Below are 56,812 nucleotides of genomic sequence, written 5' to 3' on the forward strand. Positions count from 1 at the left end.
GCGGAGCCCCAGCAACCGACCCGCACACACCCCACCAGCCCGAGCCCCATCCAGCCCCGCCGGCGCTTGAGGCGCGGGGCCTGGGGCGGAGCCCCGGCAGCGGGCCCGCACACACCCCACCAGCCCGAGCCACATCCAGCCCCGCCGGCGCTTGAGGCACGGGGCCTGGGGCGGAGCCCCAGCAACCGACCCGCGGCCACCCCACCAGCCCAAGCCACATCCAGCCCCGCCGGCGCTTGAGGCGCGGGGTCCGGGGCGGAGCCCTGGCAAACGACCCGCGGCCACGCCACCGGCGGGACCCCATCCAGCCCCGCCGGCGCTTGAGGCGCGGGGCCCGGGGCGGAGCCCCAGCAGCGGGCCCGCACACACCCCACCGACCCGACCCCATCCAGCCCCGCCGGCGCTCGAGGCACGGGGCCTGGGGCGGAACCCGAGCCCCATCCAGCCCCGCCGGCGTTTGAGGCGCGGGGCCTGGGGCGGAGCCCCAGCAGCGGGCCCCGCGGTCGCGCTACCGCGGAAGCCAGACGGCCCGGTCCGCGCCCCAGCGGGACGGGCCCGCCGCCCAGTCCCCGAACGGGCTGACCGCGTACCGGAGCCGCCCGTACCCCGAGTCCGTCTCACGGAGCCACGGCCCGGCCGCATAACCGGGTACACCCGGCCCGGCCGCCGGGACCTCCCGGACCAGCCACGACCCCGTCCCCGCGAGGGAGAACCGCAGGGCCCGCCCACCCCCCTCCGCCAGCGCCCGCAGCACCCCGGCCGCGACCAGATATCCGGTGCCGTGGTCGAGGGCCTGCGCCGGCAGCACCCCCGGCACCCCGTCGGCACCGGCACACCGCGCGGCGATCCCGTAGCCGGCCTGCACCAGCGAGTCGAAGCCGCGCCGCCCGGCCCACGGCCCGTCCCAGCCCCAGGCGCACAGCTGGGCCACCACCAGCCCCGGCCGCCGCTCCAGCAGCTCCGCCGCCCCGAGCCCGTACCGCTCCAGCGCGCCCGGCCGGTACCCCGTCACCACCACGTCCGCCCCGGCCAGCAGCTCCTCGAACACCGCCCGGTCCCCCGCCGCCGCCAGGTCCAGCAGCGCCGACCGCTTGCCGAAGCCGGTGTCCGCGTACGCGTCGGCCGCCTCCGGCAGCCCCGGCGAGTCGATCCGCAGCACGTCCGCGCCCAGCAGTCCGAGCGTGCGCGTCGCGACCGGCCCGGCGATCACCCGGGTCAGGTCCAGCACCCGCACCCCGGCCGCGGGCAGCCCCGTGGGGGCCGGCCCCGGCGTCCGGCCCGTCGCCCCGGACTCCCGTACGGTCTCGACCAGCGGCCGCGGGTCCCCGTACTCCCCCGCCACGGCGACCGCGAGCCCGCCCTCCCCGTACGCGCGCTCCTGCACCTCGACGGCCGTCCGGCCCGCCACCGCGTCCCGTACCGCCTCCGGCGTCGCGGACGGCAGCCGCAGGGCCCGTACCAGCGCGGCCTCGTGGTGCGGGTAGTTGGCGTGGGTGCGCACCCAGCCGTCCGCCGCCCGCCAGAAGCCGGACAGCGGCGCGAAGTTCACCGGCTCCCGCCCCCGCACCCGCAGGTGCCGCTCGCTGACGAAGGCCGTCGCGACGGCGCCCTCGTCCACGACGGCCGGGACGGCGTCGGCCACGCCACCCCCGGCCCGTACGGCGGCCAGCTCCGCCGCGGCCAGCGCGCACGCCCCGACCGTGGCCCGCGCCAACTCGCGTACCGGCAGCGGCCCCTGCCCCAGCCCCGGCGCCCCGCGGTACCGCACCCGCCCCGCGAGCTCCGGCGCCCCGCCGAGCGCGGCCCACGCCTGCGCCGTCGCACCGTCCGGCTCATCAGTGATCGTCATGGCTCCATTCTCCGCACGCCGCCACGGCCATCGCGGCGATGCGCGGCGCGAGGGCCGGGCTGGGGGGCTGGGCCAGGAGGAACACCCAGGCGAACACGGTGCCTAGTACCGCGGCATGGACGAGCGCGGGGTCCGGCGGCGCGGCCAGTTCGCCGCGCGCGAAGGCCCGTTCCAGCAGCTCCGCCACCTCGGCGCGCTCTCCGGCGATGAAGGTCTCCTGGAAGCGCGCGGCGATGTCGGGCTGCTGCTTCAGGTCGGCGAGCAGGCCGGGGGTCGCGGCGGCGACGACCGGGTCGGAGAAGACCTCCAGGGTCAGGTGGGCGAGCGCGGTGAGGTCCCCGCGCAGTGTTCCCGTGTCCGGCAGCGGCTGCGGTTCCCGCCCGTGCACGAGCGCGGCGAAGACCAGTTCGCCGCGGGAGGCGTGGCGCCGGTAGATGGCCGCCTTGCCCACGCGCGCCTTGGCGGCCACGGCGTCCATGGTCAGTGCGGCGTATCCCGCGTCCGCCACCAACTCGCGTACCGCGTCGCGGATCGCGTCGTCCACGCGGCTGTCCCGCGGCCGGCCGGGGGGTTGCTTCGAAGGCTGCATGGGTCCACGATAGGGAACTATGAGTATCGGAACTGGTAGTACCGTAAATAAGCCCGCTCCCGCCGCTGCGGCCCGCGCCCGCACCCTGACCCTCTGGGCGGGGCGCAGCACGGTGGTGATCGGCGTCGTGCACATCGCCTTCCTCACCGTCAGGACCTGGTCGAGATGGGGCGATTGGCTGGGCGGCGAACTGCACGGGACGGCCGCCATCGAGGACCCCTCCAACGCCGCCTCGCTGAGCGGGTTCTGGGCCCTGCCCGGCAGCTTCGCCGTACCCCTGATCCTGCTCGGACTGCTCGTCACGCGGATGGCCCGCACCGGCCAGGAGATCCCGCCCTACCTGGGCTGGGCCCTGGGGGCATGGGTCCTCCTCGGCGCCTGGATCCTCGAGCCCTCCGGCTTCCTGCTCGGCCTCGTCCCGGTGACGCTGCTCCTTCTCGCACGGCGCGCGTCTTCCCGGCACGGATCATCCACGCCGGCGTAGCCGTGCGCCCCCCCACCACCACGGACGAGGGGCCCGCCCGATCGCGAGATCGGACGGGCCCCTCGGTGTGCGTACGGGTCCGTCAGGCGGTGAACCAGCCGTTCAGGTCGGCGATCACGTCGGCGGAACCGGTGTTGTTGTAGAAGGTCACCCGCCCGTCGACGACCGGGACGACCACCAGGTTCGAGACGGTCCGCCCGGCCAGGAAGTTGAGGTTCGACACGTTGGGACGTGCGACCCCGTGCGGCTGGACGATGAGGTGACCGTCCTGCGTGGGGTTGGTGACGGTGACGTTGAGGACCACCGCCGTCACCCCGCTCAGCGGCACGCCCTCGACCCCCGCGACCTGCAGGCTGACGATGCCCCCCTGGCCCACGGCCCCGGCGCGGGCGCCGGTCCCGTCCCGGGTGTCGAGCAGCCGTACCGGCGAACCGGCCGAGAACGTCGACCCGGTGGCCGAGTAGTAGCCCGTGACGTCGGCGATGAGATCCACCGAACCCGAGTTGTTGCGCAGGTCCACCTTCCCGTTCACCACCGGCACCGTCACCAGGTTCGGCACGACCTGCCCGGCGGTGAAGTTGAGGTTCGACACCCCCGGCGCCGCCTGCCCGTTCGGGTAGACGGTCACGTGCCCGGCCTCCGTCGGGTTCACGGCGGTCACGTTCATCACGACCGCCGTCACCCCGCTCGCCGGAACGCCCTTCACACCGGCCACCTGAAGCGCGACCACACCACCCGGACCGACCCGGGCCTTGGTGGCCCCGGTGCCGTCCCGCGTGTCCAGGAACCGCGACGGCGTGATCGGCGTCAGCGCCGATCCCGTGTCGGCCTTGCCGGTGTAGTACCCGGTGACGTCGGCGATCAGGTCGACGTACCCGGCGTTGTTGCGCAGGTCCACCTTCCCGTTGACGACCGGGACGGTCACCAGGTTGGGGACGATCTGCCCCGCCGCGAAGTTGAGGTTCGACACCGCCGGCTTCGGCTGCCCGTTGGGGTACACCATCACGTGCCCGGCCTCGGTCGGGTGGACGGCGGTCACGTTCATCACGACCGCGGTCACCCCGGTCGCCGGAACGCCCTTCACACCCGCGACCTGCAGAGTGACGACCCCACCGGGACCGACCCGGGCCTTGGTCGCCCCGGTGCCGTCCCGCGTGTCCAGGAACCGCGACGGCGTGACCGGCACGAACCGGCTCTTCGCCGGCGTCGCCGCGGCCGTCACCGTGTACGCCTTGGGGAGGTAGCCCGGGGAGGGCACGCCGCTGGTGTACCCGATGCCGTCGAGGATGACGTCGTACGTGCCGGCCGTCAGCCCGTTGGTGTCGACCAGAACGGTCAGCGCGGTGCCGTCGGCGTTGACGGAGACGGGCTTCATGAGCTTGTCGTCCGTGCTGCCGGACTTCAGCTCCACCTTGGTGCCCAGGGTGAGCCCGGTACCGCGGATGACGGCCTGGGTCTGCGTCCCGGCGGCGCCGGTGGCGGGGCTGATCGACGTCGGCAGCGGGTTCGGCGGGCGGGTGCATCCGCTGTCGCAGATCCCCTGCATGCTGTATTCGACCGGAGTGGCCGTCTTGGCCGCGCTCAGCATCAGGACGACCCGTTCGGGGGCGACGCTGTGGCCGGCCTGGCACCGGGCGCCGAACACCCCGTACGAGCTGCCGCACTGGTACTCCATGCTGGTGCTCGTCCACAGGGAACCGCTCACCAGGTCGATGGCCGGGGTCTGCGGGTACGTCGTGACGCTGCTCGTGCCGACGACGTTGAAGGCCTGCGAGGGCTTCATGTCGATCACCGCGCAGTAACCGCTCGAGGCCTCGGTGAGCGTGCCGCTGCGCACCGGGAAACCGTCGACGGAGATCTGGTTGGCGGTGCACTCCGGTGCCCACCCCGCCGCGGTGCCGACCTTCCAGGTGTCCACGTTGGTGTGGATCGGCTTGTCCTTGTAGCCGGAGGCGAGAACGATCGCGACGTACGAGGTGGAGCCGGTGACCCGGCACGAGACGCCCCACTGCCGGCAGACGTACTTGCCGGCGGCGTCCACGACCATCAGCAGGGTGGACGGCTCGTAACGCGCGTCCCCGAGGGTGCGCGAGCTCAGCCAGAACTTGTCCGAGGCGGCCCCCGTGACCCGGACGCAGCGGGCGTCGAGCGCCGAGGTCAGGTCGAAGGGCGCGGACTGGCCGCCCACCTTCGTCGAAGCCGGGACGGTGCAGTTCGCGGTCGCCGAGACATCGCGCCGGACCAGCTTGTACGTGTCGGGCTGCCACCCCGAAGCGAGCAGCATCGCGGTGTACGGAACACCGGCGGTGAGCGGGCATATCGTGGTGGAGCCGCCGGCCGTGTTGCACGCCACGGTGCCTGCCGGATCGACCAGCTGGACCGAGGCGTTGACGCTGTTGGCGAGATTGGCGTAGTCGAGCATCTCAGCCGTGGAGTGCCCGTTCGCCGGCACGCTCAGGCAGACGTGACGCACCTCCGGGGAGAGCGAGGCCTCGGCTCCCCACGTGCCGTCGAATCCGGTCTGCCGCCAGGCGGTGCAGCCCGCGGCCTCTTCGGTCCGGTGGATGACCAGCCCGAACGCCTTGGACGCGTCGCCGCTGAGCACCGCGCGGAACGGGGCGGTGCCGGTCAGCTTGCAGACGCGGTACCCGTAACCCTCGTTGTCGCACTGCTGGACGCCCGACGCGTCGTAGACCTTCGCTCCGGTGCTGGTGCCTTCGGCCGGCGGCCGGTTGAGCAGGTAGACGCCCTTGCCCGTGGCGGTCGGCAGGGTCAGGCAGAGGCGCTGCCCGGGCCCGCCGAAGGTGCCGGTCGCGGCTCCGGCCACCAGGCCGTTGTCGTGGGTGGCGGTGCAGCCCCGGGTTTCCTTGGCGGAGTAGAAGGCCATGCCGAAGGCACCCGCGTCGGCGCTGCGGGGGTCGACCGCCCAGGTGTAGTCGCCCTGGGCCAGCTCACAGGCACCCTGCGAGCAGGTGGTGCCCAGCGCGGTGCCGTCGGAGGTGTACAGCCCGCCGTAGGGGGTGCCGGTGGCCGAGACCGGCCCGAAGCTGTGGAGTCCGGCGCCGGCCACCCGCAGGATCCGGCAGCGCGCCGCCGAGCTGAGGTCCGGGGCGGACCCGAACGCCTGCGGCTCGACGACCGCGCAGCCCTCCGCCTTGGAGAGCCGGGCAGCGGTGACGTCGTACTCCTCGGCAGCCCCTGAGCCCTGCAGCACCGACATCCGGTACGGCGCGGTGCCCGTGAGCTTGCAGTCGAGCGTGTCGCCCTCACGGCTCCGCGAGGTGCAGATCTCCTTGCCGGCGGCGTCGTAGACCGTCTGCAGCACCCGGTAGGTGGAAGCGTGCGTGCGCAGCACGTCGTTCGCGGCCAGGTCCAGCGTGTAGCAGTCCCCCGCCGAGCCGGCGGCCAGGGAACCGTGGAACACGGTCGGGGCGCCGAGCTTGCGGTCGGCGGCGCCGACCGTCTTGCAGGCGGTGGAGGAGAGCAGCGGGACGTACGACACGGAGATGGCGTTCTCCATGCCGTAGGAGTCCGTGACCTCCAGCTTGTACGTGCCCGCCGTGCCCGTGGAGCAGCGCATGGCGCCGCCCGCGGAGCCGCTGCCGAGGACGTTCTCGCAGGCGACGGCGGTGCCGTCCGGCGCGACCAGCCTGTAGTGGGCCCACCGCGCGTGGATGACCTGGTACAGCACCACGTCCTTCTGCTGCGGCAGCGTCAGCGCGAAGGAGGCGGTCTTGTACGGGTCGACCGTGCAGGTGACGGTCGTGTGCGGCGCGAGGGCCGCCGGGCAGGCCTCTGCCACGCCGCTCTCCGCGAGCGCCCGCACGGCGGCCTCGCGGTCGGCCTTCGGGTCCGCCTTCGGCGGGGCCTTGGGCCCGGACGGGGCCGGTGCGGCCGGCTCGGCCTGCGCCGAGGCGGCGGCCTCGGGCGGCGCGGCAGCGGCGAACGCGGATCCGCCCTGGCCGCTGACCGCGGTCAGTACGGCGAGCAGCAGAGCACCGGCGGCAACGGCCCCACGGCCTCTCCCCCGTCTCCTGCCCGCTCTTCTGCCAATGGGCAGCAAACTCATGAACCCCCCAGTCCAAGCAGACCCGACCCCGGTGACGCTCACGGGAGTTACGGGCAGGCGGAGTTTAGCCGCGCCGACCTGGGGTAACGCCACGGGGTTAACCCGCGAGTACACCGCCCCTCAGTCGACGCCGCTGAGGCAGGCCCGGCTCGTACGGTCGTCGAGTCGTCCTGCAGTCCCTCCCAGTGCGACACGTGCCCCGATGACCGGTCCGCCGCCGGGGCGCCATTCCCCGCCGCCGAGCACCCGCCCACCAGCGCGGTGAGCACGGCCACCCCGCCGCCCAGCGCCGGACGCCACCACCTGCTTCGCCGCTCCAAAATCACCGGGCGTCTCCGTTCCGGCCGATCAGTCCCACCAGAAGTCCCAGTTGTGGACGCCGGTGATCCCCTCGGCGTACGCGGCCAGTGTGTACGGTCGGCTGCCCTGCCAGATGTTGTCCGGGCAGAAGGCGAAGTGCTCTGCCGCGACCAGAAGGGCCTCGTGCTCGTCCGCCGGTGGCGCGGCGATGCTGAGGTGGAGCGTGGACGACCCGACGGCGACGACACGGGCGCCGAAGCGGTGTTCCCAGTCACGGAGGACGGCGGAGAACTTCGCGGTGTCGTTGTCGTGGTTGCAGGGTCCGTCCCAGCCCACGACAGCCAGCGCCTCCGCACCGGATGGTGCCGCGACCAGCCCCAGACGTGTGTGTGGGCGGTCGGCGAGGAACGCCCGCGCGTACTCCGAGGCCAGATGGTCGGGGTTGGCTGCCGTCTCCCGGCTGGGCGCGAGGCCGGGCCAGGTCTGTCCGAACGGAGCCGTGACAGCGAGGCGCCTGTCGTTGTCGAGCATGTCGTCGTGTTCGTCGACGGCCGTATGGGTCGCCCACCAGTGTGCGAGGAGGCGGGCAGGGTCGTGGCTTGCCGGCGAGGACATCTGCTCGGGGAAGATCTCCCCAGTTCCCCACGGGCGGAATGGGCCATCGTTCGGATCCGGCGAGTCAAGCAGCAGCGGCCACAGACCAGTCCGCGTGTGTTCGGCGTACAGCCGCGTCCACAGCTCGCCCGTGGCCGGGCCGTCACTGAGCCATAGGGGCTGCGCGTCCCCGTCTCCCTCATCGGACGTGATCATCCGCCCCGGCGGAAGTGGGGGATCGATGATGGGTCGGGGCTCGGCGTTCACAGGCGGATGCTAGCTGCGGAAGCCCCAACTGCCCGATCGGGCCGCCTCGGACGCATCCACCCCGGAAACGCCGAGATCCCGCCCAGCCTTTCGGCTGAGCGGGATCTCGTGACGATTCTCGAGAGCTACTCGAGAACTGTCGTCTGTGGACCTGTGGGGATTTGAACCCCAGACCCCCTCGATGCGAACGAGGTGCGCTACCAGACTGCGCCACAGGCCCTTGCGACGTGTGAAACATTAGCATCCCCGCGCGGGTGCTCCAAAACGCGTATCCGGGAGCGTCCGCGCAGGTCACCGATCACTCGTTCGCAGCGCGCGGGCGGTCCTCGTTCTCGTACTGGTCGAACAGCGGGGTGCGGCCCCGGTCGCGGCCGCGCGGGCGCGGGGTGGTCGGGGGCTTCGTCTCCTGCTTCGGGGCCGGGACCGCGGGCTGGGCGCGCAGGCGGGGCTCCGTCGGCTCGGCCGTGCTGGAGCGGGTGGCGCTCCAGGCGTCCGGGGTCGCCGGGCCGGTGGCGCGCGGGGCGACCGGGGCCGTCACGTACGTGGGCAGCGGCACCGGGACGGGCTCCCAGCTGTCACCGCGGGCGGGGCCGCGTTCGCGTTCGCGCTGCTGGTCCACCCACTCGGCGTGGTCGGTCTGCTCGACCAGCGCGCGCCGTCCGGCCTCCTGCGGGGAGACCGGTGGGGCGGGGTCCGGTTCGGTGCCCGCGGCACCGGTCTCGGGCTCGCGGCGGCGCTGGCGGTTCTCCCGCAGGTGCCGCGCGGCGGCCTCGGCGCGGCGCCGGTCCATCGTGAACTCGTAGCGCCGGCGCTCCTGGACCCGCAGGTGCACGATGTACGCGCTCAGCAGGAGGGCGGGCACGGCCGGAGCCCACAGGAAGCGCAGCCCGCCGACCGCGGCGACGACCGCGCCGAGGGTGAAGACGAGGAACAGGAGCGCGGTGGTGCGGCGGCGGCGCGCGAGGACCTGGAGGCGCTGTTCGCGCCGGGCCCGCTCCGCGCGCTGCTCCCGCTCGGCGGCGGCCGGTCTCGGCTCCGCCCTGGTCGGGGGCACGACGACGGCCCGGGCGTCGGCGTCAACGGAATTCACCGTTTCCGTCGCGGCGTCCGGGTCCGCGTGGGGCTGGGGCTCCGCCTGCTCGTCACCGCGCTCACGCAGTCCCTTGGCGTAACGGCGCTCCATTCCCGCCCGGCCGGAAAGCAGCCGAATGGCAGTGGAGAAGCGTTCCGTCGGACGGGCTTCGTTCAGCTCGTCCTGCCTCCGGAGCCACATGGGCACCAAGTAGGCGGCCCAGGCCCCGACAATGACTGCGTAGATGAGGCCGCTGCTGCTCACACCTCACACCGTAGAGGGGTACGGGCGGGGGGATCGGCCAATTGGGCCGGTGTGTCGCGCGATCTCGCTGATATCACGGACTTTTTTTGTGACTCTTCGGATCAGGTTATGGGCGAATCGGTTCCGTGCGAGTCTTAATTCGAACGGATATTCGTTTCTTCATTTCGGCGGGGACTGTGCGTGGCGTGCCCGGTGCCATCGCCTCAGCAGCCCTTCCGGAACCTCCTCCGCCGTGACCGCGTAGACGAGGTGGTCGCGCCAGGCCCCGTCGATGTGCAGGTAGCGCGGCCGCAGGCCCTCCTCGCGCAGGCCGAGCTTCTCCACCACCCGACGGCTCGGACCGTTCTCGGGGCGGATGCAGACCTCGATGCGGTGCAGACCGACCTTCCCGAAGCAGTGGTCCACCGCGAGCGCGACCGCCGTCGGCATCACACCGCGGCCCGCGACCTCGCGGTCCACCCAGTAGCCGATGTGGCCCGCGCACATCGAACCCCAGGTGATCCCGGCGACCGTCAGCTGCCCGACGAGACGGCCCTGGTACTCGATGACGAACGGCAGCATGCGACCCGCGTTCGCCTCCGCCCGCAGGTGGCGGACCATCTGGCGGTACGTCGGCCGCTGGATCACCGGCCCCCACGGCGCGGGCGGCGGGATCGTGGCCTCCCACGGCCGGAGCCACTCGCGGTTGCGGCGGTTGACCTCGCGCCACGCCTTCTGGTCCCGCAGCTTTATCGGCCGGAGCGTGACGTCTCCGTCCGTCAGGACGACCGGCCACGAGGGGCTGTTCAGCTCGTGCTCCCGGAAGGCTCCGCGGGCTCCCCCGGTCTGGGGTGGTCGCCGCCGCGGATCTGGTCCACCGCGTGCGGCAGGATCCGGGACAGCACGGCGAGGCCGTCGCGCACCCCGCCCGTCGAACCCGGCAGGTTGACGATCAGCGTGTGTCCGGCCACGCCCGCCAGGCCCCGGGACAGGGCCGCGGTCGGCACCTTCGCCAGCCCTTCGGCGCGGATGGCCTGCGGGATGCCCGGAACCTCGTAGTCCAGCACCCGCGCCGTGGCGTCCGGGGTGCGGTCCGTCGGCGAGATCCCGGTGCCGCCGGTGGTCAGGATGACGTCGTACCCGGCGGCCACGCCCTCCCGCAGCGCCTGCTCGACGGGATCGCCGTCGGGGACGACCCGGGGGCCGTCCACCGCGAAACCGAGCTTCTCCAGCGCTTCGGCCAGCAGCGGGCCGCCCTTGTCGGCGTACACGCCCTGCGAGGCCCGGTTCGAGGCCGTGACCACCAGCGCCCTGCCCGCGGCAGCGGGTACGGGTACGGGTGCCCCGGGTACAGCCTCCGCAGGGTGACCGTGGCCGTGGCCGTGGCTGTGGCTGTGCACCTCGCCGCCGCGCGGGGCGTTCACGAGCGCGCCCAGTCGCCGGACTTGCCGCCGGTCTTCTCCTCCACCCGCACGTCCGTGATGACCGCGCCCTTGTCGACGGCCTTCACCATGTCGATCACGGTGAGCCCGGCGACGGCGACGGCCGTCAGGGCCTCCATCTCGACGCCCGTACGGTCGGTCGTCTTGACGGTGGCGAGGATCTCGACGGCGTCCTCGGCGACCTTCAGGTCGACCTTCACTCCCGAGACGGCCAGCGGGTGGCAGAGCGGGATCAGGTCGGGGGTCTTCTTCGCGCCCATGATCCCGGCGATCCGCGCGGTGGCGAGGGCATCGCCCTTGGGGACGCCCTCGCCGCGCAGCAGCTCGATCACCCGGGGGGAGACGAGTACCCGCCCGCTGGCGCGTGCCGTCCGGGTGGTGACGTCCTTCTCCGAGACGTCGACCATCCGGGCCGCGCCGGCCTCGTCGATGTGGGTGAGCCTGCTCTCGGTACTCATCGCTGTGCCGCTCCGCTCTGGGCCCGGGGGGCCTGTGTGGTGCGACACACGCTACCCGCACCGGCCGGACTTCAGCCGAGCAGGACCACTTCCAGCTCGCTCCCCGGCTCCACCGAGGTGACGTCCTCCGGTACGACCATCAGCGAGTCGGCGTGGGCCAGTGCGGCGATCAGGTGCGAGCCCGATCCGCCGACCGGGCTGACCGTTCCGCTCTCGGCGTCGTACTTGCCGCGCAGGAACTGCCGGCGGCCGGCCGGGGAGCCCAGCGCCTTGTCGGCCTTGAGCACCGCCCGTACCGACGGACGGCCCACCTCGGACTCCGGCAGGCCCATGAGCGCCCGGATCGCGGGGCGCACGAACAGCTCGAAGGAGACGTACGAGGACACCGGGTTGCCGGGCAGCGCCAGCAGCGGGGTGTGGTCCGGGCCGATCGTGCCGAAGCCCTGCGGCTTGCCGGGCTGCATGGCGAGCTTGCGGAAGTCGATCCCGCCGCCGGCGACGTCCTCGGCGGCCGCGCCGCCCGAGCCCACGGAGGACAGCGCCTCCTTGACCACGTCGTAGGCGCCGACGCTGACGCCGCCCGTGGTGACCAGCAGGTCGGCCCGGATCAGCTGGTCCTCGATGGTGGCGCGCAGGGTGTCGGCGTCGTCCGCGACGGCGCCGACCCGGTAGGCGATCGCCCCCGCGTCCCGCGCGGCCGCGGCCAGCGCGAAGCTGTTGGAGTCGTAGATCGTCCCGGAGACCAGCGCCTCACCCGGCTGGACGAGCTCGCTGCCGGTGGACAGGACGACCACGCGCGGACGCGGCCGCACGCGTACGGTGCCCCGCCCGATGGCGGCCAGCAGGGCGATCTGCGGCGGTCCGAGGACCGTCCCGGCCGCCAGGGCCAGGTCTCCGGCCTGGACGTCGCTGCCGCGGGAGCGGACGTGGGCCCGGGCCTCGGCGGGACGGTGCACCCGCACCTCGCCGCCCGCGCCCTCCGGGGCGGCACTGGCCGGGGTCATCCCCGAGGCCGCGCCGCCGCCCGTGCCGCCGTCGGTCCACTCGACCGGTACGACGGCTTCCGCGCCGGGCGGCAGCGGGGCGCCGGTCATGATGCGGGCGGCCTCGCCGGGGCCCACGGTGGGCAGCTCACCGCTGCCCGCCGCGACGTCCCCGATGACCGTCAGCACCGCGGGGAACTCCTCGCTCGCGCCCTGGACGTCGGCCGTACGGACGGCGTAGCCGTCCATGGAGCTGTTGTCGAAGGGCGGGAGGGCGACGGGCACGGTGACGTCCTCCACCAGGACACAGCCCTGGGCGTCGAGCAGCTGGAGCTCGATGGGCTCCAGCGGCCGGACGGTGGCGAGGACGTCCGCGAGGTGCTCGTCCACGGACCACAGGCGGTGGCCGCCCGCGGGTCGTGGATCCTGCGGTGCGGAACTGCTCAAGGTGCTACATCTCCTCCGTGACGTAACGGTGAAGCCAGGTGCGGAACTCCGGGCCCAGGTCCTCGCGCTCGCACGCGAGGCGGACGATGGCCCGCAGGTAGTCGCCGCGGTCGCCCGTGTCGTAGCGGCGGCCCCGGAAGACCACTCCGTGCACCGGGCCGCCGATGGTCTCGTCGGCGGCCAGCTTCTGCAGGGCGTCGGTGAGCTGGATCTCCCCACCGCGGCCCGGCTCGGTCTCCCGCAGTATGTCGAAGATCGCGGGGTTGAGGACGTAGCGTCCGATGACCGCGTAGTTGCTGGGTGCGTCCGCGGGCTCCGGCTTCTCGACGAGGCCGGTGATGCGGACCACGTCGTCCTCGTCGGTGGCCTCGACGGCGGCGCAGCCGTACAGGTGCACGTTGGCCGGGTCGACCTCCATGAGCGCGATGACGGTGCCGCCGGTGCGGGCGTAGATGTCGGACATCTGGCGCAGCAGCGGGTCGCGCGGGTCGATGAGGTCGTCGCCGAGCAGGACGGCGAAGGGCTCGCGGCCGACGTGCGGCTCGGCGCACAGCACGGCGTGGCCGAGGCCGCGGGGGTCGCCCTGGCGGACGTAGTGCATGGTGGCCAGGTCGCTGGATTCCTGGACCTTCTTCAGCCGGTCGTCGTCGCCCTTGGCGGTGAGGGCGGACTCGAGCTCGTAGTTCCGGTCGAAGTGGTCTTCCAGAGCGCGCTTGTTACGCCCAGTGATCATGAGGACGTCGTCGAGCCCGGCCGCCACGGCCTCCTCGACCACGTACTGAATGGCCGGCTTGTCCACAACGGGAAGCATTTCCTTCGGGGTCGCCTTGGTCGCCGGAAGGAAGCGAGTGCCGAGGCCCGCAGCCGGAATCACGGCCTTCTTGATCACGGGGTGCAACATAGTCATGCCCCGAACGATAGTGGGTCCTGCCGAACGCCAGGCCAGATCGCGGTAGGTAGGTCCGCTTATGTGCCGATTTCCCGAGGATATTTGAATCCGCTGTGACAGAGAATCCGCATCCCGTTTCCAGGAAGGCTCGACTGCGCCGGGAACTCCTCGCCGCCCGCCGCGCCTTGTCCCCCGACGCCTGCCGCGCGGCGGCCGAGGCGCTGGCCGTCACGGCCCTCGGGCTGCCCGAACTGGCCGCTGCCCGAACGGTGGCGGCGTACGTCTCCGTCGGCACGGAACCCGGCACCCGCGCCCTGCTCGACGCCCTGCGCGCGGCCGGAAAGCGGGTGCTGCTGCCCCTGCTGCTGCCCGACAACGACCTCGACTGGGCGGCGTACGAGGGCCCGCAGAGCCTCGCCGAGACCGCGCACGCGGGAAAGATGCGGCTCCTGGAGCCCACCGGCCCGGCGCTCGGGCCGGACGCGGTGACCGCGGCCGACGCCGTGCTGCTGCCCGGGCTCGCGGTGGACGGCCGCGGGATGCGCCTGGGCCGCGGCGGGGGCTCGTACGACCGGGTCCTGGAGCGGCTGGAGCGCGCCGGGGCCCATCCGGCCCTGGTGGTGCTCCTCTACGACGACGAGGTGGTCGCGCGGGTCCCGGAGGAACCGCACGACCACCCCGTCCAGGCGGTCGCCACCCCTTCCGGGGTGCTGCGCTTCTAGCGGCAGGCTCTGGCTAGGGCTTGAGGGTCAGGGTGTCGACCGTCGCCTTGTCCACGGCGTCCTTGCCGAACGGCCAGTCCAGCAGCTCGCCCTTGGCCCACATCGTCGTCTGGTCCGTGTAGTGCGCGTTGTACGCGTGCCCGGAGGCGCCCGTCAGGTTGATCCAGCGGGACTTGTCGAGGTCGTTGAGGTTCACGACCATCCGCATCGACGGCACCCAGGTGACCCCGTAGCCGCTGGAGGCGTTCCAGCCGGTGGCGTTGACGGTGGCCTCGCCGCCGCCCAGGTTCCACGGGCCGCGGTTGAGGAGCCACTGCATGAAGCCGGGGCCCTCGGTGCCGATCGTCTGGTTCTTCAGCGTGAGCTGGTGCAGCCGGCCCCAGCTCCACGTGGACTGGTCCTTGCCGAGCTTGGCGGTCAGCTCCCAGCGGGCGTCCTCCATGGCGCGGGCGAACAGCTCGTCGCGGGTGGTGGTCGCCGGCTGGGCGAAGCCCTTCTTGGGCGCGCTCCACCACGGCGACTTCTCGTCCTTGGCCAGGCGGCGGACCACCTCGAACCAGCGGTCGCCGCCGTCCGGCTGCGCCGAGTCGTCGCCGCGGCTGCCGCATTCGCGGACCACCTCGGCCAGCTCGTCGGCCGGACCGCTGCTGTCGGCGCGGACGTTCATGCAGCTGCCCTGGATCCGCAGCTCCTTGGGCATCTTGTCGCCGAAGGCCAGCTTGAGGATGTTGCGCCAGACCGCGTTGAAGTAGGCGGCGGCGGCCGAGTCGTTCTCCTGGGTGTAGTTCCAGCCCTCCAGGAGCTTCTGGGCGGAGCGCACGTCCGGGTCGGAGACCTCGATCTTGGCCAGCATCGGGGTGAGCAGCGCGGCGATCTCGCTGCTGTTGTCCATCTGCATGGCGCGCATGTCGTCGGTCGAGATCTTGCCGCTGTCCTTGATCTTCGCCTCGATGAGGTCGTTGATCCGCTGGCTGCGGGCGCCGTAGCCCCAGTCGGTGGTCAGCAGGTACGGGTACTTGCCGGCCCCGGTGCCGCTCTCCACGACCGCCTGGTTGGCGGTGACGATGTAGCCGCGGGAGGGGTTGGACTCGTAGGGCAGTTCGTTCTGCGCGATGTACTCGACGTTGCCGGCCTTGTCGGTCTTCCAGGCGTACTTGGAGTCCCAGCCGGGCGCGGGCATCCGGCCGTCGCCGGCGCCGCGCACCGGGATCCGGCCGGGGGCCTGGTAGCCGATGTTGCCGTTGACGCCCTTGCCGTCGGCGTAGATCAGGTTCTGGGAGGGGACCTCGAAGTCGGCGGCGGCCTTGCGGAACTCGTTGAAGTCCTTGGCCTTGTTCAGCTTGAAGACCGCGTCCATCGACTTGCCCGGTTCCAGGGCGGTCCAGCGCAGAGCGACGGCGTAGCCGTTGCCGCGGTCGGGCGCGGAGCTGGCGACGGGGGCGCGGGAGCCGACCTCGGCGAGCCCGTCGCTGCGGTCGGAGACGAGCGGGCCGTTGTTGGTGATGCGGACGGTCATCTTCTTGCTGGCGCCGCCCGCGACCTTGATGACCTCGTCACGCGTGGTGAAGGGGACCACCTTGTTGTCGTAGACGTAGCCCTCGGGCTTGACCTGCTCCAGGTAGAGGTCGGTGACGTCGGCACCGAGGTTGGTCATGCCCCAGGCGATGTCGGCGTTGTGGCCGATTATCACGCCGGGCATGCCGGAGAAGGTGTAGCCGGACACGTCGTACTGGCACTGGGCCGAGGCCGTGCGGCAGTGCAGGCCCATCTGGTACCAGACCGAGGGGAGCTGCGGCGACAGGTGCGGGTCGTTCGCGAGCAGCGGCTTGCCGGTGGTCGTGTAGCGGCCCGAGATCACCCAGGAGTTCGATCCGATGCCGCTGCCGTTGGGGCCGAGGATCGCGGGGATCTCGTCCAGGGTCTTGGCCAGGGAGGTCAGCTGGGTGCGCAGGCCGACGGCCGCGCCCTGGGCGGTGGCGTTGTCGGCGAGGCCGGTGCCGTTGCCGTTGCCGCCGCCCGTCGTGGCGGAGGCCTGGGAGCCCATGGGGGTGCCGCTGCCCGAGCCGCTGCCGGTGCCGCTGCCGCTGCCCGAGCCGGTGCCGCCCGTGGAGGCGGAGCCGCCGGATCCCTGGGGTGCGTACTTGCCGCCCTCGATCTTGCCGCCGTCGACGACCGGCTTGTTCCGGTCGAAGGGGTAGGGCGGGTAGAGCTCGTCGATCTGCGCCTGCGTGAGCTTGCTCGACATCAGCGCGCGGTCGATCTCGTCCTGCATGTTGCCGCGCAGGTCCCAGGCCATCGCCTTGAGCCAGGCCACCGAGTCCACCGGCGACCACTGCTCGGGCTGGTAGCCGTCGCTGAGCTTGAGGGCGGCGTGCTCGACGGAGAGGTCCTTGCCGGACTTCCCCTTCAGGTACGCGTTGACCCCGTCGGCGTAGGACTGGAGGTTCTTCTTGGTCTCCGGCGAGAGCTTGTTGTCGTACTCGGCCTGCGCGACCTGGCGCCAGCCCAGCGTGCGCAGGAAGGCATCGGTCTCGACCTGGCCGGCGCCGAACATCTCCGAGAGCCGCCCGGAGGTCATGTGGCGGCGTACGTCCATCTCCCAGAACCGGTCCTGCGCGTGGACGAAGCCCTGCGCGCGGAAGAGGTCGTCGTCGTTGTCGGCGTAGAGCTGCGGGATGCCGTGGGCATCGCGTTTGACGTCGACGGTCCCGGTGAGCCCCGGCACCTTGAGGGAGCCGGTCGTCTGGGGGAAGGAGGCGCGCACGCCGTCCACGCTCCAGTACGCCCCGTAGCCGAGGCCCGCGAAGAGCGCCAGGACCAGCACGAGCACGATCAGACGGGCACGTCGTCCCTTCTTCTTGACGGAAGGAGCGGTTTCGTTGGCGGGCATCGCTGTCCTTAGAGGGGCAGGGTGGTCCTGGGAGTGCTGGGAGCAACCATAGGCGCAGGACCCGGCTCGTTGATCCGCCAGGGGTGGAGCTGGCGAGGACAGGGACGAACGGGCGTTTCACAATGTGGCTAGCACGTAAAGGGAACGTCAAAGATTAGGTAAGGTAACGAACTACGTGCCGAACCTGCCGCTGGAGTAACGATCCCCCGGATCTCCGCGCGCTGTGAGGAAGGGTCGCCCGCTGACTGTCCACACGCTCAATGAGCTTCTGCTGGTCTGCTCGCTCGTGCTGCTCGTCGCCGTCGCGGCGGTACGCATCTCTTCACGCAGCGGCCTCCCCAGCCTGCTCATCTACCTCGGCATAGGCATCGCGGTGGGCGAGGACGGCATCGGCAACGTCGTATTCGACAATGCCGAGCTGACGCAGGTCATCGGTTATGCCGCACTCGTCGTGATCCTCGCCGAGGGCGGTCTGGGCACCAAGTGGAAAGAGATCAGACCGGCCCTGCCGGCCGCGATCGCCCTCTCGCTCGTGGGCGTCGCGATCAGCGTCGGCATCACGGCCGCGGGAGCGCACTACCTGGTCGGCCTGGAATGGCGCCAGGCCCTCCTGATCGGCGCGGTCGTCTCCTCGACCGACGCGGCCGCCGTCTTCTCCGTCCTGCGCAAGGTCCCGCTCCCCTCCCGGATAACGGGCGTGCTGGAGGCCGAGTCCGGCTTCAACGACGCACCCGTCGTCATCCTGGTCGTGGCCTTCTCCACCGTCGGCCCGATCGACGACTGGTATGTCCTGCTCGGCAAGATCGCCCTGGAGCTGGCCATCGGCGCCGCGATCGGCCTGACCGTCGGCTTCCTGGGGTCGTACGGACTGCGGCACGTGGCACTGCCCGCCTCCGGCCTCTACCCGATCGCCGTGATGGCGATCGCCGTGACGGCGTACGCGGCGGGTGCGATGGCCCACGGCTCCGGATTCCTCGCCGTGTACCTGGCCGCGATGATGCTCGGCAACGCCAAGCTCCCGCACTGGCCGGCGACCCGGGGGTTCGCGGACGGGCTCGGCTGGATCGCCCAGATCGGCATGTTCGTCCTGCTCGGCCTGCTGGTCACCCCGCACGAGCTGGTGCACGACTTCTGGCCCGCCGTGATCATCGGGCTGGTCCTCACGATGGTGGCGCGGCCGCTGGAGGTCCTCGTCAGCCTGCTGCCCTTCCGGATCCCCTGGCGGGAGCAGGCCCTGATGTCCTGGGCCGGCCTGCGCGGAGCCGTGCCCATCATCCTGGCGACCATCCCGATGGTGTCCGGGATCGAGGGCAGCGACCGCGTCTTCAACATCGTCTTCGTGCTGGTCGTCGTCTACACGCTGGTGCAGGGGCCGACGCTGCCCTGGCTGGCGCGCAAGCTGGAGCTCGGGGCCACCGCCGAGACCGCCTCGGACCTCGGCATCGAGTCGGCGCCGCTGGAGAAGCTGCGCGGGCACCTGCTGTCCTTCGCGATCCCGCCGGCCTCGCGGATGCACGGCGTCGAGGTGAGCGAGCTGCGGCTGCCGCCGGGAGCCTCGGTCACGCTGGTGGTCCGGGAGGGGAAGAGCTTCGTACCGCTGCCGTCGACCGTGCTGCGGCGCGGGGACGAGCTGCTGGTGGTGGCCACGGATCCGGTACGGGACGCGGCCGAGGCGCGGCTGCGCGCGGTGGCCCGCGGCGGCAAGCTGGCCGGGTGGCTGGGGACGGGTGGGAACGGGCGGCCGGGCGGGCCTCCGGGTGGGTTTCCGGGCGGGCCTCCTGGCGGGCCTCCGCGCTCGCGCCGGTGACGCGTCCTGGTGGAGTCCCGGCTTAGAGCAGCGTTCTAATTCGGCCAATTTCGGTGGCGTATGACCGCTTTTGAGCCCATATACTCGGGTCTCGCGGGCCGACGGGGCCGTTAATCGCAGGTGAAGACATGCCTTGTCAGCGCAATCACAGGGCGTGGTGGCGGGTTCCCCTGTACGATTAAGGCACAACAGATCGAACCAACTCTGCCTGACGCAGAGCTGGCGCGACCGCAAAGCGGCCGTGGCTCCCCCCGCAGTGGGCGCCCAGGTATCACTCGGTTCTGCGCAAGAGGACAGCTCTCGGGGCTCCCACATGTACGGGTGCGGCCGCTCACAAGGCGGCGTACCGTCCGCAGACGGGGACGCTCTACCAGGCAGCGGAAAGGCAAGGCCGTGACATCCGCGGTCACGACCGGAACATCCGCTACGTCCCACACCGCCCGCCCCGGCTACGGGCAGCTCCTGCGCACCCCCGGCGCCCTGGGCTTCGTACTTCCCGGCTTCGCCGCCCGGCTCCCCTTCGGGATGCTCACCGTCAGCATCCTCCTGCTCGTCCAGCACACCACCGGCTCCTACGGCGCCGCGGGCGTCGTCACCGCCGTCACGGGTGTGTCCATGGCGCTGTTCGCCCCGCTGATGGGCAAGTTCACCGACCGGTTCGGCCAGAGCGCCGTCCTGGTTCCGTCCGCCCTGACGCACACCGCCTCCGTCGGCGCCCTGGCCGGCCTCGCCCTGCTCGGCGCCCCGCTGTGGGCGCTGGTGCTGGCCGCCGTCCCGGCCGGCGCCTCCGTCCCGCAGGCCGGTCCGATGGTCCGCGCCCGCTGGGCCGCCAAGCTGGAGGGCTCCCCGCTGCTGCCGACCGCGGCCGCGTTCGAGTCCGTCACCGACGAGTTCACCTTCGTCGTCGGCCCGGTGCTCGCGACCTTCCTGTGCACCCAGGTCCACCCCTCGGCGGGCCTGATCACCGAGGCGACCCTGACGCTCGCCGGCGGTCTGGTCTTCGCCGCGCAGCGCGCCACCCAGCCCAAGCCGGCCGGCCGCCCGGCGAACGGCGAGAAGCACGCCTCCGCCCTGTCCTTCCCGGGCCTGCGCGTACTGATCGTCGCCTTCCTCGGCATCGGCGCCGTCTTCGGCGGCATGCAGGTCTCGCTCGCCGCCTTCTCCAACGAGATCGGCAACCCGGGCGCCAACGGCCTGCTCTACGGCGTCTTCGCCGCGGGCAACATGGTCGCCGGCATCGCCATGGGCGCCATCGCCTGGAAGATCGGCCCGCGCCGCCGCCTGATCCTGGGCTACGTCGGCCTCACCGCCGCGGCCTCGGTCCTGTGGGCCGCGAACTCGGCGATCCTGCTGGGTGCGCTCGGCCTGGTCGTCGGCCTGTGCATCGCCCCGGCGCTGATCACCGGCTACACCATGATCGAGCAGCTGATCCCGGCCGCCTCGCGCACCGAGGCCTTCACCTGGCTGACCGGAGCGGTCGCCTTCGGGCAAGCCGTCGCCGTGACCCTGGCCGGCCGCCTGACGGACGCGCACGGTTCCTCGTACGGCTTCCTGGTGCCGATGGCCGCCACCGCGCTGGCCCTGGTCACCCTGCTGGCCCTGCGCGCGAAGCTGGCCCCGCAGGCTCCGAGCCGGATCGTGAACGCGTCCGCGCCCGCGCCCGCCGCCCCGAAGGCGGTCCGGAACACGGTGAACGAGCGTGGGATGGGTCACCGCGTGCCGGTGACGGTGGACTGATCCGCCGGAATACGTCACCATGGAGCGTCGTTAGCACTCATTGAGTGAGAGTGCCAGGAGGAAATTCGTGCCGACCTACCAGTACCAGTGCACCGAATGCGGTGAGGGCCTTGAGGCCGTGCAGAAGTTCACCGATGACGCGCTGACCGTGTGCCCGAGCTGCGACGGACGCCTGAAGAAGGTGTTCTCCGCAGTCGGCATCGTCTTCAAGGGCTCCGGTTTCTACCGGAACGACAGCCGCGGCGCTTCGTCGAGCAGCACTCCTGCCTCGAAGCCCGCCTCGACCTCGTCGACGCCCACGGCCGCCGCCGCACCCGCCGCTTCGTCCTCCTCGACGTCGTCGAGCGCGGGCAGCAGCTCCACCTCGGCTGCCTGACGCCCACGCGCCTCTACGCTTCCGCGTCGAACGGCCCCGCCGCCCACCGGGCAGCGGGGCCTTTCGCGTCCCCCGTTAGGGTGGCGGCATGGTGAACGCAGAGATCGGTGTCATCGGCGGTTCGGGCTTCTACTCCTTCCTGGAGGACGTCTCCGAGATCCAGGTGGAGACGCCGTACGGGCCTCCGAGCGACTCCCTGTACGTGGGTGAGCTGGCCGGCCGGCAGGTGGCCTTCCTGCCCCGGCACGGGCGCAGCCACACCGTCCCGCCGCACAAGATCAACTACCGGGCCAACCTGTGGGCGCTGCGCTCGGCGGGCGTCCGCCAGGTGCTGGGCCCGTGCGCGGTCGGCGGCCTGCGGACCGAGTACGGCCCGGGCACCCTCCTCGTTCCCGACCAGCTGGTGGACCGTACGAAGTCCCGGGCGCAGACCTTCTTCGACGGGGAGCCGCTGCCCGACGGCACCGTGCCGAACGTCGTGCACACCACCTTCGCGGACCCGTACTGCCCGGTGGGGCGGTCGGTCGCGCTGTCGGCGGCCCGGGGGCGGGAGTGGGAGCCGGTGGACGGCGGCACGATGGTCGTCATCGAGGGGCCGCGCTTCTCGACGCGCGCCGAGTCGCGCTGGCACGCGGCGGCGGGCTGGTCGGTGGTCGGCATGACGGGCCACCCCGAAGCGGTCCTCGCCCGGGAGCTGGGGCTCTGCTACACCTCGATGGCGCTGGTGACGGACCTGGACGCGGGCGCCGAGACCGGCGAGGGCGTGTCCCACACGGAGGTCCTGCGGGTCTTCGGCGAGAACGTGGGCCGCCTGCGGGAGGTCCTCTTCGACGCGGTGGCCGCCCTCCCGTCGACGGAGTCGCGCGACTGCCTGTGCACGCACGCCCACGACGGCTGGGACCTCGGCATCGAACTGCCGTAGCCGCGCGCGCGGCCGGGGGGCGTCCGGCCGCTTCCGCCGCCGGAGCGGTTTGGTGGGCGGCGCCGGGGCGCGGAAATGCGGGATCCGGCCGCTCGCCTCCACAACCCGCCATACGTCGGCCCCCCCGGCCGGGACTCAGAATCCCGATCGAGGGCCACATCCAGTCGCTGCCCAACGGAACTCCCGTCAGCATCACCCCGCGGCCTGACCCCTTCCAGACCTGCGACGGATGCGAGCGGGCCTTCCGCTCCCCCGCCCCCGGCCGCTGCCGCGACTGCCCACCGGTGCGCTAACCCCCGCGGGTGACGGCGTTGTCCACAACCTGGGGATTGCCCACAGGCCGCAGCGGGCGTCGGCGGGAGGGCGGATCGTGAGACGTGTCCGGGCGCCTGGTCCGGGCACAGCGACTCACTCCGACTGGTGGTGGCCCTCATGTCCCGTACCTCTACGCCCTCTTCTTCCGTGTGCACCTCTACGTGTCCCCCCGCGCGCCCCGTCCCGCCGTTTCCCCCGCTGCGGGTCGGGCGGGGCGGCGACCGGCTGCGCAGGGCCCTGCGGCGCCGGCGGCGGGCCGTCGCGGCCGGGCTGGCCGTCGCGGCGGCGGCACTGGCCGTCGGCGGGACGGAGGCGCAGGCCTCGCGGGGAGCCGCGCCTGCGGAGCCACGGCCCTCCAGGGGAGCGGCTCCGCCCGCGGCGGTGCGGATGGTGTCGGCCCCGGTGCGCATCGCCGACGCGGCGACGGTGCGGCTGCTGCGGCCCGGGGACCGGGTCGACGTGGTCGCGGCGGAGCGTGCGGGACCGCCGAGGGTGGTGGCGGCGGGGGCCCGGGTTGCCGAAGTCCCCGGTGCCGACCCCGGAGTGGGGGCGGGGGACGGCGGGGCGCTGGTGGTCCTGTCGGTGCCCCGGGACACCGCGCGGGCCCTGGTGGGCGCGGGCGCGACGGCCCGACTGGCGGTGACGTTGTGTTGATTCGCACACCCGGCCGGTCAAGTCACCGCTCGACAGGGGCCGATTGGACACGTCGTGGCCGTACTGCCGTAGTTTTCGGAACCGTTGGCTCCGTGTTCGGCACACATGAAGAAAGGCTCAGTGGTGAGCGAGAAGAAGAAGGAGAGCGTCCTGGCGGGCTTCAAGGCCTTCCTGATGCGCGGCAACGTGGTGGACCTCGCGGTCGCCGTGGTCATCGGCGCGGCGTTCACGAACATCGTGAACTCCATCGTCAAGGGCATCATCAGCCCGCTGGTGGGAGCCATCGGGACCAAGAACCTCGACGTCTACAAGTCGTGCCTGAAGGACCCCTGTGGCCTCGACCCGAGCGGCCAGCCCACGGGCGTCGAGATCCTCTGGGGCTCGGTGCTCAACGCCGCGCTCACCTTCCTGATCACCGCGGCCGTCGTCTACTTCCTCATGGTGCTGCCGATGGCGAAGTACCTCGCCAAGGTGGAGGCGCGCCGCAAGGCCAAGGAAGGCGTCCAGGAGACCATGGAGATCACGGAGCTGGAGGTCCTCAAGGACATCCGGGACGCGCTGGTCGCGCAACGCGGGGCGAACGGCGGGGGCCCCGGGGCACCGGGATCGCGCGACGAGTTCTAGCCGGTCGGTCTGCCCGTGGCGGCGCCGTCGCGGCGGCTCAGATGTGGTGCGGGGGCTTCTCGTCGAGGAAGCGGGCCAGATCGGCAGCGCTTCCGCCGGCGGGCGGCCGCTCGCCCCAGCCCCGGTCCGTGTCGTCCGAGGACTGCTGGTCCAGCGGGTCGTCGAAGACGAGCCGGGGCTTGGGCTTCGGCGCCGCGGCGGGCGCGTGCTGCGGGTCGGGGGCGGCGGGGGTGCTCATGCCTCCAGAGTACGGCCGCCCCCGGGGGCGGCCCCGCTCAGCTGGGGGCCTCGGCGCCCTTGCGGGCGTAGAACCACCAGCACACGGCCAGGCAGGTGGCGTAGAAGCCGATGAACATCCACAGCGCGTGCGTGACCGCCATGGCGGCGAACATCGCGGGGATGAAGAAGAAGCCGTAGGCGGCGATGGCGGAGGAGAAGCCGGTGACGGCGCCCGCCTCCATCTCGGACTGCTTCAGCGCGGCGCCCTGCGCCTGGGAACCCTTGCCCTCGGCCTCCCGCATGTGCTGGTCCCGGAAGATCACCGGGATCTGCCGGAAGGTCGAGCCGTTGCCGAGGCCGGAGAAGGCGAAGGCCGCCAGGAAGCCGATGAAGAAGGCCCAGAAGCTGCCCTGGTCCCCGCTGTGCGGCAACGCGAAGATCACCACCACCAGCGAGGCCGCCATGCCGGCGAAGGACAGCAGGGTGACCCTGGCGCCGCCGAGCTTGTCGGAGAGCCAGCCGCCGGCCCACCGCATGAGCGCGCCGACGAAGGGGCCGATCCACGCATAGGTGGTGGCCTGGTAGCCCTGCGTCTCGAAGTTGTTCTTGATCAGCAGGGGCAGGCCCGCGGCGAAGCCGATGAAGGACCCGAAGGTGCCGACGTAGAGCCAGGTCATCAGCCAGTTGTGCTTGCGCTTGAAGATGACCTTCTGCCGGCTGAAGGGGGCCGCGGCCACCTTGAGGTCGTTCATCAGGAACCAGGCGAGCAGCGCCATGATCACCAGCAGCGGCACCCAGAGGAAGGCGCCGTTCTGCAGCCAGATGTCGGTGTTCTTCTTGGCGTCGTGCTGGGGACCGCCGGCCGGGGCACCGAGTACGGCGGCGGTGACCACCAGCGGGGCGACCAGCTGGACCACGCTCACGCCGAGGTTGCCGAGTCCGCCGTTGAGGCCGTTGGCGCTGCCCTTCTCCCGCTTGGGGAAGAAGAAGCCGATGTTGGCCATCGAGGAGGCGAAGTTGGCACCGCCGATGCCGCAGACGGCCGCGATCAGCGCCAGCTCCCAATACGGGGTACCGGTGTCCTGGAGCGCGAAGCCCAGCCACAGCATCGGAACGGCCAGGACGATCGTGCTGAAGGCGGTGAACTTCCGCTCGCCGAAGATCGGCCCGATGAAGGTGTACAGGATCCGGAAGGTACCGCCGGTGATGCCGGGGATGGCCGTCAGCCAGAACAGCTGCGACTTGGAGAAGCCGAAGCCGACGTCGTTGAGCTTGACCACGGTGACCGACCAGACCTGCCAGACCACGAAGCCGAGCATCAGCGCGGGGATCGAGATCCACAGGTTGCGCTGGGCGACCTTGTGGCCGGTGGACTGCCAGAAACCCTCGTCCTCGGGCCGCCAGTCGCCGATGGTGGCGCCGGGCTTGTAGGTCTCCGCGCGGTGCGAGCGGCCCGCGGTCGGGGTGGGCGTGGGGGTGGGTATGGACATGGTCACCGGTCCTTCGGGTCGAGGCGCCACAGCGCGATCACGACGAGGAAGGACAGGATCAGGAATCCCGCACCCCACCAGGCCGTGGCCGTGTTGCCCTTCATCCACTCGTTGACGGTCACGGTCAGCGCCCAGAGCTGTCCGACGAGCACGGTGAGGGCCAGGGCCAGACGGGCGTTGAGCTTCGAGGACCGTTCCGGCTCCTGTTCGGTGCCGGCGCCCGGGCCGGGGCCCGTGCGCCGGATCCGCGGATCTCCGTAGCCGCTGGTGGAGCGGATCTGCGGATACCGCTCGTGCACCGGCCGGTTCAGCCGGGGCTGGGTGCTCCCCGGGTGGTAGTCGGGGCGCGGAGGCAGGGGTGCGTCGCTCACGTCCGCCCGCTTTCGTTCGCGGTGGCGCGATGCGCTCCGGGGCAGCCCAGCCTGCCGGCCGTCTCGGGGCGGGAATCGCCGAACTGCCGGCACAGGGCGTCCTTGGCCGGCTCTCCCGACCGGGCGGTGGCGACGGCCCAGACACTGCCGTCGGCCTGCTCGGTCAGGAAGACCATGGGCAGGGGGCGGGGCGGCGGGCCCGCGGTCACCTCGCCGGTGCGGACGTCGAAGACGCCCTCGTGGCAGGGGCAGTACAGCTCTCCGTCCAGGCCCCGGTCCTCGCGCCAGAGCACGGCGCAGGCGAGGTGGGTGCAGACGGCGGAGTAGCCGACGAGGGTGCCGTCGGCCAGCCGTACGGCCAGTGCGCGGTCCTCGTCGCCGGGGTAGCGGAAGGCGACGGACTGGCCGGGCTCCAGCCGGTCGGTGACCAGTTTGGCCTCGGGCGGCGTCTCGCTGTCGCCGTGCCGGTGCAGGATGCCGGCGGCGACGCCCACACCGCCGATGGCCAGGCCGCCGGAGACGGTGGCGACGATCCGCAGGTAGTCGCGGCGGGTGGTGAGGGAGTCCGCGCTGATCCGGTCGCGGAGCTGCTCCGCGGCGGCGTCACCACCGGGGTCCTGGCCGGGTGCGGGAGCAGGCTGTTCGGTGACGCTCATCGGACGTCCACTCCATTGATCTCGACCACGGGCAGTCCCCCGGGGACCGGCCACTGGACCTTGTCGGCGGGGACGACCATCGCCACGCCGGTGCTGACCATCACGTCGCCGAAGGCGAAGGAGTCGGCGACCTGGACGCCGGGGCGCTCGGCCTGGAGTTCCTCGAGGGTTCCGTAGAAGAGGGCGCCGGTGGGACAGACGGTGGCGCACATGGGAGCCAGCCCGTAGGCGGTGCGGTCGTAGCAGAGGTTGCACTTCATCTGCAGCTTCGCCTGGAGGTCGATCTTCGGGACGCCGAAGGGGCAGGCGTTGACGCAGTTGGCGCAGCCGATGCAGCGGGAGGTGTCGGCCTGTTGGACGACGCCGTCCGCGGTCACCAGGATCGCGTCGGCGGGGCAGACCTCGGCGCAGGGGGCGACGGGGTCCTCGCAGTGCATGCAGACGGTCGGGAGGGAGGCGACGGACTTGCCGGGGTCGGTGTAGTCCAGGTGGATCATCGATTTGCCGCGGTGGGAGTCGCATTCGCGGCAGGCGGAGACGCAGGCCTGGCAGCCGATGCAGCGACCCGGGTCGATGAAGATCGTGCGGCCCATCATGGCGGGTCAGCTCCTCTCCGCCGTGCCACGGCCCTGCGGGGACGTGGGGGGCAGGGGGTCGGTGCGGGAGACCTGGGCCTCCGGGTACGCCTCGCGGCCGGGGGCGGTGGGCGGCGCGGGGACCTCGTCGATCCGTTCGGCGGCCTCGACCCGGGCGGCGCACACCTTGTACTCGGGGATCTTGGAGCGGGGGTCGAGGGCGTCGATGGTCAGGGCGTTCGCGGCCGTCGGGACGGGCCAGTGGTACGGGATGAAGACGGTGTCGGGGCGGATGGCCTCGGTGACCAGGGCCGGGAAGACCTCGCTGCCGCGGCGGGTGACCACCCGGACCGGGTCGCCGTCCTTGAAGCCGTGTGAGGGGTGGACCTCCACCCAGGGACGCGGGGTCTGTTCGACGAGGGCGCCCAGGCGGCGGGTCTGGTTGCCGGAGAGGAAGTGCGCGACGGTGCGGCCGGTGGTGAGGGAGAGGGGGTACTCCTCGGTGTAGGCGTCCATGGGCGGATGCCATTCCACGACCTGCAGGTGGATCTTGCCGTCGGGGTGGTAGGTCCGGCCGTCCTCGAACAGCCGGGGGGTGCCCGGGTGCTCGGTGGAGGGGCACGGCCAGGCGATCCCGCCGGTCTCCTCCAGCCTGTCGTAGGTGATGCCGTAGTAGTCGTTGACCGTGCCGGCGGAGGCGACGCGCAGTTCCTCGAACACCGCGCGGGAGTCCGGGAAGTCGAAGTACTGTCCGGCGCCGAGGCGTCTGGCCAGCTCGCAGATGACCCAGGTGTCGGTGCGTACGCCGGCGGGGGGCTCCTGGGCCTTGTTGTGCTTGACCACGCGGGCCTCGGCGTTGGCCATCACGCCTTCGTCCTCGGCCCAGGTGGTGACGGGGAAGACGACGTGGGCGTTGGCGGCGGTCTCGGAGAGGAAGAAGTCGAACTGGGCGTGGAACTCGGCGGTGTCGTAGCCGTCCTTGACCACGCCGTGGTGGGGGAGGGAGACGAAGGGGTTGTTGCAGATTCCGATCAGGCCGCGGATCTCCCGGCGCTGCATCTGCCAGACCATCTCCATCATGGAGGTTCCGGCCCCGGGGAGTTCGGACTCCTCGATGCCCCAGATCCGGCAGATCTGGGCGCGGTGCTCCGGGTTGGAGATGGAGCGGCCGCCGGGGAGGAGGTCGGACTTCTGGCCGTGCTCGCGGCCGCCCTGGCCGTTGCCCTGCCCGGTGATGGTGCCGTAGCCGGCGCCCGGCTTGCCGATGTTGCCGGTGGCGACGCACAGGTTGATCACCGTGAGGCAGTTCTCGACGCCCTGGGAGTGGTGTTCGATGCCGCGGGCGTGCCAGGCCATGGCCTTGTCCGCGGCGGCGAAGACCCGGGCGACCTGGACGATCTGCTCGGCCGGGATCCCGCAGATCCCGGCGGCCCGGGCGGGCGGGTAGCCGGCGACGGTCTGTTTGACATCCTCCCAGCCGGTGGTGTGGGCGGCGAGGTAGTCCTCGTCGGTCAGCCCCTCGGCGACGATCACGTGCAGGACGGCGTTGAAGAAGGCCGCGTCGGTTCCGGGCTTGAGGGCGACGTGGATGTCGGCGGTGCGGGCGATGGCGGTCTCGCGCGGGTCGACCACGATCAGCGAGGCGCCGCGGTCCCGGGCCCCCCACAGGTACTGGGTCATCACGGGGAAGCACTCCCCCACGTTCGACCCGGCGATGAGCAGGCAGTCGGAGAGCAGGATGTCGGAGAAGGGGTTGCCGGCCCGGTCGATGCCGAAGGCGAGCTTGTTGGCGCCGGCGGCGCTGACCATGCACAGGCGGCCGTTGTAGTCGACGTGCTTGGTCTTCAGGGCGACCCGGGCGAACTTGCCGACCAGGTAGGTCTTCTCGGAGAACAGGCTGGCGCCGCCGAGGAGTCCGAAGGCGTCGTTGCCGTAGGCCTGCTGGATGCGGCGGATCTCGGAGACGGTGAAGTCCAGGGCCTCCTCCCAGGAGGCCTCCTTGAACTCCTCGTCGCGCGAGCGGCGCATCAGCGGCGCGGTGAGCCGGTCGGGGTGGTTGACCTGCTGGTAGGCGTTGATGCCCTTGGGGCACAGCCGCATCCGGTTGATGTCGTGGTTGCGCGGCTCCACGCCGAAGACCTTGCCGCCCTTGTCCACGCGCAGGTACATGCCGCACTGCACGCCGCAGAAGCAGCAGTGGGTGGGGACGAGGGTTTCGCCGTTCTGGTCGGCGTGCCACTGGTCCGCGGGGATGCCGCCCGCGTCGCGGAAGGTGCGGGTGCCGGGCGGGGCGATGGCGGGGTCGATGGGTACGGGTACGGGGAGGGGCACGGGCCGGGACTCGGCCTTGGCTGGGTCGGTCGCGGTCACTTGAAGCCCTTCTTGACGTGGGTCAGGTAGGCGTTGCCGCGCAGCACCCGCTTGCAGCGCGGGCAGTATTCGACGAAGGCGTTGAAGTCGAGCTCGAGGTCCTGCATGGTGCCGCGCAGGTTCTCCACGTACGGGGTGGTGTCGATGGGCTCACCGCAGCGCTTGCAGGCGAAGACCTGGTCGTCCTGGCGGGCCGTGTACTTGAACAGCTGCATGCCGACGGCGGCCGGCCGCTGGACGATGTGGAAGAACTTCCCGAACGGGATGTAGATGAGGGTGAACACCACCGACACCATGTGCAGGATGGCCAGGAACTCGTATCCGCCGCCGTGCAGGAAGATCGACGAGAAGGTCAGCAGCAGCCCGGTCACGGAGATCACGATCAGGCAGATCAGCGGCAGCAGGTCGTAGGCGAAGCGCTGGCCGGTGATGGCCCCGCGGTCCTTCATCCGGCGCCACAGGAAGTACGAGGCCCCGGGGATGACCAGGACCGCGGCGATGTCCAGCCCGTGGAACATCAGCCAGCCCAGGATGTTCAGCGAGTCGAAGCCGAGCACCTTGAAGCCCCAGATCCGCATCTCGTATCCGGGGCCGGACCCGCTGTCCGAGGTGAAGGTGAACCAGCCCCAGGTCAGCGGGAAGGTGATGAGCGCGGCCAGGACGCAGCCCCAGAAGATGAGCTGGTGGGCGGCCCAGCGGGCGCGCGAGCGGGCGCCGAGGAACTTCTGGAAGCCGAGGTAGGTGGCGATCATCTTCGGCAGGGCGGTGGGCGCCTTGCGGAAGTTGGCGGCCGAGAAGAGGCTGCCGAACCCCTTCTTGAACAAGCGGCGCGCCCCGGGCGCCGACACCCACACCGTGTACCGGTAGGCCACGCCGAAGGCCAGGAAGACGGTGGCGACGGCGTACGGCAGAAGGGCCGAGTCGAAGTCGCGCAGCATCCGGCTGCCCAGCACGATCGCGGCGATGAGCAGGAGCGAGACGGCGGCGCCGGCCAGGGTGGCCCGTGCGGTGACGGATCTCCCGGCCGGCGGCGCGGTCTCGGGTGGCTCCTGGGGCGGCGGGGCTTCGGCGAGGACTTCTGTGGGCTCGGACACAGCACCACGCTAGGCGGTCTATACCGATTCAGCCCGTTATGTGGTGGCCGTGGTTGGGCCGAACGGGGTCAGACGGCGGTCAGTCCCCGCGCCGCGAAGATCTCCTTGGCCTGGGCCACCTGTCCGGCGTCGGGCGAGGGCGTGTCGTGCAGGGTGAAGTTCATGCCCAGCGCCTGCCACTTGCCCTCACCGAGCTTGTGGAAGGGCAGCACGTCGACCCGCGAGACGTTGCCGAGGGATCCGGCGAAGGCGGCGACCCCCTCGATGTTCTCGCGCGCGTCCGTGAGCCCGGGAACCAGGACGAACCGCAGGTGCACCTCCGTGCCGAGGGCGGCCAGGCGCTGCGCGAAGTCCAGCGTGGGCCGCAGCGGGCGCCCGGTGACGCGCCGGTACGTCTCCCGGTCCCAGGACTTGAGGTCGAGCAGAACCAGGTCCACATCGCGCAGCAGCGCGTCGGTGGCGCGTACGCCGAGGAAGCCGGAGGTGTCCAGGGCGGTGTGCAGCCCCAGCTCGTGCTTCATCCGGTGCAGCAGCTCGCCCGCGAAGACCGGCTGGAGGAGCGGCTCGCCGCCCGAGACGGTGGCCCCGCCGCCGGACGCGGCGATGAAGGTGCGGTACTTGGCGGCTTCGGCGATCACGGCGTCCGCCGAGGTCCGCTTGCCGCTCCGCGTCTTCCAGGTGTCGGGATTGTGGCAGTACAGGCAGGTCAGCGGGCACCCGGACAGGAAGGTCACGAAGCGCGTGCCAGGGCCGTCGACCCCGGTCGACAGGTCCCAGGAGTGCACCGAGCCCTCGCTCGGCCGCCGGGTCGCGGCGGCGGCGGGAGTGGCGGCTGGAGTGGCGGCTGGAGTGGCGGCCGCGTGGGCGGTAGCGGCGGCCTGGGCGGTATTGGCGCCGAGGAGGACGGTCATGGCGGGTGCTCCTGACGGCCCCTAGAGCGAGCCGTGGAAGGTGCGGTTCAGCACGTCGAGCTGCTGGTCGCGCGTGAGGCGGACGAAGTTCACCGCGTAGCCGCTGACCCGGATGGTCAGCTGCGGGTGGTTCTCCGGGTGCTCCATGGCGTCCTCGAGCGTGTCGCGGCTCAGCACGTTCACGTTCATGTGGAAACCTTCGACCGCCATGTACCCGTCGAGCACGCCCGCCAGGTTCTTGATCCGCTCCTCGGGGGTGCGGCCGAGCCCGTCGGGGGTGACGGTGTTCGTCAGGGAGATGCCGTCCTCGGCGTCTTCATAGGGGAGCTTCGCGACCGACAGCGCCGAGGTGACGTAGCCGTGGGTGTCGCGGCCGTTCATCGGGTTGGCGCCCGGGGAGAACGGCTCGCCCGCGCGGCGCCCGTCCGGCGTGTTGCCGGTCTTCTTGCCGTAGACGACGTTCGAGGTGATCGTCAGCACCGACTGGGTGTGCTCGGCCCCCCGGTACGTCTCGTGCCGGCGCACCTTCTTCATGAACTCCTCGACGAGCCACACGGCAATGTCGTCGACGCGGTCGTCGTTGTTGCCGTACGCCGGGTACTCACCCTCCACGCGGTAGTCGGTGGCGAGGCCCGTCTCGTCGCGCACCGCGGTGACCTTGGCGTACTTGATGGCGGACAGCGAGTCGGCGGCCACCGACAGGCCGGCGATGCCGCAGGCCATGGTGCGGCGCACGTCGCGGTCGTGCAGGGCCATCTCGATGCGCTCGTAGGCGTACCGGTCGTGCATGTAGTGAATGACGTTCAGGGCGTGGACGTAGGTCCGGGCGAGCCATTCCATCTGCTCGTCGAACTTGGCCATGACCTGCTCGTAGTCCAGCACCTCGGAGGTGAGGGCGCCGGTCTCGGGGCCGACCTGGGCGCCGGACTTCTCGTCCCGGCCGCCGTTGATCGCGTAGAGCAGGGTCTTGGCGAGGTTCACGCGGGCGCCGAAGAACTGCATCTGCTTGCCGACGGGCATCGCCGACACGCAGCACGCGATGGCGGTGTCGTCGCCGAAGCGCGGACGCATCAGCTCGTCGGACTCGTACTGCACCGAGGAGGTGTCGATCGAGACGCGGGCGCAGAACTCCTTGAAGCCCTGCGGCAGCTGCGGCGACCAGAAGACGGTCATGTTGGGCTCGGGGGCCGGGCCGAGGTTGTAGAGGGTCTGGAGGTAGCGGAAGGAGGTCCTGGTGACCAGCGGACGGCCGTCCTCGCCCATGCCGGCGATCGACTCGGTGACCCAGGTCGGGTCGCCGGAGAACAGCTCGTCGTACTCGGGGGTGCGCAGGAAGCGGACGATGCGCAGCTTGATGATGAAGTCGTCGACCAGCTCCTGGGCCTGCTCCTCCGTGAGAAGACCGGCCTCGATGTCGCGCTGGAGGTAGACGTCGATGAAGGTGGAGGTGCGGCCCAGCGACATGGCCGCGCCGTTCTGCTCCTTCACGGCGGCCAGGTAGGCGAAGTACAGCCACTGGATGGCCTCGCGGCCGGTGGCGGCCGGGCGGGAGATGTCGCAGCCGTAGGAGGCGGCCATCTCCTTGAGCTCGGCGAGGGCGCGGAGCTGCTCGGCGAGCTCCTCGCGCAGGCGGATCGTCTCCTCCAGCGGACGGTTGCCCGCGGGGAGGGAGTTCAGCTCCTCCTTCTCCTCTTTCTTGAAGGCGATGAGGCGGTCCACGCCGTACAGGGCCACGCGGCGGTAGTCGCCGATGATGCGGCCGCGGCCGTACGCGTCCGGCAGGCCGGTCACGACGCCGGCCTTGCGGGCGGCGCGGATCTCGGGGGTGTAGGCGTCGAACACACCGGCGTTGTGGGTCTTGCGGTACTCGGTGAAGACCTTCTCGAGGTCCTCGGAGACCGGGTAGCCGTAGGTCTCCAGAGCGCCGGCCACCATGCGCCAGCCGCCGTACGGCATGATCGCGCGCTTGAGCGGGGCGTCGGTCTGGAGGCCGACGATCAGGTCCTTGTCGCGGTCGATGTAGCCGGGGGCGTGCGCGGTGATGGAGGACGGGATGTCGTGGGCGATGTCGTAGACACCCTTCTCGCGCTCCTCCGGGAACTTGTCCGTGATCGCCTTCCACACAGCCGTGGTGCGCGCGGTGGGGCCGGCGAGGAAGGCACCGTCGCCCTCGTACGGCGTGTAGTTCTGCTGGATGAAGTCGCGGACGTCGATGGCGTCACGCCACAGGCCGCCCTTGAAGCCCTCCCAGGCCTCGCCGTTCCTCGTGGTCTCCGCAGGGGTGGCAGTCATCGCCCGCACCTTCTTCCGTCGCCTCATTGCTTGTGTCCATTGCACGCCGTTTGATCGATCATTCGGCGGCGCATTGGTCCCGATCTGACGCCCGAAGGTCCCCCGCCCCGCCCCGCGCGCGCCTCGACACCCGCCATGACCTGGGGTTTCGTAGGGGACAAAAGTCCCTCGCGCGCTTGTGAAAGCATTCACAAATTATTCCGCAGGGCGGGGGGACAGCCCTCAGCTGGGGGCCTCGGCTCCCGGGCGGGCGTAGAACCACCAGGCCACGACCACGCACGAGGCGTAGAAGCCCACGAAGCCCCACATCGCGCTGGTCACGGCGAAGTTGGCGAACATCGCCGGGATGAAGAAGAACCCGTAGGCGGCTATGGCGGCCGTGAACCCGGTCACCGCGCCCGACTCGATCTCCGCCTGCTTCAGCGCCGCCGCGTACTGCGGGGTGCCCTCGCTCAGGCCCTTCAGGTGCAGGCCCCGGAAGATGACGGGGATCTGCCGGAAGGTCGAGCCGTTGCCGATGCCCGAGAAGAAGAAGGCCGCCAGGAAACACAGGAAGAACCCCTGGAAAGAGCCCTGGTCGGAGCCGGCCGGCAGGAAGGTGATCACGCCGATGATGGACGCGGCCATGCCCGCGAAGGACAGGATCGTCACCCGGGCGCCGCCCAGCTTGTCGGCGATCCAGCCGCCCGCCCAGCGGGCCAGCGCGCCCAGCGCCGGGCCCATCCAGGCGTAGGTGGCCACCGAGTACGCGGGGAAGGTGGTCTTGATCAGCAGCGGCAGGGCCGCCGCGAACCCGATGAAGGAGCCGAAGGTGCCGACGTAGAGCCAGGTCATCAGCCAGTTGTGCTTGCGCCTGAAGATGATCTTCTGCTGGCTGAAGGGGGTGGAGGCCACCTTCAGGTCGTTCTGGCCGAACCAGGCCACCGCGGCCAGGACGATCAGCACCGGCACCCACACGAAGGCCGCGTTCTGGAGGTGGATCTCCGAGCCGTCCGCCTTCTTCTGGCCCGCGCCGATCGCCAGGACGGAGGAGGTGATCAGGATCGGGGTCAGCAGCTGGACCACCGACACGCCCAGGTTCCCCAGGCCGCCGTTGATGCCCGTCGCATTGCCCTTGGCCTGCTTCGGGTAGAAGAAGCCGATGTTGGCCAGCGAGGAGGAGAAGTTCGCGCCCCCGATGCCGCACAGTGCGGCGATCGCGATCATCGTGCCGTACGAGGTCGACGGGTCCTGGACCGCGAAGCCCAGCCACAGCAGCGGCACGATCAGCACGACGGTGGACAGGGCGGTGAAGCGGCGCTGGCCGACCATCGGGCCGAGGAAGGTGTAGAGGATGCGGGCCGTACCGCCGGTGATGCCGGGGACGGCGGTGAGCCAGAACAGCTGCGACTGGCTGAAGCCGAAGCCGACGTCCTTCAGATGGGTCGCCGTGATGCTCCACACCTGCCAGACCACGAAGGCCACCAGCAGGGCCGGCACCGCGATCCACAGGTTGCGGGTCGCGACCTCCTTCCCGGTGCTCCGCCAGAAGGACGGGTCCTCCGGTGTCCAGTCGGTGATGGTGCGGCCCGGACGGTACTGCGCCGGATCGGCCTGCCGCGGCCGTACCGCGTCCTTCGTGGCGGAACTCATGGTGTGTCCTCAGAGGTCGAGGGGTGTCCAAGGGGCTTGCCCCTCCAGGTTCCGTGCCGGCCGGCGCCTCGCGGCAGAGGAGAACGCACTGGGGGCGACGGGACAAGGTCCCGTCGCCCCCAGTGCGTTGGTCAGCCCGGGGCACCCACGGGGCGCGGGCCGCGCGTCCGGCCTGCCGAAGCCGCACCCGTCTGGTCTGCTGGCGGGTATGGCGTACTCCCCCATGACCGCGCGCAGCCGCGACGAGCACCACCGGGCGGCCACCCCGCTGGAGCTGTTCTTCGACCTCTGCTTCGTCGTCGCGATCGCGCAGGCCGGTGCCCGGCTGGTGCACGCCCTGGCGGAGGGCCACCCCGGCACCGGGGTGATCGGCTACCTCTTCGTCTTCTTCGGCGTGTGGTGGGCGTGGATGAACTTCACGTGGTTCGCCTCCGCCTACGACGTCGACGACGTGCCGTACCGGATCGCGACGCTCGTCCAGATCGCGGGCGTACTCGTCTACGCGGCGGGAGTGAGCCGGGCCTTCGACGACAACGACTGGACGGTGGCCGTCGTCGGCTACATCATCATGCGCGTCGCCCTGACCGCGCAGTGGCTGCGGGCCGCCGCCGGGGAGAGCGGCGCGGCCCGCTCGGCCGCGCTGACGTACGCGGCCGGGCTGGTGGTCTGCCAGGCCGGGTGGGTGGCCCTGCTGTTCGCCCCGGAGGATTCCCGGCGCTGGCTGTTCCTGGTGCTGGTCGCGGCCGAGCTGATGGTTCCGGTGCTGGCCGAGCGCAGCCACCAGACGCCGTGGCACGCGCACCACATCGTGGAGCGGTACGGCCTGTTCACCATCATCGTGCTGGGCGAGACGATCGCCGCGAGCACGGTGGCGGTGAAGTCGGCCCTCGACGAGAACGAGGCGCTGGACCAGCTGCTGCCGATCGCCGGCGGCGGGCTGCTGATCGTCTTCGCCGCGTGGTGGATCTATTTCGCGGTGCCGATGCACGAGCGGCTGACCTCCAACCGCGAGGCCATCCCGTGGGGTTACGGCCACCTCCTGATCTTCGCCTCCGGCGCGGCGATCGGGGCGGGCATCGAGGTCGCGGTGGAGCACGCGGTCGGCAAGGCGCACATCTCCCAGCTCGCCGCGAACGCCGCCGTCACGGTCCCGTCGGCGCTGTTCCTGCTGACGGTGTGGCTCCTGCACTCCCGCCACTTCAAGCACGGCGCCGCGCAGCAGCTCACCTTGCCGGTGTCGGCGCTCGCCCTCCTCGCCTGCACCTGGGCCGGTACGTACGCGGTCCTGTACGCCGGCCTCGTCGCGGCGGCCACCGTCGCGATCGGCCTCACCCTGGCCCTGCGCACCCCCCGCTGACCGGCGCGCCCGCTCCTGTTGCTCCGCCCCATAACCCGCGCCTCGAACGCCGGCGGGGCTTTGGGCCGATACCGACGGCCAAAATCCAGCCCCGCCGGCGTTTGAGGCGCGGGGGTTCGGGGGCAGAGCCCCCGACAGCGGCGGTGCGCCGGACCGTCACTCCCGCACCCCCGGCGCCGTTCTCCGAGCATGACGCTCCCCTCGCAACGCCCCGGCCAAGCCCCCGGCAGGGAACTGGCCGAGCCCGGCTTCTGGCAGGCACCCCCCGCCCACCGCCTGGCGGCATTCGCCCGGCTCCGGGCGCAGGAATCCCCCGTCTTCGTCCCCGAAGGACCCGGGCACGGGCACTGGGCCCTGGTCCGGCACGCCCAGGTGCAGGAGGCCAGCCGGCTGCACAAGGTCTTCGCCAGCGCTCCCGGCGTGACCACCCCCGAGCCCGCCCGCTGGGTCCGCGCCCTGTTCGGCGACTCGATGGTCAATCTGGACGGCCCCGACCACGCCCAGCTCCGCAGGATCGTGCAGCGGGCGTTCACGCCCCGCCTGCTGGCGGCGGCCGAGGCCGACATCCATGCCGTGGCCGCCCGCATCGTGGACGACGTACTGGCCGAGGGACCCGACGAGTTCGTTTCGGCGGTGTCCTCCCGCCTGCCCCTGGAGGTCATCTGCAACATGATGGGCATCCCGGAGCACTACCGCTCCGAGATCGCCGACCGCGTCAACCACGCCTCCGAGAACATCGGCGTGGAGCGCGGTCTCGCCGCCCGCCTGCGGATGCCCGGCCGCGGCCTGCGGGCGCTGGCCCGGATGCAGCGGATGGTGGCCGGCATCGGGCGGGAGCGGCGCAAGAACCCCACCGCAGACCTGATCTCGGCGCTGGTCTGCGCGAACGTCGACGGCCAGGCCCTCGGCGCCCGCCAGCTCGGCGCCTTCTTCTCGCTCCTGATGGTCGCCGGGGTGGAGACCACCCGCAACGCGATCACGCACGGGCTGAGCCTGCTGACCGACAACCCCGGCCAACGCGACCTGCTGCTCTCGGACTTCGAAAAGTACGCCGACGGCGCGGTGGACGAGATCATCCGGCACTCGACGCCGATCATCCAGTTCCGCCGGACGGTCACCGCCGAGCACACCCTGGACGGACACCTGTTCCGCCCGGGCGAAAAGGTGGTCCTGTACTACGCCTCCGCCAACCGCGACGAGGCGGTCTTCCCCGACCCCGACACCTTCGACATCACCCGCTCGCCCAATCCCCACCTGGGATTCGGCGGCGGCGGACCGCACTTCTGCCTGGGCGCGCACCTGGCCCGCGTGGAGATGAAGGCGCTCTTCCGCGAACTGCTCACCCGGCCGGTCGGGCTGCGCGCGGTGGGCCTTCCCGATCTGGCCGGGTCGAACTTCGACAACCGGGTCCGGTCGCTCAAGTTCGCCTTCGAACGGCCCTGATGCCGGGACCGGCCACCGGGCAGGCTGGGAGCCCGGCGGCCGGCGCGGGCACCCCCCGGACGACGGGTCCGGGGGAGGTCGTGGCGGCGCGGCCCGGTGCGCGGCTACTTCTGCAGGCGCCGCACGGTCAGCACGCAGTGGGCGCTGCCGGTGAGCACCGACTCGTCCCCGGCGAACGCCTGGAGGGTCTCCGCCTCGACCGGCTTGCCGGGGACCGCCTCGGGCCAGGCGCGCGTGGCGAACAGGAAGTACGCCTGCCCGCTCTCGTTCGCCGCGGCGACCCACTCGTCGGGGGCGGTGCACTGGGCGTTCATCCCGGGCAGAGTGAGCGCGATCTGGTTGCCCTCCAGCAGGAGCTGCACGGGGAAGGCGGCCGGGTTGCGGGTGCCGTCCATGACGACGTCGCCGATGGGCAGGCCGATCTCCTCCAGCAGCCCGCGGGCCGCCGCCTCGCCGGCCTCCCGGCCGCCCGGGCCGTCCCCGAGGGTGTAGGCGAGGAGGTACGGGATGTCATGGGCCTCGGAGGGGTCGCCGATCCAGGCGAGCACCGAAAGGGTGCCGAGCTGGGACCGGTCGATTTCGGCTTGAGTAGAAGTCATGCGCGCACCCTAGTGCTCTGCCGCCCGACCCCTTCACGGCCTTTCACCCGGCCGGGCTAGACCGCCCAGAATCCCCCTCCGGAATTCGCCTGGATGTTCGCGTCCTGGTACTGGAGCCGCTCAATGCGCGCGTTTTCCGGGATTTCGAACACCACCCATCCTTCCGCCCGCTCACCGACCGCGAGGGAATCGAAGACGAGGGGTTTGCCGGTGGTCAGTTCACCGGTGGGCACCACCGGGTGGCGCTGCCCCGCACTGTCGTGCGCCCACATGCGTCCGAGCGCCCCGTACGAGGCCCCGCCGACGTTGACGAACGACATCGAGGCGGCCACCCAGCGCTTGCCGGCGGGCGGGGCGTAGTTCTTCTCCACGCTGACCGCGGGGTCCACGTACGCGCTCAGCACCGCCTCCAGGTGCCGGCCGACCTGCCGGCCGTGCACCCGTACGGCCTCACCCACACGGGCATCCTTGGCCCCCGTCCGCGCGGCCGATCCCTCGGCGCCCGGCGCCCCGTCGTCCACCACGACGGCGGGCACCGCGGCGGGAGCGAGGGCAGCCCCCTCGGGGGCGCTCTGGCAGGCCGTGGCGCCGACCACCAGCAACGGGAGGAGGACGACGGCGCACCGCGGGAGGCGGGAGGCGAAACGGAAACGGACGCGGGCGGGGGCGGGGGCGGCGGACTGGCGCATGCGGGATCCCTCCGGGGACGTATTTCGGTCAGTCTCACGCGCCCGGCCCGGGAATTGCACACACCGACACGAGTACGCCCGGCGGGCGTGTACGGCGAGTTGCCCGCCGACTGCCAGCACAATTCGTTCCGGCGGAATCCCGCCACCCGCATCCACCCGGAGGAACCATGGGTATTCACGGAACCCGCATGGCCCTGGCAGCACTGTCGGCACTGGCCGCGACGGCGGTATTCACCGCGCCCGCAGATGCCACTTCTTTCGACCAGGGAATTTCCGTACAGCCGTACGGTCATATCTCCGAGGACGGGAAGGTCACCCTTTCCGGCACCTACCACTGCACGAACCCGTCACCCGTGGGGGCGAAGCTCCAGATCGCTGCGGCCGTCGTGCAGGACGGCACGCGGCTGGCCTTCGGCGGCGGCGAGGCGCAGTGCGACGGACAGGAGCACGAGTGGGAGGCGACCGGCACGCTCGAGTTCACCCCGGCCGTCCACCCCGGCCCGGCGCTCGCCGAGGCCCAGCTCAACGAGATCCACTTCTCGGGGCTGATGCCGCGCTCCATCGACACGGTCGCGGAGGACCGCCAGGAGATCCGGCTGGTCGCCCGCCGCTAGGCCGCCGCGACCCGAGGCGTACCCGGCCGGTAGCCGCCGCTCGCCGCTACCGGCACTCGGGTGCCACGTCCGTCATCGACATGAACGCCACCGACTGGCACCCGGGGTCCGCGTGCGGCCGCCCCGTCGCCCAGTCCACGACCGTCGGTACTCCGGCGGCCAGCAGGAGCAGGGCCAGGACGCCGGTCACGGCGCCTTTGCTCAGCCTGCGCACAGCACGATCCGTTCCATACCGCGCATCATCACCCCGCCCCCGCCCGCCCACAACTCGGGGTGACCGCACGGTCACCCCGCGCCCCGGGGGCTGCCGGCGGCGTCGAACTCGCACCAGACCGCCTTGCCGTCGCCACGCGGCTCCACGCCCCAGTGCGTCGCCAGCGCGTCCACCAGGAGCAGCCCGCGCCCGGTGGTGGCCGCCTCGCCCGGGGTGCGCCGGCGCGGCCACACGCTGGAGCGGTCCTTGACCCACAGCCGGATCCGCCGGACCGGCTCGGGCAGCACCTCCATCGTCAGCACCGCCCCGCCGTCGGTGTGCAGCAGAGCGTTGACCAGCAGTTCCCCCGCGGCCAGTTCCACGTCGTCGGCCAGGTCGGGCATGCCCCAGTCGCGCAGCGCCTGGCGCAGGGCGTAGCGGGCCTCCGAGAGCCCTTCCGGGTCGGCCTGGTGGACGTACTGGTGGATGCGCGGGGCACGGTGGGTGCCCGGGTCGGGTGCCCGGCGCAGCACCAGTAGGGCCACGTCGTCCCCCGAGCCCCAGCGCTCCCAGAGCCGGTCGGAGAGGTGGTCGGCGAGGGCCCCGGCCTCCTGCGGGCCGCTGCGGACCGCGTGGGCGAGGGCGTCCATCCCCTGGGTGATGGCGGTGCCCGGCTCCTCCACCAGGCCGTCCGTGCACAGGACGAGCGTCTCGCCGGGGACCAGGTCGAGGCGGGTCTCGGGGAAGTCCTCCTGTTCGAAGACGGAGGCGAGCCCGAGCGGCAGGCCGCCGCGCACGTTGGGCCAGCCCGTCCGGCCGTCCGTGTGCCGGATCAGCGGGCCGAGGTGGCCGGCGCGCACGGCCCGTACCCCGCCCGTCTCCAGGTCCACCTGGGCGTACATGCAGGTCGCGAAGCGCTCGGTGTCCAGTTCGGCGAGGAAGCGCGAGGCCCGCGCCAGCACGGTGGACGGGGGATGGCCCTCGCCCGCGTACGCCCGCAGGGCGATGCGCAGCTGGCCCATGATGGCCGCCGCGTGCGTGTCGTGGCCCTGTACGTCGCCCACCACGATGCCGACCCGGTCGCGGGGCAGCGCGATGACGTCGTACCAGTCCCCGCCGACCTCCCGCCCGCTCCAGGCGGAGTGGTAGCGGACCGCGATCTCCCCGCCGGTGATCTCCGGGATCCGCCGGGGCAGCATGGCGGCCTGCAGCCCCGTGGCGAACTCCCGCTCCTGGTCGAAGAGGAGTGCGCGCTGGAGGGACTGGGCGACGATGCCCGCGAGGCCCAGGCACAGGTTGCGCTCCTCCGGGCTGAATTCGCTGCGGCGCCGGTAGAAGAGGACCAGCCCGCCGATGGCCTGGGCCTGCGCGATCAGCGGGAGATAGGCGGCCGCGTCGAAGCGGATCCGGCCCAGGTAGTCGCTGAGCAGCGGGAACTCCTCGCCGAGCGCGGTGAGCGAGGTGACGAAGCGGGCCTGCCGGCTCAGCACCGCCTGGGACAGCGGCAGCGAACCGTCCAGCCTGGTGAACCGCCGCTCGCTGAGGATCTCCAGAGACTCCCCGCTCAGCGCGATGATCTTGATGGTGCCGCCCTCGACCAGCCCCAGGGCCAGCCCGTCCGCGCCGAGCCGCTCCAGTGCGCCCGCCCCGGTCAGCGTGGCCGTGACGTCGTCGACCGTCACCGCCCGCGAGAGCGCCTCCGTGGTCCGCTGGACGATCGTGGTCTGCTGGGCCCGGGCCGTCTCCAGTTTGCGCAGCATCGTGGCCTGGGCGAGCTCCGCCGTCGCGTCCCGGACGATCCCCACGATCCGCCGCGGCCGGCCCTCGCCGTCCCGCAGCACCCGGCCCTGGGTGTGCGTCCACTGGTCGCGGCCGTCGCGCCGCTTCACCGTGAAGTAGGCACCGTACGACTCGGCGCCGCCCTCCAGGACCCCCCTGACGGTCTCGGCCAGCCGGGCGCCGTCCTCCGGCGGGATCCGCAGCCCGAGCCCCTCCGGGGTGCCGTCGAACCCCTCCGGCTCCAGGTCGAAGACGGACATTCCCGCCTCGTCCAGGTCCAGCGAGCCGGCCCCCAGGTCCCACTCGAAGCTGCCCATGCCGTTCAGCGCGAGCCGTTCTCCCGGCCCGGTCCGTGGAGTCTTCCGGTCCTGCTCGGGACGGTCGTGCTCCGCCGCTGCCACGAGACACACACCACCTAACGGCCGGGCCAGCACGGCTGGGAGATCAGCCGCTCCCACTCCTCGTCAGGATGCCCCGGAAGGGTGCGCCCGGCCTCCCGCCAGCGCTTGACGAGGGAGAGGTAGATCGGAGGCTGTACGGGGTGGGACGCCGTCGCGTACGGGCCCCGGTCGTACCCGGTGGCCCGGGCCGTGGCGGGCTGTTCGCTGCGGCTGCCGGGAATCCGTACCCAGCCACGGCCCTGTGCTCGCTCCGCGCTCATCGCGGACCCCTCTCACCGCGGGTCTCCCTGCGGATCACACCGCAGATACGTCGTGGGATGCCCGGCTGCGGCCCGGGAACACCGGTCCTCGCCGGGGGAGCCCGGCAGCGGGCCCCGTGCGCCGAGCCGTTTGCGGACTCCTCGCACCAGTCTCCCCGCCGTGAAGCCCGCACCGTGCACGAATCGCATGGAAGGGCCGAATGAGGGAGCCGTCAGCAGTCCCGCGAAGAACAGGCCGGGCCACGAGGACTCGAACCCCGGGCTCAGCTCCGGGGTCCCGCTGCCGCCCACGGTCTCCAGCGCGGCCCGCAGCCCCGCGTCGAGCAGTTCCAGGCGGGCCAGGTGCGGGGTGAACCCGGTGGCCGCGATGACGTGCGCGGCGTCCAGGACCACGGACTCGCCGGACCGGGTGGTCAGCCCGAGCCGGGTCCGCTCGCCCACCGCGACCGCCCGGTGCAGGCGGTGCCCGAGCAGGACGGGGACCTGCCGCTCGAAGCGGTCCCGCAGCCACCAGGCGCCGGCCGGGCCCAGCGCCGTCGCCGCGATGCGCTCCCGGGTGGCGGCGGGAAGCCGGCGCACGGCCCACGGCAGCTCCGACCACACCCAGCTGCGCCAGCCGGTGCCGAGCCCGCTGTGCGGATCGCGCAGGGCGCGCAGCGCGGGGCGGCTCAGGGGCTGCGGTACCGCGTTCCAGTTCAGCCGGGAGCGCCGGGCGACCAGGCACGGCCGGGCGCCCTGCTCGGCCAGCAGCGCGGCGGTCTCCAGGGCCGCCTGCCCGGCCCCGAGCACGGCGACCTCGAGGCCGGCGAAGCGGGTCAGGTCCCGGTGGCCGCTGCTGTGCGAGTAATGGCCCGGGGGCAGCTCGCGCAGCGCCGCGGGATGGTGGGCGAACGGCATCACCCCGACCGCGAGGGCGACCGTACGGGTCAGGAGCGGCGGTCCCTCGGCGGTGCGGACCCGGAAGCCGTCGCCCTGCGGGGTCACCTCCGTGACGGTCACCTCCTCCACCTCGGGCGCGGCATGGCGGGCGAACCACATCCCGTACGAGGTGAACGTGCCGATCGGCAGCGGAGTGCCGTGTTCCGCGACCAGTCCGCGGGTGGCGCAGTAGTCGGCCAGGGTGTGCCGGCCGTCGGGCGCGGACAGGTTGGAGGACCAGGGCTCCGACTTCAGGTACATGCCCTCGGGCATGTGGTCGCGCCAGGAGGCCATGGGCCGCCCCAGCAGCCGTACGTCGAGCCCCGCACCCGCCGCGTGCGCGGCGATCGACAGCCCGTACGGGCCCGCGCCGACCACCACGAGATCCTCCATCCGGCTCACGGCCGTCCTTCCAGTGTCGTGCTCAACGGGTCACCAGCTCGTCCGGCGCCGGCGCCTCCGGCGGCGCGGGCCGGGAGGTGGATCCGCCCGCGGCGGGCGGCTGTTCGCGCCCCCGCTGGCGGGGCGCGCGGACCGCCGCGCGAACGGTGCGCCGCCCCCGCGGCGCGGGAACGGCCCGCAGTGCGCGGGCGCCCTTGCCGCATCCCCGGCCGACGAAGGCGAGGAGCATCGCCAGGAACGGCAGCAGGTCGTCGACGGCGAACCAGGCGGCCTCGACCCGCCCCCGCCGCCCCTTCGGCACACCCGCCGCGGACCCGGCCGGCCCGGCCGGCCCGCCCGTCGGACCCCCCGGCGCCCCGCCGCCCGGACCCGGCGCCACGCGGTCCGCCGGCACTCCCCGGCCCTCGGCCCCAGCGGCTCCGCGGGACGCCCCGCCGGCCTCCCCGGCTCCGCCCGCTCCGCCCCCGGAGGCGGCCGGAGGCGCAGAGCCCGCCGCCCGGCCCGCCGCGAGGCGGCCTCGTACCGCCGCCAGCAGCGCGTAGTTCTCGGCGACGAACACCCGGCCCGGTCCGCCCGAGGGTTCCGGAACCCGCTGGCCCGTCAGATCCAGGTACATCGCCTGTACGACGTCCAGCCCGGCCGCGTCCGTGAACAGCCGGAACTGCGCGCCCGGACGCGGGTTGAAGTCCACCAGCCGGAAGGTGCCCCGCTCGTCCCGGCGGAAATCCAGGTCCAAGATCCCCTGGTAGCCGAGGCGTTCGGCGAGCCGCAGGCCCGCCTCCTCCACCGCCGGGTCCGGAAGCCAGCGGCCCACCGCCGTCAGCCCCGTCCGCACCGGCCACGACAGCTCCTTGCGGCCGGAGCCCGCCAGCAGCGGGCGCCCGCCCCGGGCGAAGGCCCCGTGGAAGAACCAGTCGGTGTCCGGCCCGGCCGGCAGGAACCGCTGGAGCAGCAGCCGGCTCCCGGCCTCGGCGGAGCGCTCGTACAGCCGCCGCGCCTCGGCGACGGTGTGCACCAGCGTGGTGCTGCGCAGTCCGTCGGCGGCGGCCGGCAGCAGCCAGGGGCGGCTCCACTTGGCGACCACCGGCAGGCCGAGCCGCCACGCGGCCTCCGCCGCCTCGCCGCCGCTCGCCGGGACGACGGTCTCCGGGTGCGGGACGTTCCACCGCGCGCAGAGCCGCGACAGCTCGGCCTTGTCGGCCACCCGGGCGGGCAGGTTGTCGGGCTGGTGCGGGATCCGGAAACGGTCCGTCAGCATCGGTGCGACGCGGGACACCGTGATCGCGCTCAGGTCGTCCATGGCGATGAGCACGGCCGGCCTGCCGATCCGCTCCGACACCCCGGTCAGACACTCGAGCAGCGTCTCCGGCGCCTCCGGGTCCACCCCGCCGGCCGGCCCGTCGTGCACGGCGCGCAGATAACGCGAACGCCCCATGGGACCTCCCCCGGCCTCGACGACGGCATGGACCTCCACGCCCTTGCGGCCAAGGGATCTGACGGCGCCGAGGGTTCCGTGGTGGAACGGATTCCGATCGAGTCTGAGCAGAACGGCGGGCACATGGCTGAGAAACGCGTGCATGGCAGCGGTGTCTTTCACCTAGTCGGACCAAGCGGGGAGGGTGCGCAGCTGCGAATGGCCTACGGGGCGGTCACCGGACAGGGCATTCGTCAGATCTGATGCCTAACGTCTTTGGCAAGCACACCGATTCAGGAAAGCCCGGGAGACGCCATGCCCAGACCACGCCGCCGACTGGCGAGCACCTGCATCGGTACGGTCACGGCCGGACTGCTCGCCACCGGGGCCGCGATCGCGGACCCCGAGAAGGACCGGTCCCAGGCCTCGGACATCGCCATGGGCGCCTACCTCGACTACGGGCCGCCCGGCGTGGCCCGGATCCCGTACCTGTCGCGCTGGCTCGGCGGCAAGCAGATCCGGGTCGGTCACACCTACCTGCCCGGCGACCAGTGGGCGGGCATCGAGGGCAAGGTCGGCTTCCTGGAGGACTGGGCCGCGTGGCGCCGGGCCTCCGACGACCGGATGTTCGTCCTCAACGTCCCCATGCAGGAGCGCAACGAGGGCCGGATCCCCGACCACCAGGTGGCCCGGCTGATCAGGGCGGGCGCGCAGGGCGAGTACGACCGGCACTTCAAGCGGCTGGCGAAGCGGCTGGTGGCGCTGGGCGTGCCGGACACGGTGATCGTGCTCGGCTGGGAGATGAACGGCATCACCTACACCCACCGCTGCGGGCCGGACCCGGAGAACTGGAAGGTGTACTGGAGGCGCGTCGTCACCGCGATGCGGTCCGTGCCCGGCCAGAAGTTCAGGTTCGACTTCGCGCCGAACCGGGGCAAGGACGCGATCGGCTGGACGAAGTGCTACCCGGGCGACGACTTCGTCGACATCATCGGGATGGACTCCTACGACCAGGGTCCCGGCGAGGACTTCGACGACCAGATCACCCAGCCCTACGGGCTGCAGAAGCACGTCGACTTCGCGAAGGCACACGGCAAGGAGATCTCGTACCCGGAGTGGGGGCTGTTCCGGCGCGGGGACAATCCGGAATACGTGCGGCGCATGCTGAAGTGGATCGAGCAGCACAAGCCGCTCTACCACACCATCACCGACTACTGCCCGCACGGCGTGTGGCAGTGCAAGGAGAACCCGCGCTCCGCGAAGGTCTTCCGCGAGGCGCTGCGTCCGGATCTGCCCGGCCCGGTCGTCCCGACCCCGGTGGTGCCCACGCCCGTGGTCCCGACCCCGGTGGTCCCGACGCCCGTGGTCCCGACGCCCGTCGTGCCCACCCCGTCCGTGCCCATTCCGACCGTCCCCACTCCAGCCGTGCCCACTCCGGCCGTGCCGACGCCCGAGCTCCCGACGCCGCAGGTCCCCACCCCGGCCGTGCCGACCCCGACCCCGGCCCCCGTGGAGCCGACTCCCGCCGTCCCCACGCCCGCCGTCCCCACGCCCGCCGTGCCCACGCCCGAGGTCCCCACGCCCCTCCCGAGCCCCTCCGAGTCCCCGACGCCCCAGGTCCCCAAGCCCTCGCCCGTGGTCCCGACGCCCGAGGTCCCGCTCCCGGTGACCCCGAGCCCGGTGCTCCCGACCCCCGAGGTGCCCGAGCCGACACCCGTGCCCTCGCCGGCCGTGCCGACACCGGAGGTCCCCACGCCCTCCGAAGCCCCGACGCCGACCCCGCCGGCTCCCACCCCGGTGCCGTCGCCCGAGCCCACGCCCTCCCGGCCGACGCCGCAGCCGCTGCCGGAACCGGCGAAGCCGCCGGTCAACAGCAAGGAGTGGTGCGTCCCGCTCAGCTTCGGCGAGTGGCTCTCCAAGCTGGTCGGCAAGCAGTCGGTCTGCGTCAAGGTCGACGTGGGCGAGGGCTCCGGCTTCTGGCCTTTCTAGACGGGTCATCGCACCCGCAGTTCGTTGAGCCGCGCCCGCCAGTCCCTGGCGGCCGGCAGCGCCTCCCGCAGCGCCTCCACCGCCCGCTCGCGCCCCGTCACCTGCGACTCGTGCAGCCGCAGCAGGGGCGCGAGCGCGCTGGTCGCCAGCAGGAACCGCTGGTTGACCACGGTCTCGGGCCGCCAGTGGTTCTTGTACGGCTCGTTGCCGCGCAGGAAGCTCACCACCGGGCGGCCGTCGGCGAGCGCCCGCCCGGCGTCGTGGCGCAGCAGCAGCGTCGCCACGTCCACCTTGCGCGCGCGCAGGTCCGGATCGGCGCCGTACAGGTAGCCGCCGCTCATCCCGGCCGACAGCAGCGTGACGTTGGCCGCCACCACCTCGCCGTCCAGCCGGAACTCCGTCAGCCGGGCCTCCCCGGCCCGCACCATCCGCCGAGTGGCCCGGGTGAGGTGCTCGGCGAACCGGGGCCGGAGGTGCTCGGGGGTCACCCCGCGGCCGCGCCACTGCTTCTCGTGGAGCCGCAGCAGGGTCCGTACGGCACGCGGTACCTCCTGCTCCGCGGCCTCGCGCTCCTCGATCCCGGCCGCGTCGGTCTTGCGGAGCTTGGCCCGGACCCGCTGGCCGCCGGAGGCCGGCATCCGCTTGACCAGCTCGTCGAACGGCAGCGCGGGCAGCTCCATGCACGTGGAGTCGGTGAGCCGGGCGGACACCCCGGGCCAGTACTTGGGCAGCGCCTCGGCCGCGGACCCGGGGCGCACCTCGCGCAGGTCGACCACCGCACCCCGGGCGGCCCGGTGCAGGCCGCGGGCCAGCGCCGGGACGACCTGGTCGGCGTACTCGGCGGACACGAGCACGTCGAAGTAGTCGGTGATGGGACCGCCGAGCGGCACCAGCAGCGGCAGCGGCCGGTGTACGAGCATCAGCGCGGCCGCGCCGACCAGTTCCCCGCCGCGCCGCACGAGGACGATCCGCAGCCGGCCGTCCTTCCCGTACGACAGCCACCAGGAGTGCAGCCAGGCGTGGCTCTGGAACGGGGTCGCGGTGGGACAGGCGCGGACGAGCCGGCCCCACGGCTCCTCCAGCGCGGCGAACTGCCGGGAGTCGCGGCACAGCGTGACCGACAGGGCCGCGGCGGGGCCCGAACTCATCGCACGGACTCCTTCTCCTTGGTCTCCGCGTGCTCACCCTGCGCGGGGAGCGTGGCGTACTCCTCGACGGCCGGCTGCTCCACGGACACCTGCGGCTGCGCGTGCTCCCGCTCCCGCTCCTGTTCCTTGCGCCGGGCGGGCCGGGCCAGCAGCCACAGTCCGCCCAGCAGACCGCCGGCGCACATGCCGACGGCGCCGCTGATGGCGGCCGACGGGGAGGCCGGGTCGGTGGGGGCCACGGCCTGGTTGAACAGCAGCAGCTGCACGCCGGTGTTCTTGGCGGCCTGGTTGCTGCTCAGGGACAGCGCGTCGGCGACGGCGTTGGCGATGTCGGCGGCCTCGGCGGGGCTCTTGGAGGTACCGGTGATCGCGATCATCGGGGACTCGGGCGAGGTCTCGGCCCGCACCTGGGTCCGCAGCTGGCGTGCCCCGATCCCCGCGCGGGGCTGGGCGTAGGCGAGCGTGGAGCTGCTGGTGGCGATGCGGGCGTAGGCCTGGGCGAAGCCGAGGGCGGTCGCCGGTTCGGTGGTGTCGTCCGGCACGGCGACGACGTAGCTGGTGGCGGCGTACTCGGGGGCCTTGATCACCCCGTACGCCCCGCCCGCGGCCAGCCCCAGCAGGGCGCACGCGGGCAGCGGCCACCAGACGGGCGGCGGCAGCAGCCGCCGCAGCCGCCTTCCGGCGCGGTGGGCGGACTTCTTCTTCTTCTTCTGATCGACGGTGTCGGCCATGTGCGTGCTCGCTTCCTGAACGGGGTTCGGTTCCTTCGGGGTGGTCGGACCGGTCATTCCGGCCCGGGGGCACGGGCGGAGCCCGGCACCGGCATGTCGAGCCCCGCCGTCGACCGGGGCGCGGGGCCCGGGGCCGAGCCCCGGGATACGGCCCCGGCCAAGGCCAGGTCGTACACGTCCAGCAGCTGCCGCGCGCTGCGGGAGATGTCGTAGCGGCGGACCACCGGGGGAGGCGGCAGGCGCCGGGAACCCGCCTCCATGTGCCCGCGCAGGGCCGCGATCAGCTCGTCCGTGCCGGTGCCGATGCGCCGCGCGCCGGGGGCCTGGGCGGCGGGCAGGTCGTCGATGGCCGGGCAGGTGACGTGCAGCACCGGCAGTCCGGCGGCCAGCGCCTCGACCACGGCCAGCCCGAAGGCCTCCTCCCGCGACGGCGAGACGAAGACGTCCATGGCGGCCAGCAGGGCGGGGATCCCCGGGGTGCGGCCGTCCGCGCTGTCGCCCAGCGGGTCCCGCTCCCCCAGCAGGTGGATCCGGCTCTGCGCGCCCAGCTCGGCGGCGAGCAGCCGCAGCGCCGCGCGCTCGGGCCCGTCCCCGGCCAGCAGCAGGTGCGCCCCGGGCAGCGCGGCCACGGCCCGCACCAGGACGTCGAACCGTTTGCCCGGCACCAGCCGGCCGACCCCGCCGACGACGAAGGCGCGCTCCGGCAGCCCGGTCCGGGCCCGGGTGGAGCGCCGTACGCCCTCGTCGAAGCGGAAGCGGACGGACTCGATTCCGTTCGGTACGACGTGCACCCGTGCGGCCGGCACCCCCCAGCCCTCCAGCCGGGCGGCCACGGTGTCCGAGACGGCCACGGTGGCGGCCCCCAGCCGCTCGCTGGCCAGGTACAGGGCGCGCACCCCGCCGGACAGCGGCCTGCCCTCGATCTCCGCCTCGCCGAGGGAGTGTTCGGTGGCCACGGCCGCCCCGGCGCCCGCGATCCGGGCGGCGAGGCGCCCGTACACGCAGGCCCGGTACAGATGGGTGTGCACGAGGTCGTACCGGCCGCGCCGGATGAACCTGACCAGCCTCGGCAGCGCTCCCAGGTCCCGGTTGCCCCGCATCCCGAGGTGCACCACCCGTACCCCGTCGGCGCGCAGCCCCTCGGCCACCGGGCCGGGGTTGGTCAGCGTCAGGACGTCGCAGCGCATCGGCATGTGCCGCAGCAGCAGCCGCAGCTGCTGCTCGGCGCCGCCGACCCCGAGTCCGGTGATGATGTGCAGGGCCTTCACGGCAGGACCACCCGCCGCAGCTCCCGCACCTGGTGGCGGACCTGCTTGATCCGCAGCCGCGCGGCGCCGTCGGCCTGGCTGATGTGCGTGCGCGGCAGGGCGTGCGGGCCTTCGAGCCGTCCGGGGTCGATGGCGCAGGCGTACCCGTACCCGGCGGCGCGGGTGGCGGCGACGACCCGGGCGTCGAGGTGTCCGTACGGGTAGCAGAACCCGTCGGGCAGGGTTCCGGTCAGTTCGCGCAGCAGGTCGCGGCTGCCCCGCAGCTCCTGCTGGAGCACGTCGTCGGCGGCCGCGGTGAGGTCCTGGTGGAGCAGCCCGTGGGAGCCGATCTCCTGCCCGGCGCCGGCGACTTCGCGGATGCCCTCGGCGGTGAGCAGGGACTTGCGCGGCCCGAGCGGGTCCCACACGTTGTCCACGCCGAGCCGCCCGGGCAGGACGAAGAGGGTGGCGGTGCAGTCGTAGCGGTGCAGCAGCGGGAGCGCGTGGGTCAGGAAGTCGGTGTAGCCGTCGTCGAAGGTCAGCCCGACCAGCCCGGCCCCGCGTCCGGCCGCCCGCGCCCGGAGCAGCTCGCCGACCGACACCCCGCGCAGGCCGCGGGAGCGAAGCCACAGCAGCTGGGCCTCCAGGGAGCGGGGGGTGACGGTGATCCCGTACGGGTCCTCCGCGGGGTCGGTGAACTCGGCGACCGAGTGGTACATCAGGACCCACGGCGATGCGGTCCGGCGGGCGGGGACCACCACGGCGGCGGGCGCCGTGTCGGTGTCAGCGGACATTGCGGAACCTCTGCGTGAACTGGGAGGTGAACCGGTCGATCTGACCGGGGAGGGCGGTGACTTCGAGGGCCCGTATGGCGGTACCGGTGGCTCCGAACATGGCCGGGACCAGCAGGCAGCCGAGGGCGGCGCTGAGCATCGGGTCGGGGATCATCGGCCCGGCGATCCAGCCGGTGGCACAGGCGGCGGCCGCGGACACCGCGAGCCGCCCGATGCTGGCGGCGACGTGGCGGACCTGGATGGGGATGATCCGGGAGCCGAGGCCGGTGAGCAGCAGGATGGCGGTAGTGGTGATGCCGGCCGCGTTGGCGGCGGCGATGCCGTAGGTGCCCCACCAGCCGACGGCGAGGGCTCCGGCCACGATGTTGACGAGCAGTCCGGCGCCCATCGCGAGCGCCGGGAACCAGGTGGGCCGGGCGGTCGAGAAGAAGGGCCGGGACAGTGCTCCGACGAGGCAGTGGCCGAGGAGTCCGAATCCGTAGACCCTCATGACGGAGGCGGTGGCGAGGGTGTCCTGGTGGGTGAAGGCGCCGCGCTCGAAGAGCACCTGGATGATCTGGGGCGCGTAGCCGATGACGAGGGCGGTGCCCATCAGGACGGCGAGGCAGGCCAGCGCCAGGTCCTGCTCGACGCGCCGCCGGGCCTTCTCCCGCTCCCCGCCGGCCATGGCCTGGGCGACGACGGGGAAGGTGACGGTGCAGATCATCAGGGAGAGCACCATCGGCATCTGCGCGACCTTCTGCGCGTAGTTGAGGTGCGAGATCGCCCCCGGCGGGAGGGATGCGGCGAGGAACCGCTCGACGAGCACCTGCGACTGCCGGAACACGGCGAAGAAGATCACCGGGGCGATGACGCCGAAGGCGATGAGGGTGGGGCGGTCGCGGTCGCGCTGGCAGCGGGGGGCGCCCTTGATCCAGGACGGGCCGAAGCCCACGTTCCGGATGAAGGCGGGCAGTTGGACGAGGACCATCAGCAGCCCGCCGGCCGCGACCCCGGCGGCCGCCGCCCGCACCCCCCACACGGCGTGCAGCGCGAGCATGGTGCCGATGATGCCGACGTTGTACGAGACGTAGATCGCGGCGGGCGGCAGGAAGGACCGGTGCGCGCGCAGGGCCGCGCTGAAGTATCCGGCGATGCCGAAGGAGACGACGGTCAGGGCCGTCAGCCGGGTGCACTGTACGGCGAGTTCGGGGTCGGGCAGGCCGGGCGCGAGCAGGGCGACGACCAGGGGCGCGGCCACGACGAGCACGGAGGCCACCGCGGCCAGGAACACGGCCAGCCGCGGCAGGGTCGCAGCCACGAGCAGCCGTACGGGGTCCTGCGCGCGGGCCTCCTTGCGGGTGAGCCCGGCCCGGCCGGCCGCCCGCCGGGCCAGGGCGTGGCTGAAGGCGGGCACCATCAGCAGGGCCATGGCGTCCTCGATGAGGAGCGTCGAGGCCATCTCGGGGACGGTCCAAGCGATCAGGAAGGCGTCGCTGTCGTGCCCGGCCCCGAAGAGGTGCGCGATGGTCTGGTCGCGCACCAGCCCGAACACCGCCCCGGCGGCGGTCAGCCCGGCGGTGACGGCGGCGGCCTTGGCCAGGAACCGCCCGAGTGGCGCCGGTCCGTTCCCGCCACGGGCGGCGGGCGCTCCGCCGCGCCCCGGGCCACCGTCGGCGCAGGCCGCCACCCGGACCCGCCGCCCGGCGGCGCCGGGCACCGCCCCGGCGACGAATCCGCGGTCCCTGGCCACACCGCTCGGGCCGGGTGAGGCGGGCGCGGCGGGGGCCGGTGCCGGCGCGGCCGTGTCGGGGCCGTCGGGGACACGGGTGGGGCCCGCCCCGGCCGGAGGGCCGGATGCGGGCCGCCAAGGCGTCGTATCGGTCACCGGCCGCTCGAACCCTCGGGGACCGGGCCCCGCGCACCCCCGCCGGGGGACGTGTCCCCCGGGGAGGGAAGGGCCCACCAGGCGGCGAGCCCGATGATCACTCCGGTCAGGACGGTGGACGGGCCGCCGATGTCCGCGTACAGGAAGTCGGTCAGCTGCCACACGAACAGGCCGGTCGCGATCAGCCCGCAGTCCCGGATCCGGCCCGCGCCGCCGGCGCCGGAGGCGAGCCGCCGTGCCCCGGCCACCAGCAGCGCCGCCCAGCCGCCCGCCAGTGCGGTCAGCCCGATCAGCCCCTGCTCGCTCAGGATGAGCAGGTACATGTTGTGCGGGGAGAGCAGCGGCTGGCGGACGTACGCCTGTCCCGCGCCCGCGGTGTCACTGCCCGAGGACAGCCCCAGCGAGGAATGCCCGTCGCGGTGGGCCGGGAAGCCCTTCAGCCCCACCCCCACCGCCGGCCGCTCCCGCCACATCGACTCGGCCGCGGCCCACATCGTGTAGCGGTCGGTCACCGACTGGTCGGGCGCGCTGGAGACCTGCGTGATGGAGGTCAGCCGCTCCGCGACCATCTCGGAGCCGACCCCGAGCCCGCCCACCAGGACGACCCCGGCGGCGGTCAGCGCGAGCAGCACCTTCAGCGCCCGCCGGATCCCGGCCAGCAGCATCACCAGCACCGCCGCGCCCAGCGTGGCGATCCACGCGCCCCGGCTGAAGGACAGCACCAGGGGGAGGATCAGCACCAGCGCGCAGCCCGCGGCGATCCGCCGGGCCCGCCGCGGCAGCCCCGGCGCGAGCGCGGCGGCCGTCGCCACGACCAGCCCGTACGCGACCACCGTGGCCATGCCCATGACGTCACCGGGGCCGAAGGTGCCGACGGCCCGGATGTCCTCGCCCTGGTACGAGGCCCCGGTGTGGGTCGCGTACTGCACGACCCCCACCGCCCCCTGCACCAGCGCCAGGACCACGAAGCACCCGGCGGCGATCCGGAACTCCCCGGCGTCGCGTACCAGCAGCACCACGGCCGCCGGGACCAGCACGAAGACCTGGAGGTAGCGGACGAAGCCCGGCAGGGCGGCGTACGGATCCCCCGCGGTCACCGTCGCGACCGCGAGCCCCACGGCAGGCATCCCGAGGACGAGCGCACCCAGCGGGGTCAGCCCCCGCACCCGCCCGCGCAGCGCCTGCACCGCGCACACGAAGACCAGCAGCAGCGAGGCCGCGTCGGCCGGGCCGACCTTGCCGGAGGCCGTCGCGTCCCCCGCCGGGAGCGGGGCGAGCAGGAAGAGCACGGTCGCGGCGAGCGGCAGCAGCGGCCAGTGCCGCCGCAGCAGCTCCGGCACACCGGGCCCGGCACGGTTCAGGGATACCGCGAGGCTCATCAGCTGCCCCCCAGCCGGAAGCGGAAGAAGGAGGCCGCGGTGCGGGCCAGGATCCACAGGTCCTGCCACAGCGACCAGGTGTCGATGTAGTGGTTGTCGAACCGGGCCCGGTCCTCGATGGAGGTGTCCCCGCGCAGGCCGTTGATCTGGGCCAGGCCGGTGATCCCGACGGGCATCCGGTGCCGGGCCTCGTAGCCGGGGTGGACGGTGGAGAACTTGGCGACGAAGAACGGCCGTTCGGGGCGCGGGCCGACCAGGCTCATGTCACCCCGTACCACGTTCCACAGCTGCGGCAGCTCGTCCAGCGAGGACTTGCGCAGGAAGGAGCCGACCGGGCTCATCCGCCGGTCGCCCGCGACGGTCCAGCGGGTGGCGGACTCGTGCTCGTCGGCGCGCAGCGTACGGAACTTCAGCAGGGTGAAGGGGCGCCCGTACAGACCGACCCGCTCCTGCCGGAAGATCACCCCGGGCCCGTCGCAGAGCCGTACGGCCAGCGCGCAGGCGGCCATCACGGGCGCGGCGGCGACCAGCGCGACCAGTGCCAGGGCGGCGTCGAGGCCCCGCTTGACCCAGCGCTCCAGCGGCCGCGCGGGCCGGGGCAGCAGGGGCTGTACGGCGTACCCCCACAGCTGGTCGGCGGGGTGCGCCACCCGCATCCCGGTGACCTTGGCCGTACCGGCTGGGTCGGCGAGCCAGAGCCGGCAGCCGTGGTCGTGGAAGAGCCGGACCAGGGAGGCGGTGCGCTCGTCGGCTTCGGGCGGGCGGGTGAAGACGGCGTGCCGCACGGAGTTCTGGATGACCGCGCGCCGGATGTCCTCGTGGGTGGTGAGCACGGGCAGCGGGCCGGTGTCGCCCTCGGCGGGCGACGCGGTGTCGGCGAGCCCGACCGGGCGCAGTCCGTACTCGGGGCGGCCGTGCAGGGCGGCGGCCACCGCGGCCGCTCCGCCGCCGGGTCCGACGACGAGGGCGGAGGCGGGCCGGCGCACGCGGGTGCGACGGCGCAGCCGGTTGACGAATCCGCGTCCCGCGCACGCCAGTACGGCCTGGAGGCACACGGCCGTGAGCAGCGCGCTCCAGCCCAGGGCGCGGGCGGGCTCGACGGCGGCGACGACCGTGGCGGCGCCGCACCACAGAACGGCGGACCGCCCGGCCAGCGTGGGCAGTTCGCGCAGCGCCGAGGGGGCGAGCTGCGGCCGGTAGAGCCCGGCCTGCGCGTGCAGCGCGGCGAGCAGGACGGCGATCGGCGCGGCCGCCGTCGCCGGCAGGCCCGCTCCGGGCAGGGAGGTTCCGGGCAGGGCCGTCGCGGTCAGTACGGCGGCCAGCGCGTCGGCGGTGAGCAGCGGGAGCACCCCGTCGCGGCGGCGGACCCGCTGCGGGCGCACGGTGGTCCGGGCCTGGCCGGCCCTGGGTCCGCGCGGAGGGTGGATGGCGGTCGCGGCACGGCGTACGGCAGTGGTGCCGGCACTGCCGGCGGGCCCCGTGCCGCCCTGCCCGGTGTGCCGGGCGGGTGCGCTTTCCATCGTCATCGGCTGATGCGCTCCTGGTTCAAGGGCCGGGGCCTGCCCAGCAGTTCGTGGTACAGGCCGGTGACCGCGTCCGTGGTCCGCCGCACGTCGAAGTCGGTCCGGGCGTGCTGCCGGGCCTGCTCTCCGAGTTCGGCGAGCAGCCGCGGTTCGGCGAGCAGCCGTCCCAGGGCCTTGGCCAGTGCCGTCGGGTCCTCCGGTGGCACCAGGCAGAGCCGTCCCTGGCCGGGCGGCAGGCTCTCCCGGGCCCCGCTGACGTCGGAGACCAGGACCGGTCGGCCGCAGGCCATGGCTTCGAGCGGGGCGAGCGCCATGCCTTCCCACCGCGACGGCAGTACAACGAGATCGGCGGCCCGAAGCCACGGTCGGATGTCCGGGGCGGCGCCCGCGAAGAGCACCCCGGAGGGGGCGGTGCGGCGCAGCCGTTCGGTGTCGGGGCCGTCGCCGACCAGGGCGAGGCGGGCGCCGGGGACGGTTCCCAGCAGCTCCGGCCAGGCCCGCAGCAGGATGTCCTGTCCTTTCTGAGGGCAGAGCCGGCCCACGCAGACGGCGAGCGGTCCCCCGTCGGCCAGGCTGCTCCGGAAGGCGGATGGCAGCGGCAGCGCGGCGCGGGCGCGGGCCTTGTCCTGGCCGGGGTCGGGGTCGCCGGGCCGGAAGTGGTCGAGGTCCACGCCGTTGCGGATCACCGACCAGTGGGCGGCGATGCCCTCGGCCTCGCCCGC

Annotated in this window: 48 protein-coding genes and 1 tRNA gene (1 of these 49 cut by a window edge); 12 read left to right on the top strand and 37 right to left on the bottom strand. The window is 72.7% G+C overall.

The window, feature by feature from the left end; all coding sequences use genetic code 11:
* Positions 1-508: 508 nt before the first annotated feature.
* Together ACZ6I1_RS05545 and ACZ6I1_RS05550 are read right to left on the bottom strand one after the other, a co-directional pair.
* The gene (locus tag ACZ6I1_RS05545) at positions 509-1,849 is read right to left on the bottom strand and encodes a CoA transferase (RefSeq protein ID WP_469283396.1); all 1,341 of its coding nucleotides are present in this window, start codon (positions 1,847-1,849) and stop codon (positions 509-511) included.
* A complete protein-coding gene (locus ACZ6I1_RS05550; protein WP_469283398.1) occupies positions 1,836-2,438 on the bottom strand; it encodes a TetR/AcrR family transcriptional regulator in 603 nt (200 codons plus the stop codon). The genes ACZ6I1_RS05545 and ACZ6I1_RS05550 overlap by 14 nt, the downstream gene beginning before the upstream one ends.
* A gap of 19 nt (positions 2,439-2,457) precedes the next feature.
* On the opposite strand from ACZ6I1_RS05550, the gene ACZ6I1_RS05555 reads away from it, so the two are divergent.
* Complete coding sequence (locus ACZ6I1_RS05555; protein ID WP_469283400.1) at positions 2,458-2,922, top strand: DUF6463 family protein; 465 nt, start codon at positions 2,458-2,460, stop codon at positions 2,920-2,922.
* Positions 2,923-3,004: 82 nt separating this feature from the next.
* On the opposite strand, the gene ACZ6I1_RS05560 is transcribed toward ACZ6I1_RS05555, so the two are convergent.
* The 9 genes from ACZ6I1_RS05560 to galU form a co-directional block, all read right to left on the bottom strand.
* A complete protein-coding gene (locus ACZ6I1_RS05560; RefSeq protein ID WP_469283402.1) occupies positions 3,005-6,991 on the bottom strand; it encodes a hypothetical protein in 3,987 nt (1,328 codons plus the stop codon).
* 348 nt (positions 6,992-7,339) lie between these two features.
* Positions 7,340-7,906 carry a DUF4253 domain-containing protein gene (locus ACZ6I1_RS05565; protein ID WP_469283405.1) on the bottom strand — a complete coding sequence of 189 codons (567 nt, stop codon included), beginning with the start codon at positions 7,904-7,906 and terminating at the stop codon, positions 7,340-7,342.
* Between the two features lie 392 nt (positions 7,907-8,298).
* Positions 8,299-8,372 (bottom strand) — tRNA-Ala (locus ACZ6I1_RS05570).
* A gap of 78 nt (positions 8,373-8,450) precedes the next feature.
* Positions 8,451-9,488: a divisome protein SepX/GlpR gene (sepX, locus tag ACZ6I1_RS05575; protein WP_469283408.1), complete on the bottom strand. Its 1,038-nt coding sequence runs from the start codon at positions 9,486-9,488 to the stop codon at positions 8,451-8,453.
* 159 nt (positions 9,489-9,647) lie between these two features.
* A complete protein-coding gene (locus ACZ6I1_RS05580) occupies positions 9,648-10,277 on the bottom strand; it encodes a GNAT family N-acetyltransferase (protein ID WP_469283818.1) in 630 nt (209 codons plus the stop codon).
* A complete protein-coding gene (locus tag ACZ6I1_RS05585; RefSeq protein WP_469283820.1) occupies positions 10,274-10,774 on the bottom strand; it encodes a MogA/MoaB family molybdenum cofactor biosynthesis protein in 501 nt (166 codons plus the stop codon). The genes ACZ6I1_RS05580 and ACZ6I1_RS05585 overlap by 4 nt, the downstream gene beginning before the upstream one ends.
* A 113-nt stretch (positions 10,775-10,887) precedes the next feature.
* Entirely contained in the window at positions 10,888-11,367 is a 480-nt protein-coding gene (gene moaC, locus ACZ6I1_RS05590) for a cyclic pyranopterin monophosphate synthase MoaC (RefSeq protein WP_469283410.1), read from the bottom strand.
* Positions 11,368-11,438: 71 nt separating this feature from the next.
* Positions 11,439-12,797, bottom strand: coding sequence for a molybdotransferase-like divisome protein Glp (gene glp / locus ACZ6I1_RS05595; RefSeq protein ID WP_469283413.1), 1,359 nt, complete (start codon positions 12,795-12,797; stop codon positions 11,439-11,441).
* Positions 12,798-12,801: 4 nt separating this feature from the next.
* Entirely contained in the window at positions 12,802-13,704 is a 903-nt protein-coding gene (gene galU, locus ACZ6I1_RS05600) for a UTP--glucose-1-phosphate uridylyltransferase GalU (RefSeq protein ID WP_469283415.1), read from the bottom strand.
* Between the two features lie 95 nt (positions 13,705-13,799).
* Between galU and ACZ6I1_RS05605 the strand changes: the two genes are divergently transcribed.
* Positions 13,800-14,408, top strand: a complete 609-nt coding sequence (locus ACZ6I1_RS05605; RefSeq protein ID WP_469283417.1) for a 5-formyltetrahydrofolate cyclo-ligase — start codon at positions 13,800-13,802, stop codon at positions 14,406-14,408.
* Positions 14,409-14,421: 13 nt separating this feature from the next.
* Here ACZ6I1_RS05605 and ACZ6I1_RS05610 read toward each other — a convergent pair whose 3' ends face one another.
* Positions 14,422-17,298, bottom strand: coding sequence for a penicillin acylase family protein (locus ACZ6I1_RS05610; RefSeq protein WP_469283419.1), 2,877 nt, complete (start codon positions 17,296-17,298; stop codon positions 14,422-14,424).
* A gap of 223 nt (positions 17,299-17,521) precedes the next feature.
* Between ACZ6I1_RS05610 and ACZ6I1_RS05615 the strand changes: the two genes are divergently transcribed.
* From ACZ6I1_RS05615 to mscL, 6 genes are all read left to right on the top strand, one after another.
* Positions 17,522-19,105, top strand: coding sequence for a potassium/proton antiporter (locus tag ACZ6I1_RS05615; RefSeq protein WP_469283421.1), 1,584 nt, complete (start codon positions 17,522-17,524; stop codon positions 19,103-19,105).
* Between the two features lie 393 nt (positions 19,106-19,498).
* Positions 19,499-20,842 carry an MFS transporter gene (locus tag ACZ6I1_RS05620; protein ID WP_469283423.1) on the top strand — a complete coding sequence of 448 codons (1,344 nt, stop codon included), beginning with the start codon at positions 19,499-19,501 and terminating at the stop codon, positions 20,840-20,842.
* A 67-nt stretch (positions 20,843-20,909) separates the two neighbouring features.
* A complete protein-coding gene (locus ACZ6I1_RS05625) occupies positions 20,910-21,218 on the top strand; it encodes an FmdB family zinc ribbon protein (RefSeq protein ID WP_469283425.1) in 309 nt (102 codons plus the stop codon).
* Between the two features lie 88 nt (positions 21,219-21,306).
* Positions 21,307-22,140: an S-methyl-5'-thioadenosine phosphorylase gene (locus ACZ6I1_RS05630; RefSeq protein WP_469283426.1), complete on the top strand. Its 834-nt coding sequence runs from the start codon at positions 21,307-21,309 to the stop codon at positions 22,138-22,140.
* Between the two features lie 432 nt (positions 22,141-22,572).
* On the top strand, positions 22,573-23,109 hold the full coding sequence (locus ACZ6I1_RS05635) for a hypothetical protein (RefSeq protein ID WP_469283429.1): 537 nt from the start codon (positions 22,573-22,575) through the stop codon (positions 23,107-23,109).
* 105 nt (positions 23,110-23,214) lie between these two features.
* Positions 23,215-23,733: a large conductance mechanosensitive channel protein MscL gene (gene mscL, locus ACZ6I1_RS05640; RefSeq protein ID WP_469283431.1), complete on the top strand. Its 519-nt coding sequence runs from the start codon at positions 23,215-23,217 to the stop codon at positions 23,731-23,733.
* Between the two features lie 37 nt (positions 23,734-23,770).
* Here the strand turns inward: mscL and ACZ6I1_RS05645 are convergent, their stop codons facing one another.
* The 10 genes from ACZ6I1_RS05645 to ACZ6I1_RS05690 all read right to left on the bottom strand — a co-directional run bounded on the left by ACZ6I1_RS05645 (position 23,771) and on the right by ACZ6I1_RS05690 (position 35,343).
* Positions 23,771-23,971, bottom strand: a complete 201-nt coding sequence (locus tag ACZ6I1_RS05645; protein ID WP_469283434.1) for a hypothetical protein — start codon at positions 23,969-23,971, stop codon at positions 23,771-23,773.
* A gap of 37 nt (positions 23,972-24,008) precedes the next feature.
* On the bottom strand, positions 24,009-25,442 hold the full coding sequence (locus tag ACZ6I1_RS05650; protein ID WP_469283436.1) for a NarK family nitrate/nitrite MFS transporter: 1,434 nt from the start codon (positions 25,440-25,442) through the stop codon (positions 24,009-24,011).
* A 2-nt stretch (positions 25,443-25,444) separates the two neighbouring features.
* Positions 25,445-25,813: a hypothetical protein gene (locus ACZ6I1_RS05655; protein WP_469283438.1), complete on the bottom strand. Its 369-nt coding sequence runs from the start codon at positions 25,811-25,813 to the stop codon at positions 25,445-25,447.
* Entirely contained in the window at positions 25,810-26,469 is a 660-nt protein-coding gene (locus tag ACZ6I1_RS05660; protein ID WP_469283440.1) for a QcrA and Rieske domain-containing protein, read from the bottom strand. Before ACZ6I1_RS05660 ends, ACZ6I1_RS05655 begins: the two co-directional genes overlap by 4 nt.
* Positions 26,466-27,065, bottom strand: a complete 600-nt coding sequence (locus ACZ6I1_RS05665) for a 4Fe-4S dicluster domain-containing protein (protein WP_469283443.1) — start codon at positions 27,063-27,065, stop codon at positions 26,466-26,468. Before ACZ6I1_RS05665 ends, ACZ6I1_RS05660 begins: the two co-directional genes overlap by 4 nt.
* Positions 27,066-27,071: 6 nt before the next feature.
* A complete protein-coding gene (locus ACZ6I1_RS05670) occupies positions 27,072-29,414 on the bottom strand; it encodes a molybdopterin oxidoreductase family protein (protein WP_469283447.1) in 2,343 nt (780 codons plus the stop codon).
* A complete protein-coding gene (locus ACZ6I1_RS05675) occupies positions 29,411-30,508 on the bottom strand; it encodes an MFS transporter (protein ID WP_469283450.1) in 1,098 nt (365 codons plus the stop codon). Before ACZ6I1_RS05675 ends, ACZ6I1_RS05670 begins: the two co-directional genes overlap by 4 nt.
* Before the next feature lie 68 nt (positions 30,509-30,576).
* On the bottom strand, positions 30,577-31,419 hold the full coding sequence (pflA, locus tag ACZ6I1_RS05680) for a pyruvate formate-lyase-activating protein (RefSeq protein WP_469283453.1): 843 nt from the start codon (positions 31,417-31,419) through the stop codon (positions 30,577-30,579).
* 21 nt (positions 31,420-31,440) lie between these two features.
* Positions 31,441-33,711, bottom strand: coding sequence for a formate C-acetyltransferase (gene pflB / locus ACZ6I1_RS05685; protein ID WP_469283455.1), 2,271 nt, complete (start codon positions 33,709-33,711; stop codon positions 31,441-31,443).
* Between the two features lie 222 nt (positions 33,712-33,933).
* Complete coding sequence (locus tag ACZ6I1_RS05690) at positions 33,934-35,343, bottom strand: NarK family nitrate/nitrite MFS transporter (RefSeq protein ID WP_469283457.1); 1,410 nt, start codon at positions 35,341-35,343, stop codon at positions 33,934-33,936.
* A gap of 208 nt (positions 35,344-35,551) precedes the next feature.
* On the opposite strand from ACZ6I1_RS05690, the gene ACZ6I1_RS05695 reads away from it, so the two are divergent.
* Both ACZ6I1_RS05695 and ACZ6I1_RS05700 read left to right on the top strand, forming a co-directional pair.
* A complete protein-coding gene (locus ACZ6I1_RS05695; protein WP_469283459.1) occupies positions 35,552-36,700 on the top strand; it encodes a low temperature requirement protein A in 1,149 nt (382 codons plus the stop codon).
* A 189-nt stretch (positions 36,701-36,889) separates the two neighbouring features.
* Positions 36,890-38,143 (top strand): cytochrome P450, encoded by a 1,254-nt coding sequence (locus tag ACZ6I1_RS05700; RefSeq protein ID WP_469283462.1) that lies wholly within the window; start codon positions 36,890-36,892, stop codon positions 38,141-38,143.
* A 104-nt stretch (positions 38,144-38,247) separates the two neighbouring features.
* Here ACZ6I1_RS05700 and ACZ6I1_RS05705 read toward each other — a convergent pair whose 3' ends face one another.
* Positions 38,248-38,742 carry a DUF5949 family protein gene (locus tag ACZ6I1_RS05705; RefSeq protein WP_469283466.1) on the bottom strand — a complete coding sequence of 165 codons (495 nt, stop codon included), beginning with the start codon at positions 38,740-38,742 and terminating at the stop codon, positions 38,248-38,250.
* A gap of 56 nt (positions 38,743-38,798) precedes the next feature.
* The gene (locus ACZ6I1_RS05710; RefSeq protein ID WP_469283468.1) at positions 38,799-39,431 is read right to left on the bottom strand and encodes a DUF4352 domain-containing protein; all 633 of its coding nucleotides are present in this window, start codon (positions 39,429-39,431) and stop codon (positions 38,799-38,801) included.
* Between the two features lie 188 nt (positions 39,432-39,619).
* Between ACZ6I1_RS05710 and ACZ6I1_RS05715 the strand changes: the two genes are divergently transcribed.
* The gene (locus ACZ6I1_RS05715) at positions 39,620-40,045 is read left to right on the top strand and encodes a DUF6299 family protein (protein WP_469283470.1); all 426 of its coding nucleotides are present in this window, start codon (positions 39,620-39,622) and stop codon (positions 40,043-40,045) included.
* 46 nt (positions 40,046-40,091) lie between these two features.
* Here ACZ6I1_RS05715 and ACZ6I1_RS05720 read toward each other — a convergent pair whose 3' ends face one another.
* The 5 genes from ACZ6I1_RS05720 to ACZ6I1_RS05740 all read right to left on the bottom strand — a co-directional run bounded on the left by ACZ6I1_RS05720 (position 40,092) and on the right by ACZ6I1_RS05740 (position 45,433).
* The gene (locus tag ACZ6I1_RS05720) at positions 40,092-40,259 is read right to left on the bottom strand and encodes a hypothetical protein (RefSeq protein ID WP_469283472.1); all 168 of its coding nucleotides are present in this window, start codon (positions 40,257-40,259) and stop codon (positions 40,092-40,094) included.
* Between the two features lie 71 nt (positions 40,260-40,330).
* Positions 40,331-42,418 (bottom strand): SpoIIE family protein phosphatase, encoded by a 2,088-nt coding sequence (locus tag ACZ6I1_RS05725; protein WP_469283475.1) that lies wholly within the window; start codon positions 42,416-42,418, stop codon positions 40,331-40,333.
* A 14-nt stretch (positions 42,419-42,432) separates the two neighbouring features.
* Complete coding sequence (locus tag ACZ6I1_RS05730; protein ID WP_469283478.1) at positions 42,433-42,678, bottom strand: hypothetical protein; 246 nt, start codon at positions 42,676-42,678, stop codon at positions 42,433-42,435.
* A gap of 12 nt (positions 42,679-42,690) precedes the next feature.
* On the bottom strand, positions 42,691-43,989 hold the full coding sequence (locus ACZ6I1_RS05735; RefSeq protein WP_469283822.1) for an NAD(P)-binding domain-containing protein: 1,299 nt from the start codon (positions 43,987-43,989) through the stop codon (positions 42,691-42,693).
* A gap of 31 nt (positions 43,990-44,020) precedes the next feature.
* The gene (locus ACZ6I1_RS05740; protein ID WP_469283480.1) at positions 44,021-45,433 is read right to left on the bottom strand and encodes a carboxylate--amine ligase; all 1,413 of its coding nucleotides are present in this window, start codon (positions 45,431-45,433) and stop codon (positions 44,021-44,023) included.
* Between the two features lie 294 nt (positions 45,434-45,727).
* Here ACZ6I1_RS05740 and ACZ6I1_RS05745 point away from each other — a divergent pair, with 294 nt between their 5' ends.
* Positions 45,728-47,401, top strand: coding sequence for a glycoside hydrolase family 26 protein (locus tag ACZ6I1_RS05745; protein ID WP_469283482.1), 1,674 nt, complete (start codon positions 45,728-45,730; stop codon positions 47,399-47,401).
* A 5-nt stretch (positions 47,402-47,406) separates the two neighbouring features.
* On the opposite strand, the gene ACZ6I1_RS05750 is transcribed toward ACZ6I1_RS05745, so the two are convergent.
* The 8 genes in view from ACZ6I1_RS05750 to ACZ6I1_RS05785 are tightly spaced (at most 53 nt apart) and all read right to left on the bottom strand, a layout consistent with a single transcriptional unit that may run on beyond the window.
* Complete coding sequence (locus ACZ6I1_RS05750) at positions 47,407-48,549, bottom strand: GNAT family N-acetyltransferase (RefSeq protein WP_469283484.1); 1,143 nt, start codon at positions 48,547-48,549, stop codon at positions 47,407-47,409.
* Positions 48,546-49,280 carry a YveK family protein gene (locus ACZ6I1_RS05755; protein ID WP_469283487.1) on the bottom strand — a complete coding sequence of 245 codons (735 nt, stop codon included), beginning with the start codon at positions 49,278-49,280 and terminating at the stop codon, positions 48,546-48,548. The genes ACZ6I1_RS05750 and ACZ6I1_RS05755 overlap by 4 nt, the downstream gene beginning before the upstream one ends.
* Positions 49,281-49,333: 53 nt before the next feature.
* Positions 49,334-50,548, bottom strand: a complete 1,215-nt coding sequence (locus ACZ6I1_RS05760; protein ID WP_469283490.1) for a glycosyltransferase — start codon at positions 50,546-50,548, stop codon at positions 49,334-49,336.
* Positions 50,545-51,321 (bottom strand): polysaccharide deacetylase family protein, encoded by a 777-nt coding sequence (locus tag ACZ6I1_RS05765; protein WP_469283492.1) that lies wholly within the window; start codon positions 51,319-51,321, stop codon positions 50,545-50,547. Before ACZ6I1_RS05765 ends, ACZ6I1_RS05760 begins: the two co-directional genes overlap by 4 nt.
* Positions 51,311-53,188, bottom strand: a complete 1,878-nt coding sequence (gene murJ / locus ACZ6I1_RS05770) for a murein biosynthesis integral membrane protein MurJ (protein WP_469283494.1) — start codon at positions 53,186-53,188, stop codon at positions 51,311-51,313. The genes ACZ6I1_RS05765 and murJ overlap by 11 nt, the downstream gene beginning before the upstream one ends.
* The gene (locus ACZ6I1_RS05775) at positions 53,185-54,567 is read right to left on the bottom strand and encodes an O-antigen ligase family protein (protein WP_469283496.1); all 1,383 of its coding nucleotides are present in this window, start codon (positions 54,565-54,567) and stop codon (positions 53,185-53,187) included. The genes murJ and ACZ6I1_RS05775 overlap by 4 nt, the downstream gene beginning before the upstream one ends.
* Complete coding sequence (locus ACZ6I1_RS05780) at positions 54,567-56,093, bottom strand: exopolysaccharide biosynthesis polyprenyl glycosylphosphotransferase (RefSeq protein ID WP_469283498.1); 1,527 nt, start codon at positions 56,091-56,093, stop codon at positions 54,567-54,569. Before ACZ6I1_RS05780 ends, ACZ6I1_RS05775 begins: the two co-directional genes overlap by 1 nt.
* Positions 56,090-56,812 carry the 3' portion of a glycosyltransferase family 4 protein gene (locus tag ACZ6I1_RS05785; RefSeq protein WP_469283500.1) on the bottom strand. 477 nt of this gene lie beyond the right edge of the window, so 723 of the gene's 1,200 nt are visible here — the last part of the coding sequence; its start codon lies off the right edge, out of view; its stop codon occupies positions 56,090-56,092. Before ACZ6I1_RS05785 ends, ACZ6I1_RS05780 begins: the two co-directional genes overlap by 4 nt.

The sequence above is a fragment of the Streptomyces sp. NPDC046303 genome (assembly GCF_055588085.1).

What these genes read in the sequence shown, in the direction of transcription:
- ACZ6I1_RS05545 (WP_469283396.1), bottom strand. Translation starts at nt 1,849, where the DNA reads ATGACGATCACTGATGAGCCGGACGGTGCGACGGCGCAGGCGTGGGCC.
- ACZ6I1_RS05550 (WP_469283398.1), bottom strand. Translation starts at nt 2,438, where the DNA reads ATGCAGCCTTCGAAGCAACCCCCCGGCCGGCCGCGGGACAGCCGCGTG.
- ACZ6I1_RS05555 (WP_469283400.1), top strand. Translation starts at nt 2,458, where the DNA reads ATGAGTATCGGAACTGGTAGTACCGTAAATAAGCCCGCTCCCGCCGCT.
- ACZ6I1_RS05560 (WP_469283402.1), bottom strand. Translation starts at nt 6,991, where the DNA reads ATGAGTTTGCTGCCCATTGGCAGAAGAGCGGGCAGGAGACGGGGGAGA.
- ACZ6I1_RS05565 (WP_469283405.1), bottom strand. Translation starts at nt 7,906, where the DNA reads ATGTCCTCGCCGGCAAGCCACGACCCTGCCCGCCTCCTCGCACACTGG.
- moaC (WP_469283410.1), bottom strand. Translation starts at nt 11,367, where the DNA reads ATGAGTACCGAGAGCAGGCTCACCCACATCGACGAGGCCGGCGCGGCC.
- galU (WP_469283415.1), bottom strand. Translation starts at nt 13,704, where the DNA reads ATGACTATGTTGCACCCCGTGATCAAGAAGGCCGTGATTCCGGCTGCG.
- ACZ6I1_RS05610 (WP_469283419.1), bottom strand. Translation starts at nt 17,298, where the DNA reads ATGCCCGCCAACGAAACCGCTCCTTCCGTCAAGAAGAAGGGACGACGT.
- ACZ6I1_RS05630 (WP_469283426.1), top strand. Translation starts at nt 21,307, where the DNA reads ATGGTGAACGCAGAGATCGGTGTCATCGGCGGTTCGGGCTTCTACTCC.
- ACZ6I1_RS05635 (WP_469283429.1), top strand. Translation starts at nt 22,573, where the DNA reads ATGTCCCGTACCTCTACGCCCTCTTCTTCCGTGTGCACCTCTACGTGT.
- mscL (WP_469283431.1), top strand. Translation starts at nt 23,215, where the DNA reads ATGAAGAAAGGCTCAGTGGTGAGCGAGAAGAAGAAGGAGAGCGTCCTG.
- ACZ6I1_RS05645 (WP_469283434.1), bottom strand. Translation starts at nt 23,971, where the DNA reads ATGAGCACCCCCGCCGCCCCCGACCCGCAGCACGCGCCCGCCGCGGCG.
- ACZ6I1_RS05650 (WP_469283436.1), bottom strand. Translation starts at nt 25,442, where the DNA reads ATGTCCATACCCACCCCCACGCCCACCCCGACCGCGGGCCGCTCGCAC.
- ACZ6I1_RS05660 (WP_469283440.1), bottom strand. Translation starts at nt 26,469, where the DNA reads ATGAGCGTCACCGAACAGCCTGCTCCCGCACCCGGCCAGGACCCCGGT.
- ACZ6I1_RS05665 (WP_469283443.1), bottom strand. Translation starts at nt 27,065, where the DNA reads ATGATGGGCCGCACGATCTTCATCGACCCGGGTCGCTGCATCGGCTGC.
- pflA (WP_469283453.1), bottom strand. Translation starts at nt 31,419, where the DNA reads ATGACCGTCCTCCTCGGCGCCAATACCGCCCAGGCCGCCGCTACCGCC.
- pflB (WP_469283455.1), bottom strand. Translation starts at nt 33,711, where the DNA reads ATGACTGCCACCCCTGCGGAGACCACGAGGAACGGCGAGGCCTGGGAG.
- ACZ6I1_RS05690 (WP_469283457.1), bottom strand. Translation starts at nt 35,343, where the DNA reads ATGAGTTCCGCCACGAAGGACGCGGTACGGCCGCGGCAGGCCGATCCG.
- ACZ6I1_RS05695 (WP_469283459.1), top strand. Translation starts at nt 35,552, where the DNA reads ATGGCGTACTCCCCCATGACCGCGCGCAGCCGCGACGAGCACCACCGG.
- ACZ6I1_RS05700 (WP_469283462.1), top strand. Translation starts at nt 36,890, where the DNA reads ATGACGCTCCCCTCGCAACGCCCCGGCCAAGCCCCCGGCAGGGAACTG.
- ACZ6I1_RS05705 (WP_469283466.1), bottom strand. Translation starts at nt 38,742, where the DNA reads ATGACTTCTACTCAAGCCGAAATCGACCGGTCCCAGCTCGGCACCCTT.
- ACZ6I1_RS05710 (WP_469283468.1), bottom strand. Translation starts at nt 39,431, where the DNA reads ATGCGCCAGTCCGCCGCCCCCGCCCCCGCCCGCGTCCGTTTCCGTTTC.
- ACZ6I1_RS05715 (WP_469283470.1), top strand. Translation starts at nt 39,620, where the DNA reads ATGGCCCTGGCAGCACTGTCGGCACTGGCCGCGACGGCGGTATTCACC.
- ACZ6I1_RS05730 (WP_469283478.1), bottom strand. Translation starts at nt 42,678, where the DNA reads ATGAGCGCGGAGCGAGCACAGGGCCGTGGCTGGGTACGGATTCCCGGC.
- ACZ6I1_RS05735 (WP_469283822.1), bottom strand. Translation starts at nt 43,989, where the DNA reads ATGGAGGATCTCGTGGTGGTCGGCGCGGGCCCGTACGGGCTGTCGATC.
- ACZ6I1_RS05740 (WP_469283480.1), bottom strand. Translation starts at nt 45,433, where the DNA reads ATGGGGCGTTCGCGTTATCTGCGCGCCGTGCACGACGGGCCGGCCGGC.
- ACZ6I1_RS05745 (WP_469283482.1), top strand. Translation starts at nt 45,728, where the DNA reads ATGCCCAGACCACGCCGCCGACTGGCGAGCACCTGCATCGGTACGGTC.
- ACZ6I1_RS05750 (WP_469283484.1), bottom strand. Translation starts at nt 48,549, where the DNA reads ATGAGTTCGGGCCCCGCCGCGGCCCTGTCGGTCACGCTGTGCCGCGAC.
- ACZ6I1_RS05755 (WP_469283487.1), bottom strand. Translation starts at nt 49,280, where the DNA reads ATGGCCGACACCGTCGATCAGAAGAAGAAGAAGAAGTCCGCCCACCGC.
- ACZ6I1_RS05765 (WP_469283492.1), bottom strand. Translation starts at nt 51,321, where the DNA reads ATGTCCGCTGACACCGACACGGCGCCCGCCGCCGTGGTGGTCCCCGCC.
- ACZ6I1_RS05775 (WP_469283496.1), bottom strand. Translation starts at nt 54,567, where the DNA reads ATGAGCCTCGCGGTATCCCTGAACCGTGCCGGGCCCGGTGTGCCGGAG.
- ACZ6I1_RS05780 (WP_469283498.1), bottom strand. Translation starts at nt 56,093, where the DNA reads ATGACGATGGAAAGCGCACCCGCCCGGCACACCGGGCAGGGCGGCACG.